Source organism: Haloprofundus salinisoli (assembly GCF_020097815.1).
Classification (GTDB): domain Archaea; phylum Halobacteriota; class Halobacteria; order Halobacteriales; family Haloferacaceae; genus Haloprofundus; species Haloprofundus salinisoli.
Genome location: NZ_CP083663.1, coordinates 2,418,100 through 2,471,332, shown reverse-complemented (window position 1 = coordinate 2,471,332; position 53,233 = coordinate 2,418,100). Strand labels below are relative to the sequence as shown.

Below are 53,233 nucleotides of genomic sequence, written 5' to 3'. Positions count from 1 at the left end.
CCTGCCGACCGACGAGGAACTCGACGACCCCGGTCTGTGGCTGGCGCGGGTCGACCCGTAACGACCGCCCGACCGCCCATCTCTCCCCGAGTCGCTTCCGGGTCACCGACGCCTAAACGCTCTTCACGCTCTTCTCGTTACTGTCACCCATGAGCGACGACGACGGGACGCCGCCGTATCGCCGACCGGACCTCGACACCGACGAACGCGTCTCGGACCTGCTGGACCGGATGACGCTCGAAGAGAAGGCCGGACAGCTCGTCGGGACGTGGGGCGGCCACCTCCGCGCCGAACAGACGTTCGAGGACGTCGCCGACGCGGTCCGCGACCATCACCTCGGCGTCGCCGCGCCGTTCGGCTGGGCCGCCCCGCTGGCGACGGACCCGACCGAAGCCGCCGAGATAGCCAACGACCTCCAGCGCATCGCCCGCGAGGAGACGCGACTCGGCATCCCGCTCCTGTTCAACGTCGACGCCGTCCACGGCCACGCCTACGTCGCCGACACCACCGTCTTTCCGAACGGTCTCGGCGCGGCGGCGACGTGGGACCCAGAACTGGTCGAGGAGAGCGCCCAACTCACTGCGAGGGAGATGCGCCGAACCGGCGCGCACCAGAACTACTCGCCGACCTGCGACGTGGGGCGCGACCCCCGATGGGGGCGAACCTTCGAGACGTTCGGCGAGAGCCCGCTGCTCTGCGCGAAGATGGCCGCGGCGAAGATTCGCGGCTACCGAGGGAGCGACGAACCGGTTCTCGCCACGGCGAAGCACTTCCCGGCGTACAGCGAACCCGAGCGCGGCGAGGACGCCTCGCCCGTCGATGTCTCCGAGTACAAGCTTCGGAACACGTTCGTCCGGCCGTTCGAGGACGCACTCGCGGCGGGCGTCGACTCCGTGATGCCGAGTTACAACTCCGTCGACGGCGAGCCCTCCCACAGCTCTCGAACCGTCCTCACCGACCTGCTCCGCGAGGAGCTGGGGTTCGACGGCCACGTCGTCTCCGACTGGAACGGCGTCCGACAGCTCGCGGACGACCACCGGACGGCGAGAGACCAGCGCGACGCCGTCCGGCAGGCGCACGCCGCCGGCCTCGACGTCGCCTCCGTCGGCAGCGTCGAACACGCCGAGAACCTCGTCGACTTAGCCGAACGCGGCGAACTCGACGAGGAGACGCTGGACGCGAGCGTCCGCCGAGTGCTCGAACGCAAGTTCGAACTCGGACTGTTCGAAGACCCGTACGTCGACGCCGACGAGGCGAGCGAGAGGGTCGGTACCGACGACCACCGCGAGGTGGCGCGCGAGGCCGCCCGCGCCAGCATGACCCTGCTCGAAAACGACGGCATCCTCCCGCTGTCGGGCGACGAGGACGTGTTCGTCGGTGGGCCGAACGCCGACGACATCGTCCACCAACTCGGTGGGTGGAGCGTCCTCGACGCCGACGTCGCCGCGGGCGAGACGATTCTGGAGGCGCTTCGGAGTCACGCGGAGCGGAGTGAGAGCGACGCGAGCATCACCTACGAACAGGGCGCGACACTCAACGAGACGCTCGATTTGGACACCGCCGCCGAGAAGGCCGCAGAGGCGGACGTGGCCGTACTGGCGCTCGGCGAGGGCTGGTACCTCCACGAGTTCGGCCCCGCCGAACAGGCGGGCGTCCCGACGGGCGAGTGGCCCACCCGCTCGGAGCTCGGACTGTCGGAGGCCCAGCGCGAACTCGCCCGCCGGGTTCACGAGACCGGTACGCCGGTCGTCGGCGTGCTCGTCGCCGGCCGCCCGCTTGCCGTCGATTGGCTACACCGAAACGCGTCGGGCCTCCTGATGGCCTACTACCCCGGTACCGAGGGCGGCCGCGCCGTCGCCGAGACGCTGTTCGGCGAGAGCGACCCGCGGGGACGGCTCCCCATCTCGGTGCCGCGGTCGGCGGGCGACCTGCCGCAGCACCACGACCACCTCGCGCACCCGCGGCCCATCGGCGACGACGAGCACCCGCCGTCGTACGCGCCGCTGTACGAGTTCGGTCACGGCCTGAGCTACACGACGTTCGAGTACGACGGCGTCGCCGTCGAACGCGACGAACTCGGGGAGGGAGACGAACTCGACGTCACGGTGACCGTCTCGAACACCGGCGACCGGCCGGGCACCGAGACTGTCCACGTCTACGGCAACCAGGCTGTGAGCTCGCGCGTCCGCCCGGAACGTTGGTTGGTCGGTTTCGGGCAGGTGTCGGTCGACCCCGGCGAGTCGGAGACGCTCGCGGTGTCGATTCCGGCGACCGAGTTCGGCTTCTACAAACCCGGCGAGGGCCACGTCGTCGAATCGGGCGACTATCGAATCTCCGTCGGCGACGACGAGGCGTCGTTCGAGATCGTCGACTGAGACGGGGTGGCGACGGAGTGCGACGGAACACCGGCGCATCGCCGACGGGACGTTCGGGCAACAGCCTCGTTACGGCCTCGGGTCCTGTCGGAACGACCGGACGAGAAACACCAGCAACAGCAGGCCGACGAGGAGGCCGCCGAGAACCGAGAGCGCGAGTTCCAGCGGCGTCGGGTCGACCTGAAGGGCGATGAGACCGCCGGACGCGCCGACGAGGAGGACGAAGAACAGTTTCAGCCGCAGCGAAGCGGCGTCGCGCTCCTCGTCGGAGAGACTCGGACCGACCATCAGTCGCGTCCGCCCCCGCAGTCGTCGGTCGAAGGTGTCACGTCGAAGACGCTCATACGGGAGCCACGACGCGGAGCCATGTTAACGCTGTTTACCGCTACGCGGCGCGGCGGCGCGACTCTCCCCGGTCGCAACCGCGGCTCGTCGCTCACTGGAATCCGCGGCCGACCTCGTCCTCTTCGACCAGGTCGTCGAGTTCGGCGTCGAGCAGGCGTTCGGCCTCCTCGAACTCGTCGGCAAAGCCGTCCAGCGCATCGGGACGCTCCCCGGGGTCGAACTCCATCGGACCGAACGCGGGGCTGTCGAGCGCCTCCATCAGGTCGGTGAAGAGGTCGTCCGGTGTCGTCGGTGCGTCGCCGTGGACCCGCACAGTCTCCTGGACGCGCTTGGCCATCGTCTTCGCGTGCTCGTCGTCCGCCGGCGGGTTCTGGACGGCGAACCGCCCCGTGCTCTCGCGGGTCGGCAACAGCGGCTCGATGCCGTCGTCGACCTTCCGGGCGACACGCGTGCCGACGCCGCGGATCTCGTAGGGGTTCTTCGCGTACGTCTTCAGGAAGAAGACACCCCGGCTCGGGTGCCCGAGCACGAGGTCCTCGCCGACGCCCTCGCGGCGACGGCCGGCGACCGCTCGCCAGCTCTCGGCGTCGCTGTCGTCCCCGGTCACCTCGTCGAGGATGTCCTGCCACGCTCTGACGCGCATGGGTCGCGTTGGCGTGCCGGTCGAATGAGTTTGTCGGTCGGACAGTCCCCGAGAGCTATCCGTTCGGAAACGTCAGTTCCCGCGTCAGGAGGAACGCGCCGAACACGAGCAGCGCGTAGGTGACGAGAGTCGTGTCTCCGCCGACGAACCTGACGGCACCCCACGCCACCGCTCCGAGGTAGAGCGCGATGCGGAACCGACTGGTCCGCATCGCGTCCGCGACGACGCCGTAGCCGACGACGGCGACGACGTAGAGACTCACGGCGATTTCGGGAAGGGCGCTCGCGCCTTCGACCTGAAACTGCAGTAGCGTCGTCACGACGACGAAGCCGAGCATGGCGAGGAGGAGCAGTCGCCACTTCCGGCCGAACTGCGGGGCGGTCTCGGCGTCGTTGACCGTCCGAGCGTCCGCGTCCGTCTCCGCTTCGTCCGTCTCCGCGCTCCTGTCGGTGGTCTCCCGTTCACTCATCGGTGTCGTCGGTCCCGTACCCGCCCTTCCCTTCGCTCGCGTCACTCATACGGGCCTCTCGGTCCGGCGACGCCTTCGGTACTCCGATTCGTTCCGACGACCGACAGTGTTTTTCAGACACGGGGCGCAGGCCCTCGTAGTGAACGTACGCGGTCAAATCCTCGCCGTCGACGGTCCCCGAACGGTCGAGACGAAGTACGGCGAGCGCAACGTCGCCGATCTCTCGGTCCGGCCGACGGGTGAGGACGCCGAAGCGCTGCTCGACGGCGACGAGTCGGTGACGGTGACGCTCTGGGGCAAGTGGACCCACACCGCCGAGCACGCCGAGGCGGGGATGGAGCTGCTCCTGACCGAGGCGGAGCCGAACGAATTTCAGGGCGAGGTGAGCTACACGACCGGTTCGGACTCCTACGTCGTGCTCGAACCCGGCTTCCTCGTCAACGTGACCGACATCCGTTCGTGGGTGCAGTGCCCGCGGATGTACTACCTGAACAAGCTCTCGGGTGTTCCCCTCAACTACCCCGTCGTCAAGGGGACCATCGTCCACGAGGTGTTCGGCGACCTCCTTCGGGGGTGTGACCTCGACGACGCCATCGCCGACCGCGTCGCGGAGGCGGGCCTCCAACTCGGCTTGCTCGGCCGCGAGCGCACCGAAGTGGAAGACGAGGTGCGGCGCAACGCCGCCGCCATCGAGGGGTGGCTGGCGCAGGGAACGCTCACCGACGAAGACGAGTGGCGCTCGGAGTACACGCTCATCAGTCCCACCTTCGGCGTGAAGGGTCGCGCCGACGCGCTCCGCCGCGGGTCGCCCGTCGAACTCAAGACGGGGAAGAACCTCAAGCGCGACCCCCGATTCCAAGACAAGATTCAGGCGGCCTGCTACGCGCTGCTGCTCGAAGAGCGCGGCGTCCCCGTCGACACGGGAACGTTGCTCTACACGAAGAACACGGCGCTGGACCGCTCTGAGGAGACCGGCGACCTCTCGCCCGCCAAGGACTTCTCCATCGGGAAAGGCCTGCTCGACTTCGTCGTCCGCACCCGCAACGAGATCGCCGCGATGGAGTACCACGGCGACGTCCCGACGGGGTTCGAGGCGGACGCGAAGTGCCAGTACTGCTTCGAACAGGACACCTGCATGGTCGTCTCCGGCCGCCTCGACCAGCGCTCGAAAGCCGGCCAGATAGGCAAGCCGCTCCCGGACGACGAACTCAATTACTTCCGCCGATTGTACGACGCCATCGAGGAGGAGCGCCGCGAGACGCACGAGGAGTACCGCAAGCTCTGGGAGCAAACCGCGGAAGAACGCGCGGACGACGACAGAGCGGTCATCGGCCTCGAACCGCTGAGTCGCCGTGAGTTACCGAGCGGGCGCTGGGAACTCCGCGCGAGAAAGACCGACGACGCCGTCTCGAAGCTCCGCGAGGGCGACGTGGCGCTCGCCTCCGACGGTGATCCGGTGGCGGGCCACGCCGAACTCTGCCGAATCCAGACGCTCGGCGAGGAGGTCGTCGTCACCACCGACGAACCCGTCGACCTGTGCCGTCTCGACGTCTACCCCTCGGACCTCTCGGTCGACCGAATGCTGACGGCACTGCACGACGCGCTGCTGAAGGGCGACGAAAAGCGAAAAGACGTGCTGTTCGGCCGACGAGTACCCCAGTTCCGCGACGGCAAGACCGAGTACATCGGCAACAACGAGGCGCAGAACGCAGCGGTCAATTTAGCGGTCAACGCCGAGGACTGCGCGCTCGTCCACGGCCCGCCCGGCACGGGGAAGACGTACACCATCGCCCGGACGATTCGTGCGCTAGTCGAACGGGGCGACCGAGTGCTGCTCACCGCCTTTACGAACCGCGCCGTCGACAACGCGCTCGAAGCGTTGCGCGACCAGGGGTTCGAGGATATCATCAGAGTCGGCACCGAAAACGGCGTCCGCGGCGATATGCAGGACCTTCGTCTCGTCCGCGGCGGCGACCCGAACGAGCGCGCGGCGGAGCTCACGCAGGCCTCCGTCGTCGCCGCCACCACGGCCTCCTGCGGCTCTCGCATCCTCCGCGAGCAGGCGTTCGACGTGGCGCTCGTCGACGAGGCGTCGCAGCTCACCGAACCCGGGACGCTCGCGGCGCTCAACCTCGCCGAGCGGTTCGTCCTCGTCGGCGACCACGAGCAACTGCCGCCGGTCGTCCGCGCGGAGAACGACCTCCAGCAGTCGCTGTTCGAGCGTCTCATCGACACCTACCCGGAGGCGTCGGTGATGCTCGACCGGCAGTATCGGATGGCGCAGCGGATTCAGGCGTTCTCCTCGGCCGAGTTCTATGCTGGTCGGTTGCGCCCGGCGACGGGCGAAGTCGCCGCGCAACGACTCTCGGACCTCCCGGGCGTCGACGAGTCCGCGCTCCCGGAGCAACTCCGCGGCGGCGTCTCCTTCGTCGACCCAAGCGGTCGGCGCGAGGGCAACGCCAACCCCGTCGAAGCCGACCGGGTCGCAGAAGTCGTCGAGTCGTTCGTCGCGGCGGGCGTCGACCCCGACGACATCGGCGTCATCGCCCCGTTCCGCGCGCAGGTCGCCGAGCTCACGAAGCGCCTCGACGTGACCGTCGACACCGTCGACCGCTTTCAGGGGTCCAGCGAGGAGGTCATCGTCGTCTCCTTCGTCGCCACCGGCGAGTTGGACGGCCCGTTGTTCGAGGACTACCGCCGGGTGAACGTCGCGCTCACGCGGGCGAAGAAGTCGCTCGTCCTCGTCGGCGACGCCGAGGCGTTGGAGTCCGACGCGTTCTACGCGCGGATGCTCGACTGGGCGCGGTGAGGCGCCGAGCGACACGCACATACTCGCTCGTGAGAATCTCTACCCGTTCGGATACTCTATCGGTCGTGATATCTCACGAACACTTTTTCCGCCGTGCATCCTACTATCAGAGTATGTCGAACGGTTCTGACAACCCGGCGATGACAGACACCGGTGTAACCCAAGAGACCTCAGACCAGGAGACGGGACTGAGCCTCGACATGGTCACCGTCGCCGCCGGGGCCGGGTTCGGCGGGATGGTGGCGATGACGCCGATACTCGTCGTCGGCATCCTCTTGGGGGTGCTCGAACCGTCGGCGTTCGCGGGGCTGGCCGAGATCGTGATGCTCGGCGATAGCTTCCCCATCGGGTCGTTCATCTTCGTCGCCGGTGGGATGACGACGTTGCCGCTGCTGTTCGTCTCGCTGGCGGTGTTCCTCCCCGGAAAGACGCTCGCGCGCCGCGGCGTCTCCTACGCGACCATCGTCTGGACCGGGTTCGCCATCGCGTTCTACTCCCAGCAGACGGGCGCGACGCTGGCGGGTTATCTCGTGCTCACGCTCGTCGCCCACTGGGTGTACGGCTACGTCCTCGGCCTGCTGTACGACCGCTACGCGGCGGTTCCGCAGTACGAAGTCTGAACGGGTCCCCCCGCGATGCGCCGGGAGCGCTCTTTTCTGCGCCTCAGTCGTCGGTTCCGGTGACGTCCGAGCGGAGCCGTTCGATTTCGTCGTCCTCGCCGAGTTCGTCGAGGACGCGCGCGTGGAACTCCCTGAGTACCGCCGACTCGTCCTCGGCGAGCACTACGTCGCTGGCCATCAGCGTGGCGAGGCCGAACGCCCGCGGCGACGGCGAGTACAGTTCGCGGTGGGTCACGCTCACGTCGCCCGTCTGTACCCCCCGAAGCACCTCGGCTATCCCGGCGACGTTGAGTTTGTCCTCGACTATCTCTCGATAGGTCTCCTCTATCACGGCGAACGAGTCGAGATCCCGCGCGAACGACAGCAGCATCTCCGAGGACACCTGCTGCTGGGCGGCGGTCTTCTCGTACCCCTTGTAGCGCTTCAGAATCATCAACGAGCGCGTCGCGTTGATTCGGAAGTAGCGCTTCAGGAGGTCCGTTCCGGTGAGCGCCCGCCGAAGCTCCTCGCGGACGGTTTCGGGGTCCAACGACCGAATCGCGTCCGCCACGTCTACTTTCCGGTTCAGCGGCATCGAGATGCTGAAACCGTTGTCGGCGACGGCGACTTTGACGTTCGCGTTCGAGCGTCGGGCGCAGCGGGCGGCGACGAGCCGCGAGAGGCCGTCGTTGAACTTCCGGCCGTAGTTCGAGTGGACGTAGAAGTTGCGACGGTACTCCTCGCGGTCGAGCACCTCCTCGACGGCGAGCCGGGAGTCGGTGCTCACCGCCTCGGGGCCGCCGTAGCGCACCTGCTCGTCGAACGTCCGCGCGACGGCGCGGACGCTGTTTTCGTCCATCGGGAACTCGCGGAGCCACGTGCGCACGCCGGGTCGACCGCCGCTGGCAAGACGTGAGAGCAGTTCGTCCTGGAACGTCAGAATCTCGCGACCGAGGTCGTACGACAGCGGGAGGCGCTCGGAGAACCACGAGGGGACCGTCGGCCGCGCCGACGTGGGGTCGACGTACACTTTCGACCCGCGGCGGTAGCTGAACTCGAAGTTCGACCCGCCGAGAACGAACACGTCGCCCTTCTCCAGCGTGTCGAGGTAGCTCTCGTCGAGGTTGCCGACCCACTCCTTCGACCCGCGGACGTACACGTCGCAGGTGAACGAGTCCGGAATGGTGCCGATGTTCGTCATGTAGATGACGCGCGCCAACCGCCCGCGCTTGCCGATGAGCGGTTCGCCCACGTCGAACTCCTCGTAGTGGTGCTCACCGTCGGGCGCGTCGTTGGTGTCGCGCCAGATTTTCGCGTAGACGTTCTTCTCTTCCAGTCCCGCGTAGTCGGCGGTGAGGTACGCCATCAGTCGCTCCCACTCGACGTCCGAAAAGTTGCGGTACGGGTACGCCCGTCGGAGCGTCGCCTTCACGTCCGCCTCGCGCTTCACGCCGTTTATCGCCATGCCGTACACGTGCTGGCTCGCCACGTCGTAGGCGTTCTCGGGGACGAACACCCGGTCGACGAACCCCTCCTCGGCTTTCTTGAGCATCACCGCGCACTCGACGAGTTCGTCGCGGTCCAGCGCGATAACGCGGCCCTGCACCGTCTGGCCGAGGCGGTGGCCCGCCCGGCCGATTCGCTGCAGCAGCGAGGCGACGGATTTCGGCGACCCCACCTGCACGACGAGGTCGATGTGCGGCATGTCGATGCCGAGTTCGAGGCTCGTCGACGTGGTGACGACGTCCAACTCGCCCGCTTTCAACTGCCGTTCGATCTCGTGTCGGCGGTCCTTCGAGAGCGACCCGTGGTGGCATCCGGAGTTCGACTCGTCGAACGAGTCGGGGAATCGCTCCCGAAGATTCTGCAACACCCGCTCTGCGCCCGACCGGGTGTTCGTGAACACGAGCGTGTTCGTGTGCGAGTCGACGAGCTCGTGCAGGCGGTCGTAGAACCGAGCCTGCACGACCTCTCTGGGCGTGTCGATGAGGTCGTCGGTCGGACACTCGAGTCGGATGTCGAAGTCGCGGACGAACCGCGTGTCGACGATCTCGTACTCGCGGGTCTCGCCGTTCTCCTCGCCGACGAGGAACTCCGCCATCGTCGACAGCGGTTCGACGGTGGCCGAACAGCCGATGCGCGTCGGCGACGACTCGGCGAGGGTTTCGAGGCGTTCGAGCGACACCGACAGATGCGTTCCGCGCTTGTTCTCGGCGAGGCTGTGAATCTCGTCGACGACGACGTACTCGACGGTCTCCAACTTCTTTTTGAACTTCGGCGAGTTCAGCAGGATGGCGAGCGTCTCCGGCGTCGTGTTGAGGATGTGCGGCGTCTCCTTCAGCATCTTCTGCCGCTCGGCGGAGTCGGTATCGCCGTGGCGGATGGCGTGGCGAATCTCGGTGTCGACGCCCCGGTCGGCCATCCGCTCGGAGATTCCTTCCAGTGGCACCTCCAGATTCCGGTGGATGTCGTTGGCCAGCGACTTCAGCGGCGAGACGTAGAGGCAGTACACCGAGTTCTCCAATCCTCCTGCCCGCTCCCTGTCCCGCCGGAACAGTTCGTTGATGATGGCGGTGAAGGAGGCCAGGGTCTTTCCCGACCCCGTCGGCGCGCAGATGAGCGCGTTCTTTCGCTCGTGGATGAGCGGTACTGCCTCGCGCTGCGGCGGGGTGAAGAAGCCGCCGTTGCCGGGGACGTACTCGCCGAACTCGTCGACCCACCACTCGCGGACCGACGGCTCCAACAGGTCGAGCACCGACTCGTCTTCGATGGTCGCCGTCTCGGGGTCGAAATCGATATCCGACGCCGCCAACAGCTCCCGGCCACTCATTGGTTCTCCTGAGAACCGAGCGGGTAAGTCGGTTGTGCCGTGCGGTCAGCTTATCGACGACGGCGGACTACAGTCTCGCTCCCTGTACTATCATGGTCGATAGTTATAGTCGTAGTTGCAGCTAGATTTCGCGCACCATGAACCGAGAAAACAGAGGGGGAGAGACCGACGACGAACTCGACGAGGGCCGCCGCCGAACGCTGAAAGCGCTCGGCGCGGCCGGAGCGGCCGCCGGCGTCGGCGGGACCGCGGGGTGGAGCGACGTGGCGAGCTCACTCGGCCGCGGCGGCGGGTCCGCAGTTCCCCGACAGCAGACCGACGGCGCGGTACTGGAGGACCGCTACCTCCGAATCGCCCTGCTTGCCGCCCGCGAGGCGGCGGCGATTCACGACGAGCAGTTCGGGCAGATAAAGACGGCCGAGACGAAGGCCCCCAGGCAACTCGTGACGGAGGTCGACACGGAGGCTGAGCAGGCCATCCGGGACACGATCCGGGACGAACTCGGAGACGAGTTCGAGGACGACAACCACGCACTGTTCGGCGAGGAGCAGGGCGGGACGCGCTCGGGCGACTTCGTCTGGATAATCGACCCGCTCGACGGCACCACCAACTACGTGCGCGGCATCCCGCACTTCTGCGTCTCCATCGCCGTCGTCAGGGAGGGCGAACTCCACGCGGGGGTCGTCTACTACTCGCCGCGCGACGAGGTGTACGCCGCCGTCGCCGACGAGGGCGCTATCAAGTTCGAGGACACCGGCGGCGACCCGAGCGAAGTCGAGTCGGTGGTCCCGCTGTCGGTGACGAACGTCTCCACCATCGAGGAGTCGCTCAACTCCGTCGGCTTCTACAGTCCGGCGAGCGCGATTAATCCGCGGTACCTGCTCCTGTTCAGGGAGTTCGTCGCGGAGTCGCTCGGCATCCGGCAGCTGGGCGCGGCGGCCGTCGACATGGTCCTCCTGGCGGAGGGGGCGTTCGACACGTTCTCCGTCTGGGGTCTCAAACCGGTCGACGTCGCCGCCGGGACGCTCATCGTCCGGGAGGCGGGTGGCCGCGTCACCGACTTCCGCGGCGACGACGACGTAGAGCGCATCCTACGGGGTACCGTACTCGCCACGAACGGAGACCTCCACGGGACCGTTCTCGGCCGGTATCGTAACCCGCGGGCGACTCTCGACGATCTGATGCCCGAGAACTGAACGGTCACCGGGAGGCGGCCGACGCCTCTCTCGTTAGACTCGTCGTTCGGGCCGTCGCGCGTCGGCGCCCGAGAGGCCGCGCGAGCGCCCGAACCACTTTCCGGGTGTAGCGCAACCCTCCCGGTATGCACGTCACCTTCCTCGGCACCGGCAGCGCGATGCCGCTGCCCGAGCGCGTCCAGACCGGACTACTCCTCGAACCGAGCGCCGACGGAGACGACGGCGACGGTGAGAGCGCCCAAAGCGGCGACAGACGCCCCCTGCTCGTCGACTGCGGTTCGGGCGTCCTCCACCGCCTCAGTCGGACCGACGTGAGCTACGAGGGCGTCGCCACCGTCCTCCTCACCCACCACCACCTCGACCACGTCTCGGACCTCTTGGCGCTCCTGAAAGCCCGCTGGCTCGCGGGCGAGGAGCACCTCGAAGTCGTCGGGCCGTCGGGGACCAAATCGCTCGTCGACGACCTGCTGACTGCCTTCGACTACCTGGAGGGTCGAGTCGACCTCGCCGTCCGCGAGGTCGCCCCCGGCGAACCGTTCGAGGTCGCCGGCTACTCCGTCGAGGCGCACGAGACGCGCCACTCGATTCCGTGTCTCGCCTATCGCTTCGACGACGCGTTCACCTTCTCGGGCGACTCGGAGGCGTTCGAGGGACTCGCCAGCTTCGCCGACGGCTCCGCCGTCCTCGCCCACGACTGTTCGTTCCCCGACGAGATCGACGTGTCGAACCACCCGACGCCGACGCAGTTGGGCGAGGCGCTGGCCGGGTGCGACATCGACCGGCTCTACCTCACCCACCTCTATCCGCACACCGAGGGCAAGCACCGCGAGATGCTCGACAGCGTCGAGGCGCAGTTCGACGGCGACGTCCGAATCGCCCGCGACGGCCTGCGATTCGAAATCCCTGAATAGCAACCGACGAAACCGCGGGTAGTGAGTCGAAACGACGCCGCGCTGTTCGTCGGCATCGCCGCCGTCTGGGGGACCGCGTTCGTCGCAACCAAGGCGGCGCTCGACTCGTTTCCCCCGGTGACGCTCGCGTCGCTTCGGTTCTCGCTGGCGGCGCTTGCCCTCTTCGTCGTCGTCTTCGCCGCCCGAAAGCGGTGGCTGCCGAACGGTCGCGGCGACTGGCTCCCGATTCTCACCGGCGGCGCGTTCAACATCGGCCTCCACCACGCGCTGCTTTTCGCCGGACAGCAGTACGTCTCCGCCGCCCTCGCCGCGACGCTTCTCGGACTGGTTCCGGTCGCGACGCCGGTGTTCGCGCGTCTCGCGCGGCACGACGACAGCCTCTCGGCGACGGGTGCTATCGGCGTTCTCGTCGGCTTTCTGAGCGTCGTGCTCATGGCGCAGCTGGACCCCGACGACCTGTCGGCGAGCGTCGGCGCGGGACTGGTGCTCGCCTCCGCCATCGCGTGGGTGCTCGGGGCCGTCCTCACCCGCGAGGACGACGCGACGCTCTCGCCCGTCTCGCTGCAGGCGTGGACGCTCCTCGTCGGTGCCGCGCTCCTCTCGCTCGCGACGCTCGTGCTCCCGGGCGAGTCGCTCGCTCCGCTCGCCGTCACGTCGGCGACGCCGGAGGCGCTCGGGTGGCTAGTGTACCTCGCGCTAATTCCCGGCGCGGCGGGCTTCTTCGCCTACTTCCGTCTGCTCGACCGTATCGGCCCGATTCAGGCCGGGTTACTGGAGTACGCCATCCCGCCGTTCGCGGCGCTGTTCGGCTTCGTCGTCCTCCGAGAGACGCTCGACGCGACCACGATTGCGGGTTTCTTCGGCGTCTTCGTCGCCTTCCTCCTCGTGAAATCCGACAGCATCGCGGCGTTGCTCGATCGCCGTCGTGACCGAGCGGAGTCGGTCGACTCGCAGTCGGACTGACGGCTCGGGACGACGGTCTCTCGCCCTGAAACGCCGTAACCGACTTACGCGCCGGCGGCCAATGCTCGATTGCTATGTGCCACCACTTGACGCCCATGGACGAACTGAGCGAACGCGAGCGCCGCGAGTTGCTCGAAGAACACGACGAAGCGGAACTGCGCGAAGAACACACCGCCGACGAGTTGGCTGAACTCGGCCTCGAAGCCTGAGCCCGAGTGTCTGCGCTCGCTCGCCCACCCTGCTTTTTCGGTCACCGCACTCGGAGGATACGCAGCGCCACCGCGTCGTTCTCCGAAGCCGTCACTCCGCCGATACGCGCTCTCCGAAACCGTCACCGACCGTCGATACGCGTCCCCGGCGATTCGCCCGCTAAGAACGGGCCGACGCCATCGGGACCGAACACGTACGCCGGAGCGTCCATCGCCAACAGCGCCCGGACCTTCGCGGCCATCCCGCCCGTGACGTCCGTCGACTCGCTCCCGCCGAGCGCCGCCGCCACGTCCTCGAACGACCGAATCTCGTCGACGACGACCTCGTTCTCGTCGTAGACGCCCGGCACCGTCGAACAGAGGCCGACCCGGTCGGCCCCGAGGCCGTCGGCGAGTCGAACGACGAGCTCGTCGCCGGAGACGACGGTGACGCCGCGGCCCGCGTGGGCGACCACGTCGCCGTGGAGCACCGGGACGAACCCCTCGCCGAGCAGCGTCTCCGTCGAGTCGAGCGGCAGCGAGAGTTCGGCGTCCTCTCCAGCTGCGTCGTCGCTCCCGTGACGCGCCGCCACCGACAGCGGATGGACGGGGAGCGCCGGGACGCCCCGGGACTGCAACCGCGAGACGACGGCCTCGTTCAGCCGCTTCATCGCCGCGTGGATGGCGAGCGCGCCCGCCGCGTCCGAGGTTCCGTCGGTGGTGCTGACACCGTGATTCGCGGCGTGGTGGTGGCCGAAACTTCCGCCACCGTGGACGACGACGAGCGCTTCGAGACCCGAGTCGGCGACGGCGTCGACGGCGGCGTCGAGCGCCTCGTCGTCGACGGTCTCGGGCCTGTCCTTGTCGGTGACGACGCTCCCGCCGAGTTTGAGGACGACCGCCATTCAGGCGTCCTCTCGCTCTCCGCGGAAGTCGACCGCTCGCTCGGCTTCGACGCGGACGCCTTCGGTCGCCAACTCAGCGCGGAACACGTCCTCACACCCCGGAGTGAATCGGAGGCCCGTCTCCGTCTCGGGCGTCGGGTCGAGCGCGACGATACAGCCGCCGCCGCCCGCCCCGGTCAGTTTCGCGCCGTCCGCGCCCGCCATCCGCGCGCCCCACACCATGTTGTCGAGCGAGCGCGAGGAGACGCCGAGCGCCTCCAGCAGGCCGTGGTTGAAGTCCATCAGGTTACCGAGTTCCGCCAGCAACTCGTCGTCCGGGGCGTCCGCGGGGTCGGCGTCGGCCAGCAGTCGCTCGCCTTCGCGGACGATGTCGCCGATGGTCTCGACGGTGTCGGCGGCGAACTCGTAACGTTCCTTCAGTTCGCGGACGCCGGCGACGAGCGCGCCGGTGTCGCCCGCACCGCCGTCGAAGCCGACGACGAACGGGAGGTTCGGCGCGTCGAGCGTCCGGCAGTCGTCGCCCTCGACGCGGACGGCCCCGCCCATCGCCGAGCAGAAGGTGTCCGCCCGCGACGCCTGGCCGTCCTGGACCTCGTACTCGGCCCGATAGGCCCGGTCGGCTATCTCTTCGGCGTCGAGGTCGACGCCGAGCGCGCGCGTCGCCGCGTCGATGCCCGCGACGACGACGGCCGCCGAAGAGCCGAGGCCCGCGCCGAGGGGGATGTCGCTCTCGACGGTGATGTCGAAGCCGACTTCTCGGCTATCGGCGGCGTCGAGCGCCTGTTCGACCGCCGCGTCGATGTAGCCCATCGCCGCCTCGACCAGCGGCGTCGGGACGTTCACGTCCGGGTGGCCGTCGGTCGCACCGGAGTACTCCACGGTGAACCCGTCGAGGCTCAAATCCCGCGCCTCGACGCGGATGCGGTCGTCTTCGCGCGGTTCGACGCTGACTGTCGCCCGGCGTTCGATGGCGCAGGGGACGGCGGGTTCGCCGTAGACGACGGCGTGCTCCCCGAAGAGGTACACCTTGCCCGGGGCGCTCGAAACGGTCATGCGCGAACAGAGAGACAGCGACCGCTTAAGGGTATGCGAATCGGGTCAGGCGTCTGCTGAAGCTCACTCGTAGAGCGGCGTCGGCGCGTGGACGTGCGCGCGAAGCCTTTGTCCGACGAAGCGCCCGACGGGGTGGCCGACACCGAGGTCCCGGAGCGTTGTCCCCAGTGCGCCGTCGCCGACGCGAACTCGTGCACCTCCGACACCGACACGAACCTCGCCGAGGAGGTCGATCGGCGCTTCCGAGAGGACGCCGTTTCGGACGCTGTAACTCGTCGCCCGGACGTCGAGCGGGAGCGCCCGCCCGCCCCGCACCGTCAGCCTGGTCGCCGCGGCACCCTCCGAATCCGCCGTTACTCGCCACCCGTCGTCGGTCTCGGCGACCGAGATATCGGCCACCGTCTTCGGGTAGCCCCAAATCTCTCTCCCGAGCGCTTTCGACGCCTCGGTCGTCACCGGCAACGCGAGAACGAATCCGCCGACTTCGGCTCCGGCCCCGAGATACGGCACTCCTCGCCCGCCGACCGTCCGCCGCGCGACCGGCACGACGACGGCGAACTCCTCGTAGGGGTCGAACCCCTCCACCGAGCGGTAACGAACGCCCGCGAGGGTGACGAGACCCGACCGCGGCGCGACGCGAATCGGGGTCAGTCCCTCGGGAACCGCGGCGCGAAGTCGCTCCCACCGCGCGGTGAACGTCGCGCCCGCGACGTCCGCTTCGCACCGAAGCGGCAGCGAGACGGTCTGTCCGGTCGAGAGCGTCGCCATCTCCTCGTCTCCACGCATACGTTCACGGAGGGACGCCGCGCGCTTGAGCGTTCGCCGTCTCGCGGGCCGCACGAACGTCTTCCCCGGCACGGAACTCACGTGGCCCATGCGACTCACGCCCGACCACGTCCCGTTCGCAGGCGACGACGAGCGCCGAGAACTACTGCCGTTCGCTATCGCCGACCGGACGCCGAAGTCTCGACGGGTCGGTCGGCGTCGTCGACTAACGCTCCGAGTCGGCGAGTCGACGCGAGAGTTCCTCGGCGAGACGCGGGAAGAGCGCCACAGAAAGCACACCGACGACGAAGGCGAAGAGGACAGATTCGAGCGGGAGTGCGAGCTCGCCGGATATCGCCGCGCCGCCGTACCCCGCCAGCCCGAGCGTGGCGTTGAAGTAGAGGAGTCGGAAAACGAGCAGCGACGGCGCGAGCGTCACCCAGCCGGGAACGTCGGAGCCGAGCGGCGTCACCCACCCGCCGCGGATGACCGCCGCCACGACGACCATCGTCAACCACGCGACGAGCGTGGCGGTTCTCGCGCCGAACACGCGAATGTCGCCCAACATGTACACGGCGAGTATCACGGGCAGCGCCGACACCGAGACGTCCGCGAACGCGTAGGCGAGGTCGTCGAGAAACAAGCCGACGCCGTCCTTCTCGACTTTCGAACCGACGCCGTGGCCGGACCAGCCCCAGCGCTTCCGGCTCTCGGCGGTGTCGGTCGTTCGCCCAGGCGGCGGGTCGCTCATATGTTCGGTAGCTGTCGCTATCGGCTTCAACCCGTCGGAAAATGAAGTGAAGTCGCGTCGGCGAAATCGGGGGTCTAGATGCCTTCCTCGAAGTCTTCGAGGGCGTAGACGGTGTCGGTGCCGCGGCGGTCGAGCGTCTCGTTGGCGAGCAGCCAGTAGACGACCGACAGCGCGCGGCGACCTTTGTTGTTCGTCGGGATGACGAGGTCGACGTTCGACAGCTGGTTGTTCGAGTCGCACATCGCGATGACCGGGATGCCGACCGTGATGGCCTCCTTGACGGCCTGCGCGTCACCGATGGGGTCGGTGACGACGACGACGTCCGGCTCGATGTAGCCGCGGTAGTCGGGGTTCGTCAGCGTGCCGGGGATGAAGCGGCCCGTGCGGGCGCGCGCGCCGATGGCGTCGGCGAACTTCTCGGCCGGGAACCGACCGTACTGGCGCGAGGAGGTGACGAGCACCTGCTCGGGGTCGTAGTTCGCCAGGAAGTCCGCGGCCGTGCGGATGCGCTTGTCGGTCTGGCTGACGTCGAGGACGTAGAGACCGTCGTCACGGACGCGGTGGATGAACCGCTCCATGTCTTTGGTCTTCTGCTGGGTCCCGATGTGGACGCCCGCCTGGAGGTAATCCTCCACGGGGATGAGGAGGTCCGCCTCGTCGTCGGGCATGACGTCCTCGTCGAACATCGGGCTGTCGTCGGCTTCTTCGGCCTCGGGGGCCTCGTCGGCTCCCTCGGCGGGCAGGTCGTCGTCCGCCTCGATGTCGGGGTCGACCTCGGGATTGGCACCGGCTTCGCCGGTGGCCTCCTCCTCGATCTCCTCCTCGGCGGTCTCGAGTGCTTCGTTGTCGTTTTCGGTCATACTGCGTCGTCCGCGATGCGGATGAGTTCGTTGAGTTTGGCAGTTCGCTCGCCGCCGACCGCGCCCGTCTTGATGAACGGCGCGGCGGTCGCCACGGCGAGGTGTGCGATGGTCGTGTCCTCCGTCTCACCGGAGCGGTGCGAGATGACGGAGTCGTAGCCGTGCTGGGTCGCCAGTTCGATGGCGTCGAAGGCGTCCGACAGCGTGCCGATCTGGTTCGGCTTGATGAGGATGCTGTTGGCCGCGCCCTCGTCGATACCCGTCTGCAGACGCTCGACGTTGGTGACGAACAGGTCGTCGCCGCAGATGAGCGTCCGGTCGCCGACGCGGTCGGTGAGCTCGGCGAACCCCTCGTAGTCGTTCTCGTCGAGGGGGTCCTCGACGTAGACGAGGTCGTACTCGGAGACGAGGTCGGCGATGTAGTCGATCTGCTCGTCGGTCGAGCGCTCCTTGTCGCCGTAGCGGTAGAGCTCGTCGTCCTCGTCGTACAGCTCCGCGGCGGCCACGTCGAGGCCGAAGCGAATCTCGAAGCCGAGCTCGTCCTCGACGTCGGAGACGGCGTCGTCGACGATCTCGAACGCCTCGCCGTCGTCGATGGCGGGTGCCCACGCACCCTCGTCGCCTTTCGCGGCGGCGATGTCGCGCTCGTCGAGAATCTCGGCGACGCGGGCGTGGACCGCGGCGTTGGCGAAGACGGCTTCGTCGATACTCGGTGCGCCGACGGGCGCGGAGAGGAACTCCTGGATGTGGGTCGCTTTGGCGGCGTGTTCGCCGCCGCCGACGACGTTGCCGAGCGGCGTCGGGAACTCCTCGCCGCGGAACGCGCCGCCGAGGTGCTGGTACAGCGGCGCGCCGAGTACGTCTGCGCCGGCTTTCGCGGCCGCCATCGAGATGGCGACGGCGCTGTTGGCACCGATCTCCGAGAAGTTCTCGGTGCCGTCGGCGGCGCGAAGTGCGTTGTCGACTTCGCGCTGGTTACCTGCGTACACCTCGCCGATGAGTCGCGGGATAGCGCGTTCGCGCGCCGCCGCGATGGACTCGCTCGGCGGCAGTTCGATGGCCTCGTACTCCCCGGTCGACGCGCCGCTGGGGGCGGCCGCGCGGCCGAAGCCGCCGGACTCGGTGAGCACGTCGGCCTCGACGGTCGGGTTGCCCCGCGAGTCGAGCACGCGGCGGAGTCGAACGTCGGTGACGAGCGTCATCACTTACCCTCCCGCCGGACGGTGAACGGAAGCACGCCGGCGTCGTACTCCTCGGCCGCGATGAGGATCGGTTCGGTCTGTTTCGATTCGACGAGAACCGGCGCACCGTAGCTGATCTGCAGCGCTCGTGCGCCGAGGATGCGCGCCTTCTCGTACCGATTGTAGTGTTGCATCATTGGTACGGAGCCACCACGTCGACGAGGTCTTTGTGCGAAACCATCATCCGTCGGCAGCACGCCCGCTCGACGCCGAGTTCGTCGAGAACTTCGGCGGGGTCTTCGTCACCCTCGCGGGCGCGTGCTTTGAACTCTTCCCAGTGTTCGGCGACGACGTTGCCGCACGTGAAACACCGGACGGGTATCATCATGGTTGGGTCACCTCAGCGGTAGGACTTCTGGTAGCGAGCGCGAGCGCCCGGACCGCCCCATTTCTTGGACTCGGACTGCCGGACGTCGTTGACGAGCAGCGACCGGTCGAACTCCATGTACGCGTCGCGGAGTTCGGCGTCGTTGAAGTACTGCACCAGCCCGCGGGCGATGGCGGTGCGGGTGGCGTCCGCCTGCCCGCTGAAGCCGCCGCCGTTGACGCGCACGTCGATGTCGACGTCGTCGCGGAGCTCGTCGCCGGCGATGCGGAACGGTTCCAACATCTTCAGGCGCGCGACCTCGGGGTCGACCAGTTCGACGGGCCGGGAGTTGATTCGTACGCGACCCTCGCCCTCGCGCACGGTGGCGCGGGCGACGGCCGTCTTCTTCTTACCGCTCGTGTTGGTTACCATGTGACGTTAGCACCCAGTTTTTCGGAGATCTCTCCGAGGGAGATGAACTTGATGTTCGAGAGTCGGTCCAGCGACGTGCCGTCGAGCACTTCGCCGTCCTCGTCGTACGGGTTGTCGAGGTAGACGCGGACGTTCTCGAACGCTTCGCGGCCGCGTGGCGTCTTGTACGGGAGCATGCCGCGGATGGCGCGCTTGAAGATCCGGTCGGGGCGCTTCGGGTAGTACGGACCGCGGTCGGAGCCGACCTCCGAGCGCTTCCGGTAGACGCCCATCACGTCCTCGTCGCTGCCGGTGATGACCGCGCGCTCGGCGTTGATGACCGCGACGCGCTCGCCGTCGAGCGCGCGCTGGGCCACCTCGCTGGCGACGCGGCCCATGATGCAGTCGCGGGCGTCGACGATCACGTCGGCTTCGAACTCGGCGTAACTCATCGAATCACCCGGACGTTGGATCCTTCGGGGTTCTGTTCTGCGACTTGTTCAAGCGTCAGCACGTCACCGACCTGCTCGATCTTCTTGCGGGCGGTGCCCGAGAAGTCGACGGCTGCGACGGTGACGTTTTTCTGCAGCACACCACTCCCCAGCACCTTGCCGGGGACGACCACGGTTTCGTCTTCCTGCGCGTACCGCTCGATGCGGCCGAGGTTGACCTCCGCGTGGGTGCGCCGGGGCTTTTCGAGGCGGTCTGCGACGTCACGCCAGACTGCGGCGTCTGAGTCGCGCGAAACCGCCTTTAGCTCGGCGATGAGACTCGTGAGTCTCGGATTCGTCTTGCTACTCATGATGAAGTAACCTCCTGAGAAGGGGAGTGCAGGGAGCAGGATTTGAACCTGCGGACTCCTATGAGACAGCGCCCTGAACGCTGCGCCGTTGGCCAAACTTGGCTATCCCTGCACGCGATTTGGTGTTCTCTCCGCCCCTTCAAACCACTTTCGGTCCGACACGCCGCCGACCCGGAGGTCGTCGTCGCGTCTGCCGACAGCACCGCCGTTCGTCGGGCCTCCGAGACGCCACCGGAGCAGTGGCGTCGCCGAAGCGGCCGAAGCGAACGTCGGTGCGTGGCTGAGGGGGTCATCTGTACTGTGTTGCGTTAGACTGCGACTGCGTCTTCGAGTTCCGCCGCGCGCCGGTCGATGGAGTCGATGGCGCGAAGCAGTAGTTCGTCGGCGCTGAACGAGCCGTCCGTCTCCACGTGGAAGACGAACGCGCCGGGGACGTCCGTCACCTCGACTTCCTTGCCGGGGTAGCGGTTGGTGAGGTCGTTGTCGAACTCGTCGGTGGCGACGAGCTCGCCCTCCTCCGTCTCGATGACGCCCCGGAGGATGTTCGGCTCCGCCTCGTCGAACTCGCCGGCGTCGCCGACGACCGCCACCCGCTGGAGGTGTCGGTAGCCGACGGCCACGCCGCCCTGGTGTTTGGCGTGTGACTTGCCGGTGTCGAGAGCCGCGTCGGCCTCGAACTCGAGGCGCTGGCCCTCTTTCAGTTCGATGATGGGGATGTTCTCGTCGGCGGGCTTGACCAGCTCGTCGCTGGTCTCGATGTCGCCGGAGTACGCCGTCGCCGGACCTTCGACGTCGAGCGCCAGCGTCACTTCGTCGCCGACCTCGAAGTCGTCGAGGGGCGTCGTCAGCGGCACGAGGCCCAGTCGAAGCCCGATCATCTCGTCGAACATCACCGAGGAGTTCTCGACGAACCGGACGGTGTCGATGGACAACGTCGGGACGTCGGTGATCATCGCACGGCGGATGCCGTTCGCTATCGCGGGCGTCAGCCCGCGGACGACGAACCTCGCCGACCGTTCTTCGCGTTCGATGAACTCGACCTCGAACTCGTCTGCCATCGTTTTCAGAACCTACGGTTTTTGGGAGCGCGCGTGCCGTCGTGCGGAATCGGCGTCACGTCTTCGATGCGGCCGATTTCGAGTCCGGCACGGGCGAGCGCTCGGATAGTTGCCTGTGCGCCGGGGCCGGGGGACTTGTTGAGGTTCCCGCCGGGACCGCGAACGCGGACGTGGACGCCGTCGATGCCCGCCGCCTTGACCTCCTCGGCCACGACTTCGGCCATCTGCATCGCCGCGTACGGCGACGCTTCGTCGCGGTTCTGCTTCACGACGGTCCCACCGCTGGATTTGGCGATGGTCTCGGCACCGGTCTGGTCGGTGATGGTGATGAGCGTGTTGTTGAACGATGCGTACACGTGGGCGATGCCCCACGTCTCTTCACTGGTTTCGCTCATTCTTGACCCTCCGCGCGCTCAGGATGTAGTTCGTCCGCAAGCGGCGAGTTCTCCTCGAAGCTCACGGTGGACTCCTCGTCGACCTCGACCTTCTTCGAGGGGACGGTGATCCGTGCGCCCTCGACGGTGACGTGGCCGTGGGTGATGAACTGCCGCGCCTGCTTCGGCGTGTTGCCGAGGCCTTTGCGGTAGGCGACCGTCTGGAGACGGCGTTCGAGCAGGTCGGTGACGTCGAGCGAGAGAATCTCGCTGATGTCGTCGGAGTCGTTCAGGATGCCGAGTCGGCGCAGGCGGTTGAGGAACTCCGCGCCCTCGCGGCCGGCTTCGTCGATGTCTCCCTGCGCGTTGCCGAGGAGGCGTCGCGCCTCGCGGCGGAACGAGCGCAGTTCCGACTGCGCGCGCCACAGCTCTTCTTTGTTCTTCAGCCCGTAGCGGCCGAGCAGGTCGCCCTCGCGGGCGATGCGTTCGCCCTGGTACGGGTGGTTCGGCGTCTCGTAGGACTTGGTGTTTTTGCCGGTACTCATTCTTCGTCACCGCCCTCGTCTGCTTCCGCTTCCTCGCGGATAGCTTCGACGTTGACGCCGATGGTTCCCTCGGTGCGGCCGGTGGACTTCGTCCGCTGGCCGCGGACCTTCTGGCCGCGCTGGTGCCGGATGCCCTTGTAGGAGTTTATCATCTGCATCCGGTTGATGTCGTGGCGGCGTTTCTGTTGCAGGTCGTTACCGATTCGGTGCGTCGTCTCACCGGTGTAGAAATCGTTCTGCCGGTTAGTGAGCCACGGGGGGACCTCGTCGGCGAGGTTCTCGACGGCCGAAACGACGGCGTCGATGTCCTCCTCGTCGAGGCGACCGAACGTCGCGGTTCGGTCGACACCCGCGGTCTCGGCGACGATGCGCGCGGTGCGCTTGCCGATACCGTTCATCTCTGTCAGGCTCCGCTCGACCGTCTTCGTCCCGTCGAGGTCCGTCTGCCCGATGCGGACGAAGTATCGGAGGTTCTCCTCCTCCTCTTCGGTCGAGCCGTCCTGTGGTTCTTCTGCACTCATGGTGGAAAGTGGGTGAGCGTTGCGGCGGGGATTCGAACCCCGGAGGCATGACGCCACTGAGTTAGCAACCCAGCGCCTTGGGCCACTTGGCTACCGCAACCCTGTGTCTGTCGTATCGTCGCCCGTCTGGACTCGGGACGCCGTGCCCCTACAGTGACTACATTCGGAGTAATCCGTGGACGGTACTTAAACGTCACGAAAGGTCCGGGAACGTGGGTTCCGATGACATACCGCGTCGCGCGAACGCGGCGTTCGCGGTGGTCCCCGAAACCGGCCGCTCAGAGACCCAAAATCTCGCGCGCCTGCGCGGGCGTCGCCACCGGGCGACAAGTTCGTCGGCGGTGCGAACCGCCCGCTCGCCGCTGTTGCGGCGTGTCTGGGTGGACGATGCTTACTCCAACCCCTCGCTCACCTCATTACCCTGTCGCCTACTCGCCCCCGCCGTCCTGGTCGCGGCTTCGTGATAGAGAGACCCGCCTCGGTGACGAACGCCCCCGATCGGGCGTTCGGACGCCCGACCGCTGTGAACATATCGGGAGTCTATGAGGCCTATAGCGTCGGAGACAGTCACACACCCATCTTTCGACCGAACCGACGCAATCAGTTGATATCCCCGCACCTACGCGCGGTGTTTTACACGTACGTTTGCCCGCAGGGACCAAGGGATGCCGTCCCGCTCCGGCACTGATTGGGGCGTGACTACTTACGAGGGTAGTTCCTTTGGGAAAATATGCGAGATAGCGAGGGGAACGAAAACGGCGCAGATCCCCCGACTAACTGCCAGACGAACGATTCGCTAGTCGTGTACGCCGACTACGTCTGTCCGTTCAGTTATCTCGGAACCGAGGTCCTGTCTCACTATCTGGCCGGCCGCGAGAACAGAGGACTTCCGTCGCTTCCGGTCGAGTGGCGACCGTTCGACCTCCGCGAACCGTACCGTGACTCCGACGGGACCATCGGTCGAGAGATCGACGTCGAGGAGTCGCTCGGAGCGTCGTGGTCGGCCGTCGAGGAGTTGGCGGGGCGGTACGGCGTCGAGATGAACCTCCCCTCGCCGAGGTATCGGGCCGTCGACTCGAAGAAAGCCCAACAGTTGGCTCTGTACGTTCGGGACGAGCACCCCGACCGCTTCGAGACCGTCCACCGATGGTTGTTTTCCGCGTTGTGGCGGGACAGCGAGGATATCAGCGACGAGGAAACGCTCGTCGACATCGCCGGAGCGGCCGGCATCGACCCGGCGTCGGTCCGGTCGGCGCTCGCCAACTCGGCGCACCGACGACGCCTCGACGAAGCGCTCGAAGAGTCCGAACGCGAGAACGTGACCGGCATCCCTTCGTTTCTCTACCAGGGGCGGACGGCCCAGGGCGCGGTGCCCGAGGAGTCGTTGCAGACGCTCGTCGAGTCTCAGTGACTCACCATCGGCATCTCGCCGATTCGCTCGTCGGTCTCCGCGCAGTGTCGCACAAGCGCCGCGACGTCGGCGGACGTCGACTCAGGCGGGCAGATACTTCTCGTTGAGAACCCACTCGTCGGTCTCGTCGCGGACGAGATACTCGCCGTAGTACGGAACCCGACTCTCGACGGTTTCTCGGAACGTCTCTCGAATCTCGTCTCTGGTCATGTCGCCCATCGGCCGCAGGTCGTCGTTGCGGTTGAGACAGCCCTTCAGGTAGCCCTCGTGGGTGACGCGCACGCGGTGGCAGTTCGCGCAGAAGTTCTCGTTGCCGACGGGGTCGACGATTTCGACCATCCCCTCCCCGACGAAGTAGCGTTTTCTGTCGTGCATCTCGCGGTGTTCGATTCGGTCGGCGATGTCTGCGAGCCAGTCGTGGACGCGCTGGATGTCGATGCTCCACTCGGGTTTGCCCGTCAGTTCGGGCATGTACTCGATGAGCTGGAGCTGGAGGCCGTCGTTCTCGGCGACGTGGTCGACCATCCCCTCGACGTAGCCCGCGGTGTGCTCGAACACGACCATGTTCAGTTTCACCGGGTCGAGGCCGGCGTCCAGGGCCGCTCGAACGCCCTCCATCACGCGGTCGTACGCGCCGGACTTCGTGATGTCGGCGAACGCCTGCGGGTCGAGCGCGTCCTGCGAGACGTTCACCCGTTCGAGACCGGCCGCCTTCAGGTCCTCCGCGCGGCCGGGGAGGAACGTCCCGTTCGTCGTCAGCGACGTCTCCATCGAGTCGGGCGTGCGCTCGATAATCTCTTCGAGGTCCTGTCGGAGCATCGGTTCGCCGCCGGTGAACTTCACCTTCCGGACGCCGAACTCCTCGACGACTTCGAGGAAGCGAACGACGTCGTCGGCGCTCATCTCGTCGTCCTGCGGGTCCATCGGCCCGCGGGTGTCGCCTAACCCTTCGTTGTGACAGTAGACGCAGTCGAAGTTGCACCGGTCCGTGAGCGAGATGCGGACGCCGGTGACGTCCCTGCCGAAGTCGTCCGTGAGCATATGTCGTGAGAGTTCGTGTGGATGTTCTTAAATGAGCGGGGGCGTTCCGGGATGAGGTAACCGAATCCGGTTACGAGCGGCTCGCCGAGCGCGTCCGGTGGTCGCCGTCACCGAGCGACGACCCGACGCCTTTTGGACGGGTTCCGCATCACGCGCCGCGCTCGTAAACCGCGTCGGCGACGCTGTCGCGGTGACCCTCGTTCGGGCCGCCGGCGATGGTCAAGAGGCGCGCGTCGCGCAGATAGCGTTCGACCGAGCGTTCGGTCGTGTAGCCGACACCGCCGTGGAGTTGAAGCGCGTCGTTCGTCACGTCGACGGCGGCCTCTGTCGCGTACACTTTCGCCATGGCGGACTCGCGGGCCGCGTCGCGGCCGCGGTCGGCGTAGTCGGCCGCCCGGAGCGTGAGCAGTCTCGCGGTGTCGACGCGGCGAGCCATCTCGGCGACGCGCCAGCGGACGCCCTGGTAGTCGCCGATTCGCCCGCCGTACTGCTCGCGCCCGCTCGTGTAGACGACGGTGTCTTCGAGCGCGGCGCGGGCGAGACCGACGGCGCGCGCCGGGACGTTGATGCCGGTGGTCGCGCTCCCGCGTTCGACGAGCGCCGCGTCCACCTCGCCGATCCGCCAGTCGTCGGACACCCGGACGTTCGAGAGCGTCACCTTCGGCGATTTCACGCTCTTTGCACCGAGGGTCTCCCAGACGGTGTCGACCTCGAACTCGTCGGCGGGGACGAGAAAGGCGGTGACGTTCCGGGGAGCGTCCTCGGTGGGACCAGTCCGCGCGTAGGTCAGCACGACGTCGGCGTCGTCGTAGTTCGTCACCCAGCGCTTGTGGCCGTCGAGCACCCACTCGTCGCCCTCTCGCGTCGCCGTCGTCTCGATTCCTCGCTTGTCGCTGCCGGCGTTCTCCTCGCTGAGGCCGAGTGCGCCCACGCGGTCGTAGCTCGCCATCTCCGGGAGGACGTGTTCTCTCTGCGCGTCGGTGCCGAACCGCTCGACGATCTCGGCGACACCGAGGTGGAGCGCGAGCGCGCTCGCGACGGCCATCAGTCCGGCCGACAGCTCTTCGGTGACGAGCGCGAGTTCGACCATCCCCTCGCCGCGGCCGCCGTACGCTTCGGGGACGGTCAGTCCCGCGTACCCACGCTCGCCGAGGCCGGCGAGAATCGAGTCGGGAGACGCTTCGTCCCGGTCGAGGTCGGCGGCCTGCGGAACGATGTTCGCCTCCGCGAACTCTCGGGCGTCGGCTCTGAGTGCTCGCTGCTCGTCAGTGAGGGTGAATCGCATGGTTCTCCGTGACGTAGAGTGAGTATTAGTAGCCCGCGGTGTGATGGAGTCCTCGGTAGGGTGATGGCGGTTTCTCGACCGCCGCAGCGCGGCACCGCTTACATAACCCTTATTCGAGCGACGGCCCCACCGTGAGGGCATGAACGAAGCCGACGTACGAGATCTCCTTCGGGGGGTCGAAGACCCCGACCTCGGCGAGGATATCGTCTCGCTCGGGTTGGTCAACGCCGTCGAAGTCGACGAGGGCGTCGCGCGCGTATCGCTCGCGCTCGGTGCACCGTACGCCCCGAACGAGACGCACATCGCCACCCGCGTCCGGGACGTGCTCTCGGAAGCGGGGCTCGAAGCCGAGCTCTCGGCGAAGACGCCGTCGTCGCTCTCAGAGAGCGAACAGGTGCTTCCCGGCGTGAAGAACGTCATCGCCGTCGCCTCCGGCAAGGGCGGGGTCGGCAAATCGACCGTCGCAGTCAACCTCGCGGCCGGGCTGTCGCAACTCGGCGCGCGCGTCGGCCTGTTCGACGCCGACGTGTACGGTCCGAACGTCCCGCGGATGGTCGCCGCCGACGAACACCCGCAGGCGACGGCGGAGGAGACCATCGTCCCGCCCCAGAAGTACGGGATGAAACTGATGTCGATGGCGTTTCTCGTCGGCGAGGACGACCCCGTCATCTGGCGCGGCCCGATGGTCCACAAGATTCTGACGCAGTTGGTCGAGGACGTGGAGTGGGGCGAACTCGACTACCTCGTGCTCGACTTACCGCCTGGAACGGGCGACACGCAACTGACCATCTTGCAGACGCTCCCGCTGACGGGCGCGGTCATCGTCACGACGCCGCAGGAAGTCGCACTCGACGACGCCCGCAAAGGACTGCGGATGTTCGGCACCCACGACACGAACGTCCTCGGCGTCGTCGAGAACATGTCGAGTTTCGTCTGTCCCGACTGCGGCAGTAGCCACGACATCTTCGGCTCCGGCGGCGGGAAGGCGCTCGCCGAGGAGACGGACCTGCCGTACCTCGGCGGGATTCCGCTCGACCCGGAGGTCCGAACGGGCGGCGACGGCGGCGAACCCATCGTGCTGGAGGAGGACGACGAGACGGCCGACGCGTTCCGCGTGCTGACCGAGAACGTCGCCAACAACGTCGGCGTCGTCAACCGGATGAAGCTCCGGTCGCAGCGATGAGCGAGGAGCCGGTTCCCGCCGAGGACGCCGAAGACGACGAGCCGGACTGGCAGATGGCCTCCGACTCCGACGCGGAGTTTCCGGCGGACGACGAGCGCGTCCGAGCGCTCCGTAAGATAGCGGAGGACGTCTACGGTGAGAGCTCCGAGAGCAGACAGCTCTCGGCGGTCCTCTACCGCGTGAGCGACCTCTACGACCCCGACGGCGACACCTCGCCGGAGGAGATCTACCTGAACGTCCGCCACATCATGAACATCAAAGAGCAGGGCGGGCTGCGGCGGTAGTCGCCGAGCGCCGGGCCGACAGCGCCGGCGCCGCTACTCCCTCCTCGCTTCCGCACCGTTTTACCGTCCCTCCTCCAACCTCTGCCGTGGACGCCCATCAGCACACGCTGGAGAACCCCTTCAGCATGGACGAAAACTGCACGAACTGTCCGGCGCTCTGCGAGACGCGCGAGAGTCTCGTCCACGGCTACGGCGACGTGGGCGCGGAGTTTCTCTTCGTCGGCGAGATGCCGAGCGCGGGGGCCGACGAGGCGGGGGTGCCGTTCGTCGGCGACGCGGCGGGCGAGCGGCTCCAGTACATCCTCGGCGAACTCGGCTTTTCTCGGTCGTCGCCGGAGTCGACCGAACCCGACCTCCAGAACGTCTTCCTGACGAATCTGACGCGCTGTCGCCACCCCGAGCGCGAACCGACGGACGTGGAGATAGAGACGTGCGAACCGTATCTCAACGCCGAGGTTCGGATGATCAACCCGCAGATCATCGTCCCCGTCGGTCAGCGGGCGCTCGAAGCGCTCGCGTTCGACTACACCACCCGCCGCGTCGAGAGCTTCGACGTCGAGGCGGAACACGCGACGACGATTCGCGGCCGCGGCTTCGAACTCGTCCCGATGGTCGAACTCGACAGACAGACCGACGAGCAGACCGAGGCGTTCGTCGAGCACGTCACGGAGAACGTCTTCGGCCGCGACTACCGGCAGACGAAGGGTCGGCGCGGCCGATAATCGAGCGCCCGATCTGCTCACTCGCTTCGGGAGCCTCGTGCGAGACTACCAGTAGGGCGTCTCCGTTCTCACCGCGCGCCGGACCGCGAACCGAACCGCCGCGGCGACGAAAGCTGCGACGAGAATCCCGGCGACGACTGTCTCGGCGGTGAGCCCGGTTGCGAGGAACGTCAGCATCGCACCGAGACCGACGGCGGCGACACCGACGATGACGAGTCGCGTGAACTGTCCGAGGAGTTCCATACGGTACGCATCGGGAGTGAGAACAAAGAGCATTTCCTGTCACTCATACATTTTGATATAGTCGTATCAGTATCAACGAACGATTGGTCTCTGTTCATCGAACAACGTTCACTAGTAAAATTGCTACCATTGCTATTCGGAAATAATCCATAAAGCATTTAAATCGGTGAACCGGCACAACTGACGGATATGGATAGACCGGGCAACTCGAAGAGAGATTCAACGAAGGAGCCGAATCGGGCGTCGAGCACCGAGCGTTCGACCGATTCCGATTTCTCAGAGTCGACCGCGTCGGTGGACGAGTTCGTCACCGCACGTCGTACAGAAGTCGCGAGCGCAACGTACGACCCGGACGATCCGGATACGTTGACCTTCGCCGTCGCAAAGGCGCTCGCACGAGCAAAGAACACCGAACCGCTCCAGCTGCAGCCGCCGATCGGTAACGTCATCGACCTCGGATTCGCGGAGGCGGTGTTGTCCAGCAACGCGGCACCCGAGGCGACGCCGATGCGCTACGTCGGATTCACCTACGACGAGTACGAAGTCGTCGTCTTCAGCACCGGCGAGGTCAACGTCTACGAGCTCCCTCAACAGCGATAACGAGCCGCGCTGCGATGGGCGCGCGCAGCGACGGACTCTTCTCTCGATTCGACGCCGACTACTGACGCCACTCGACGCCGACGGACGCGACGCCTTCGGCGACGGACACCAGCGGGTTCAAGACGCCGCCGCGACGAGCACTGAGTATGACTGTCGTCGCCGTGTTCGCCGACCCGCCGCGACCCGGTCTCGTGCTTTCGGACCTCGCCGAGACGAGTCCGCTCACCGAAGCCGAGGCCGCAGAGTTCTACGCCGCGATGCTGAAAGACGCGTTTCTCGCCGCCGTCCGCTCGGGCGGCGAACTGCTCGTCAACTATCGACCCGACGACCTGCTCCCCGACGAGTTCGTCACCGACGAACCGGCGGCCGCAGCGGTGCGCGCACTCGCCGCCGACACGCTCGGCGACCTCTCGGACGTTCGCGTCGAAAAGCAGGTCGGCTCGACGTTCGACGCCCGCGCGGGCAACACCGTCTCGCATCTCCTCGGCACCGAAGGCGAGCAGTCCGTCGCCGTCGTGCGCGGGAACGCGCCGTTTCTGACGCGCACGCTCGTCGATTCGGCGGCGATGAAACTCCGCTCTGCACCCGTCGTTCTCGGCCCCTCGATGAGCGGACGGTGTTACTACGCGGCGTTCTCGGAGCCCATCGACTTCACGGAGTCGTTCACCCACCCCGAGATAGAGACGCTCGCCGCCCACGGCCACGACGCGGGGCTCGACGTGGACTTCGTCCCGATGCAACCGACCGTCGAGACGGGCGAGGACCTCCTGACGGTGTTGCCGATGCTGCACGCCCGACGCGAGGCGGGGCGCATCGTGCCGAAACACACCGCCAAGTTCGTCGCGGAACTCGGACTTCGGGTCGTCGAAGACGGTGAACCGACGGTCGTCCGTAACTGAGGACAGACAGGATTGAGGGTGCCCAACGGTAGTCGGAACGCTGGCGGGATGGCAGAGCGGACGATTGCGCCTTAGCGCAAAGCGTCCAGTGTTCGGTATCCCAGGTTCACCCCGAAAACAGTCGATTTGGGGCTTCTACCTTACGCGTCGTTTATCCGATAGTAAAAACACCGGTTCGATAATCAGGTTCCATCGGTTGCAGAGTGCACTTTCAGCGTCGATTGTCGGAACAATTCTTAGCCCAGATTACTCCTTGAAATTGTTTGACTCGGTTAGACAGCCCAAGCGCTGATAGGTTTCAGGGAGCCGTGCTGGATACAACGCACATACTCAGCACAAGACAGTTCACTCAGTAGAGAGTCCACAGATAGCGTCAGCTCGGACGTGTAACCGTCTGAAAAATCGAGGTCGTTGTTCGCCGCTGTGAGCGACGAGTGTATCTCGGTATTACGTCCTGACGACGTTCGCCGCGCGAGGCCCTTTCGGAGAGGACTCGATGTCGAACTCGACCTCAGTACCTTCCGTGAGGTCTTCGCCGCCGACATCCTCCATGTGGAAGAAGACGTCTTCGTCGTCGTCGAGGTCGCCGTCGTCAGTCGAAATGAAACCGTAGCCGCCTGTGTCGTTGAAGAAATCAACCTTACCGTTTGCCATTACAAACAAACGTAGAATAGGGTGAGGGATAACCCTTCCGAGGGTCAAGGTACCACGACCACGTCGTGATCGAGACGCAGACGTAGGGGTCGGCCGATTTACGAGGGGTATCGCCCGAGATTCGGGGCCTCGCCGAAAGAAATCGGAACTGCTGGGAGAACGGGCGATATCTACAGGAGATAGCCGGACCATAGCGAGTCGGATCATTCTTGGAGACATGTATTTACGTGGTGGTCACATGGGGCTATAGGCATCGTCATGAAACCGTGCCACAACTGTCAGGCTGTTATCGACGAGTATATTCTGGATAAACAACTAGAACCCCTGCGCGACCTCACAGTTGACGATTTTAACGTCTGCGCGGACTGCGCGACCATCGCCACGGATGCGTGCGTGAAGTGCGGCGGCGCGGTGTACGTCCCCCGAGGCGAATCAGTCACCCCTGACTATTGCCCAGCGTGTCGGTCGGACCTCATCGACCTCACGGATCACGACCCCGGCTGGTATCGTGACTCCATGTCCCTCTGAACGGCACCTACCCCTAGCGAGTATTTCAATGGGGTAGCATCAGCGGGAATGCCCGTGATCGAACGCCAACGAGTTCATCGGTGCGTGTTATCCTCTTTCCTTCGGCGGCAGTTGAACGATCGAGAACCAGAACTGTTCGAACGTTCGAACCATCTCTACGAACACTTCGGGATTGACCGGTTTCGTGAGGTATGCGTTCGCGTGCAGATCATACGACCTGACGATGTCCGCTTCTGATTTCGAACTCGTCAGCACGAGCACGGGGATACGCGAGAGCTCTCGATTCTCGGCGATCTCCTCGAGCACCTCGTCACCGTTCTTTCGTGGGAGGTTGAGATCGAGGAGGATGAGATCCGGGCGTGGCGCATCGGCGTGATCGCCGCGTTGATAAAGGAAGTCCAGTGCCTCGATGCCATCTCCGACCACGTGGAGCGTGTTGGTAATGCGGCACTCGTTGAATGCTTCCTCTGTGAGGCGGACGTCACCGGGATTGTCCTCGACAAGGAGAATGTCCGCTGGTTCCTTGGTGCAGTCCTGCTCACTCATTGCACTCACCCCCCACAGGCAGTGTGAACGAGAACGTCGCGCCCTCCTCGGGTTCAGACTCAACCCAAATCTCACCACCATGACGTTCGACGATCCGCTTGCAAAGTGCGAGGCCGATGCCGGTGCCGGAGTGGTCCGCACGACCGTGAAGGCTCTGAAACACCTCGAAGATACGATGGGCATCGTCGGGATCGATGCCGATCCCTTCATCGCGGACCGAGACCACCCACCCGTGACCGGTTCGCTCGGCCGAAATGTGGACCTGCGGCGGTTCGTCGCCGGCGTACTCGATCGCATTCGAGATCAAGTTCTGGAATACTTGTCGCAGTTGTGTGGCATCGCCCTGGACGTTTGGCAGTGGTTCCGTCCTGATGGTGGTTTCAGTCTCCCCAATCCGCATCTGGAGGTTTTCACGCACGTCTTCGAGTACTGTGTCGAGATCGACCGGCTCGAAGGGGTCGCCCTGGGTCTCTATCCGGGAGTACGTGAGGAGCGCATCGATCATATCGCGCATCCGCTTGGCACCGTCGACGGCGAATTCGAGGAACTCCTCACCGTCCTCGTCGAGGACGTCGGCGTACCGTTGCTCGACCAGTTGGAGATAGCTCGAAATCATCCGAAGCGGTTCTTGCAGGTCGTGAGAGGCGGCGTAGGCGAACTGTTCGAGGCGCTCGTTCGACGCTTCGAGCCGTCGTTGGGTTTCCTTGAACTCAGTGATGTCCTGAACGACGAGCATGCCCGCGTAAACCTCGTCGTCGGCGTTTTGGATGGGAAGGGTGTAGGCGAGCAGATGTCGGCCGAGATACTCGGCCTCGAACGAGTGTTCGTCGCCCTCCAGCGCGGCGTGGAAGTACGGTTCGATCTCCTCGAGGAGTTCGTCCGGATAGAGGTCGTGGATGCTGGTTCCGATTCGGTCCTCCAGAGCGGTACCCATTACATTCATGAGTTCGCCGCCGGCGGTAGTGTAACACAGGTCCTCGTCGAACAACGCGACTGCACCGTTCGGGAAATGCTCGACAAGCGTTCTGTACCGGCGTTCGCTCTCCTCGAGCTTGCGCCGGCTCTCCTTGCGTTCGGTGATGTCTCGCAGTACCCCGATTCGTTTGTGCTCTCCATCGCTGTAGAGGAGTGGCGTAAAGGACCCCTCCACGGGGATACGGTTATCGTTCACCGTTTCGATGGCGATCTCCAGCGTCGGACTGACCTCCTTCCCGTCGGCCAGTTCTCCACGTAACCCCGTTCCCCGTTCGATCGTCTCTTCATCGACGACGAGAGAGGCGTGTTCGCCGAGCAGTTCATCGCGAGCGTACCCGGTCAGTTCCGTGAACGCCTCGTTGACCATCGTGAACTGCAGGTCGTCATCAAGCACGTAGATAGCCTCGTGGATCGTCTCGATAATCGTCTCGTACATGGCCAGCTCTTGCTCGTTGGCCTTCCGGTCGGTGATGTCGCGGAAGTAGATCGACAGACCCGTTTCAGAGGGGTAGACGTTAAACTCCAGCCAACTGTCGATTTCCTCGACGTATAACTCGAAGCTGACCGTCTCCTGCGTATCCATTGCGGTGTGGAAGTTCTCCCAGATTGTCCCCTCAGTTTCCTCGGGAAACACCTCCCAGATAGACCGCCCGAGTAACTCGTCCTCGGGCTGTTGGAAAATCTCGACAGCCCGGTCGTTGATATGTGTGAACTGCCACTCCTCGTCGAGCGCGTAGAACGCGTCGGAAATTCGGCCGAGGATACCGCTCAACTCGGTTTCGAGTTCGCTCTTCCGTTGTTCGAGTTGCCGTTCGCGCCGTTTGAGTTCGGTGATATCTTCGCCGGCAGTGATGACGCGCTCCACCGTCCCATCGGGACCGAAAAGAGGAGCAGCGTTGATACGGAACTGCATCTGCTCGCCGCTTGGAGGGTCGATGACGAGCTCTTCGTCAAGCACCGCCTCGCCGGTCGTTAGGACGCGAGAAGACGGCGTTTCGTGAGGAGCAGTTTGATCGCCAAATGCGTCGTACACTTCCCAGTCGTCGACGTCGTCGGGTTCCTCGATGATCTCCTGTTCGGAGAGTCCAAGCGCCTCTTGGGCCCGCTGGTTCGCCAGGACCATCTCGCCCTCGGCGTTCTGGACTGCGATCGCAATCGGGGCCGTCCGCAACAGCTTCTCGGTTTGTTTGGACTCGCGGCGGAGCTGCCGTTCGCGTTCTTTCTGCTCGGTGATGTCGTCTGCGGTGAACACGACCCGGTCGTCCTCGGACTGGTCGCCTTCGATTGGGGCGGCGTTGATCGAGAGCCACCGGCGGCCGATATCCGGGAGGTCAACCTGACACTGGTAATCGTACACGGGGTCGCCGGTGTCAGTGACCTGCGTCCACGGCCACTCGTCGGTTGGAATCGGGTTTCCCTCGCCGTCGTAGAGTTCCCACGAGTCGACGGTGTACTCCGTCAGATCGGATTCCTCGCCATCGATATGCTCGAGCGCCTGCCGGTTCGCGCGCGCGAACTCGCCGTCGGGAGTAACCGTGCAGATGCTCACCGGTACGGTTTCGAGGATCTGTTGGGTGAAATCTCGTTCCTGGCGAAGCTGTTGTTCGTACTCTCGCCGTTCGGTCATGTCACGGGTTACTTTCGTGAACCCCTGAAGGGTGCCATCCTCGTCGCGTATCGCTGTAATGACGACGTTCGCCCAGAACCGCGAGCCATCCTTACGGACCCGCCAGCCCTCGTCCTCAACGGGGCCCTCCGTCGCCGCGGTTTCGAGGTTCGTGTGAGGCACCCCGTCGTCGATATCGGCGTCAGTGTAGAAGTTCGAAATGTGCTCCCCGATGATTTCGTCTTCTGTGTACCCTTTGATCCGTTCGGCTCCTTCGTTCCAACTGGCAATCTCACCATCGGAATCGAGCATGAAGATGGCGTAGTCCTCGACAGCACATACGAACGCGCCGAACTCCTCGATGTCGGACTGCTGGCCGGCCGGTTCGCTCCTGCCCCTCGACTGCCACCAGATCTGGTTCTGATTGTCTAGTTGCCTTGTCTGTAACTCCCCGAGCTCGGTAAGCGCTTCCAGATTATGCTGTGCGGTTCGGTCAGTGCACTCCAGTTTCTCCGCGACTTCAGCGGTAGTGAGGGGCGTACCTGGTTTATCCAGCCGTGAAAAAAAGTTCCGGACATCTTCCCGAGTAGCGTCCGGAGCCGAGTCAGAGGGGCCCATTAATCGGGTCTATGTATGAAGCACTAAACACTTGTCGAAAGGGTCCTGAAATTTTGTCAAGGCAAAATAACGGTGGGCTCACACATCTCCGAACACTCATCAATGTACGGTGAGATCCGACGATAACTCGCGACCGTATCGGGCAACAGAAACGGTCAGTGTCATCTTGTTCGGTCTCGTCCGCCTTCGGGACTCTGTATCTCGCAATCCGTTACTGACAGCTGTTGTGAGTTCCGCTCACTGACTACTGAATACAACGCGCATATTTCTCGGCCTCAAAAGGTCTAATCGGGTTGGAGAACTGGTCAGTATATACGAACCAAACTGTTCACTAATCTCTACCGCTACTTTACGCGATTTCAATAGCTCTTCATCGTCTCGAGGTGGGCCTCTCCCTCCTTCGTACGGTCTGTAATCGTCACTGACTGGCGAGCATCGTCGTATCTGATAAGACCAGCCTGGGCTATCTTCGGGAGATGGTTGTGCACGAGGGCAATTTTAATGGCCTTTTTCTCGTCATCCATCGGGTCAGTTTCGGGTCGCTGGATTTCCCACGCCACGAGCTCCGACATCAACTTCTTCACCGGAAGTGGCGTCTCAGCGGACTGCAAGTAGTGGAGTATAAACCGACGGTGTGGATGAGACAACACGTCGAATAGCTGATTTTGACGATTGTCCCCCACGTCAAATCCCGACAGATCCGTTCCAGTTTGCTGATTGTCCATAGCAGAGGGAGGAGATTGAGAGGGATAGTTGTTGTTTGCCAAATATATGATTGATTCGAGATAACGAAGTTTACGACCCTGTTATTGCGGTTGCCACACCGGACTATGTGGATTCACGCGCTGCTATCTGCTCACTATTGCGGATTCCACAACAGAGGAGGGGCCGAGATGGACGCTCACTCGTTGTCATCGTCTTCTATTCCATCATTTCCATCATTCCGGCTGTTGTCGTAGGGGTCGGTGTAGAAGAAGTGGTTAAACGGCTGTACTCGGCGTTGACGCAGGATTTCTGAACTCTCGATCGAGAGGCCGATCTCGTGGAGGGCGTCGGTGATTCGGACAGTATCGGATGTACCGGTTCCAACGGCTTCAACGTATAGATTCCGATGACCGGTTAACGTTTCCCGGACGTCCACGACCCCGCGAACATCGAGTATGAGTTCAACCATCTCCGACCGTTCGGTCGGCGGTGCCGAACAGACGAACATGATCTGAAGCGGGAGATTCGCGGACTCGTAGTCGATTTTTGGGTGGTACCCTTCGATGATTCCTTCGTCTTCGAGAGTTTCGATTCGATTCCGAACAGTGCTGGCGGACACATCGACCTTGTCGGCAATCGCTTGGGCAGTCTGATTCCGCGCATCGAGCTGGAGTTCGTGTAAAATACCTCGGTCTATGTTGTCCAGTTCGACCATACCCTATTCTTCGGGAGCCACCCTAATATGTTGACGTGAACCGGGTCGCTTCAGCGCGGAATCACCGTCACGATTTCATGGTTTTAACAGGGCTACCTATGCAACTCTCTGTACAGTAGTCTCAATGCCCTCTGCTTCCCTAATTCTCTACTGCCCACATTTCGAGCGGTCATCGCGTCTCCAAACTGCTCTCAAAACCAGAAAAATTCGCAGAACGGCTTACTAGAGACTCAGCCGCATAGCGAACTTACTGTTTCAACTCCTCTCTCCCTTCGACAATTGTGGGACATCATGCGCTCGTATCCCCGAAACTCACAGTCTGCTCAGCGTGGCTCAGATGGCGCTTGATGTGACGGATGATGTACACTCGCGCCTTGATGCTCCAAGCCCACCGGTGGAACTTGTCGAGAATACTCGCGTAGTTCTTCGCCGTGTCGTGCGCGTATCCTTCAAGCGTGTCGGGCTACTTCCCCATCCGGGAGAGCCACTTGATGAGGTCTTTTCAGTCGCTTGTACGCAATCAGCTGTCGCTCGTTGAGGTCGTCCCCCGTCGGGCCGGGAATAATAACGATACCTTCAACTTTTTCGGGCTTATACATGCGTACAGACCCCGCTGGTGGCGATCTCACGACGTTTGGGGCTGTTCAATCGAGCCTCGATGGTCTGAATGGTCGTCATTGGGTTTCGTGGTTTGAAGCCACGAAATCGCGCGACAGCGCCGGGTCGTACTCACACTATGTGGGTGGGATGGCAGAGTGGACTATTGCGCCTGCCTTGAAAGCAGGTGGCCTTCGGCCTCCTGGGTTCGAATCCCAGTCCCACCGCGTTCTGACGTGCACACACGGCGAGCCGTGCGTCCGCCCGCTCGAACACTCAGGAAAGACACAACGAAATTACAAATCTCCAGGCGCCGACGAAACCGTATGTCACACGTACCCGAACGTCCGCGCGAGTTCGTCTGCAAGAACTGTCACCTCATGTACGCCGGAACGGTCGTCAGGAGCGACGGCGGCGAGCACCACTACGACCCGCCGACCGAGTGCGCCGCCTGCGGGTCGGCGTCGTTCGTCGAACTGGACGCGTATCCGCACACGCAGTGACGGTGGGCTGAGAAGGGTAACGGTTTTGCGACCACCGCCCAACTGCCGGGTATGGACTGGCCACACGACCCCGACGGCGAACAGGGCAGCGAAGGACGTCGCAAGTACGGCCACGCCGTCATCGCCAAGAAGATCGACGAAGACGAGGATTTCCCGCTGAACCGCGACGAGTTCGTCGCCGAGTACGGCGACGACCCGATCCGTCTCGACTACGAACGCGTCGTCGCGCTTCGCGACGTCTTCGCGCACGTCGACCAGGAGGAGTTCTCGGACTTCGTCGACTTCCACAGGGCGGTCGGTCGCGCCATGCGCGACAACGGACTCTGGTTCTACGAGGGCGCAGAGAACTTCACCCGTAGTCGGTCGTGAGCTAGGGTTCGGACTCGCTCAGCGTCACCGCATCCGACACCTCGCGGTCGAACGTCTCCCGCTCCCAGTCGCGCGCGACGTCGCCGGTAACCTCCGCGCGCACTTTCTCCTCTAACAGGTTGACAGCGACGCTGTTGGCTCCCTCGGGGATGATGAGGTCGGCGTGCTTCTTCGTGGGCTCGATGAACTGCTCGTGCATCGGCTTGACCGTCGAGAGATACTGGTCGATGACGCCCTCCAGGTCCCGCCCGCGTTCGACCACATCGCGGTCGATACGGCGGAGAATACGGACGTCGGCGTCCGTCTCGACGTACAGACGCAGGTCCATCATCTCGTTTACCTCTTCGTCGTACAGCGAGAGAATCCCTTCGAGGATGATGACGTCCGTCGGGGCGACGGTCACGCGTTCGTCCTTCCGGTTGTGAGCCTCGAAGTCGTACTGCGGCATCTCGACGGGCTGGCCCTCGGTGAGCAAGCGCAACTGCTCGCGTAGCAGCTCCCACTCGAACGCCGAGGGGTGGTCGTAGTTAACCTCGGTCCGTTCTTCGAACTCGAGGTGGCTGAGGTCCTCGTAGTAGTTGTCGAGCGGGATTCGCGTCACCGACTCGCCGACGCTCTCGGTGATGAGTCGTGAGACGGTGGTTTTCCCCGCCCCCGTGCCGCCCGCGATGCCGATGACGAACGAGGGGATAGTCATTACTCGGTACGCGTGCGCCGAGCGGTTTGAACTTACTGTTTCCGCCGGTCGGCGCGAGGGCGCCCCTCGGAGGCTCGAATCTGCGAACAGAGAGATAGCACGTCCGCCGGATTAACTCTACTGGAGGTAGACTTTAGCCCGATTCGGGCAAACACTGTGGTATGAACACTGATGTCACGGTAAGTGATGCCATGGAGCGGGAGTTCGTCGGGGTGAGCGAGTCGGACTCGGTACGGGCGGCCGCGGAGTTGATGTTCGAAGAAGACGCCGACTGCATCGTCGTCCTCCGGGGCAACCAACCCGTCGGCGTCGTCTCCTCGCGAACGGCGCTCGGCGTCGTGTTAAACGAGGGCGCCGACACGCCCGTCTCGGCGGTGATGACCGACCCCGAGCCGACAGTCGAGTCGGAGATGGCGCTCGTCGTCGCCGAAGACCGGATGCGCTCGGAGGCGACGCCGTGGGCGCTCGTCGTCGACAACGGCGAACTCGTCGGTCTGCTCACTGAACGCGACGTGCTGATGGCGGCGACGCTGACCCAAGAGGAGATGCGAGCGGAGGGGCAGGACCGCCCGCCCGCGGACGGCCCCGAGTTCGGTGACACCGGCGGCCCGCCGAACGCCGAGACCAACGGGGGCATCGACGCGGAGGCGTACTCCTCGCAGAGTATCTGCGAAGTGTGTGGCTCGTTGGCGCGGACGCTCTCGAACGTCAACGGGCAACTCGTCTGCTCGGACTGCCGAGAAGTGTAAACGAGCGGTATAGCTCTTCGTCGTTGGCGTCGCAACCGCGCGACTGCGCCGTGACCCGCGGCGACACGTGTCAACGCAGAAGGCGTAGCTTTATAAACTACCCCTTCCCATGCGGTAACATGACACGTGGTATCCAACGACGAAACTTCATGAAAGCGGTCGGTGTAACCGGCGCGGTCGGTCTCGCCGGCTGTGTACAAGGTCCCGGTGACGACGGCGGAGACGGCGGCAACGGCGGCGGCAACGGAAGCAACGGCGGAGGCGGCGGCAACGGCGGCAGCGGCGGCAACGGCGGCGGTGGGGACGGTCCCGACTCGCTCATCGTCATCGGCTACCCCGAGAGCGGTATCCAACTGTTCCGCGACTATTACAGCGCCAGCGACGGGAGCGAATCGATTCTCGTGCCCGACGGGCTGCAGGACGGGTCGATGCCGGCGCAGGTCGGCAACGACATGGCGAACGTCACCGGCACCGCGCCGGCGGCGGGCGGTCCGAACCAGGACGCGTTCAACCAACTGTTTCAGGACGAGTACAACGCCGCTCCCAGCGTCTTCACCTCCCAGTCGTACGACTCGGTGGCGCTTCTCATCTTGGCGAACGCCGCCGCCGGCGAGAACAGCGGACCGGCGATTCGCGACCAACTCCGTCGCATCGCCAACCCCGGCGGCGAGGAGTTCGGCCCGCAGAACTTCGTCGAAGCGGTCGAGGCGGCCGCCAACGGCGACGACATCAACTTCCAGGGCGCGTCGAGCGCGACGAACTTCGACGAGAAGGGTGACCCGGCGTCGGCGGCGTACGCCATCTGGGAGTTCGCGGGGCAGAGCTCTCAGGAGACGTCCACGCTGGAGACGCAGTCGTTCGAGGGCGACAGCCCCGAGGGGGCCGGCGACTCGGCCGACAGCGCCCCCGGCGGACTCGGGCGCGAGGTGTCGGTCGGCATCCTGCTGCCGGAAACCGGCGACCTGGCGTCGGTCGGTCAGCCGATGATTCGAGCGGCGCAGATACCCGTGAAGCAGGTAAACGACGCGGGCATCGACCTCTCGGTCAACGCCCAGATCGAAGACACCCAGACCTCGCCGGACTCCGGCGTCGCGGCGGCGAACTCGCTCGTCAGCGCGGGCGTACCCGCGGTGTGTGGGTCGGCGTCCTCCGGCGTCAACGTCCCCGTCTCCCAGCAGGCGTTCATCCCGAACGAGGTCGTCGGCTGTTCGCCGTCGAGCACGGCGCTGTCGGTGTCGAACCTCGACGACAACGACTTCATCTTCCGGACCGCGCCCTCCGACTTCCTGCAGGGCCGCGTGATGGCGCAGGTCGCCTCTCAGCGTCTCGGCGCCAGTTCCGCGGCGACGCTGTACGTCAACAACGACTACGGCCAGCAGCTCTCCGAGCGCTTCGCTGAAGTGTTCGAGAGCGAGTTCGACGGGACGGTCACGAATCAGGTGTCGTTCAACATCGGCGAGTCGTCGTACTCCTCGGTCATCGATACGGCGCTCGGCAACTGAACTCGCCCGACTCCGATTTTATTCGTCCGACGACGCGCTCCCAGTGTCGACGATACGTCGCTGATACTTCTCGAGGGACTCGCGGAGCGCGTCGCCCGCGTCGATGTCGAGCGACTCGGCGACGGCCAGAAGCGAGAACAGCGCGTCGCCGAGTTCGTCCGTCTTCACGTCGAGGTTCTCCGGCGACGCGCCCCACTGCGAGGATTTCGTCGCGTCGGCGGCGAGTTCGCCGACTTCGGACGTGAGGTCGAGAAGCTGATACGCCGGGTCGGCGCGCATCTCGTACTGGTCGAGAAACGCTGCGACTTGCTGTTGCTCGGGCATCGAACGGTGGTTCTCTCGCATGGCGTCTACACGCTCGCGCGTCGGAAAAAGCCGTTTCGGAGTACCGCGAAGCAGAGGCAGAGACCGCGACGACCGACTACCCGCCGAGGAAATCCCGTCTGACCTCTTCGTCGTCCAACAGCGCCCGTCCGGTGTCCATGTAGCGGTTCTGCCCGTTAACGAGGACGTAGCCGCGGTCACAGCGTCTGAGCGCCTCCTTGGCGTTCTGTTCGACCATCAGGACGGCCGTCCCCGCCTCGTTGATCTCGTCTATCTTGTCGAACATCTCGTCGACGAGGTCCGGTGCGAGGCCGGCGCTCGGTTCGTCGAGGAGCAGCAGGTCAGGGTCGAGCATCAGCGCGCGGCCCATCGCCAGCATCTGCTGTTGCCCGCCGCTCATCGTTCCGGCCTTCTGCTCGCGCCGCTCTTCGAGGATAGGGAACCGGTCGTACACCGCGTCGAGCGAACGTTGGGGGACGTCGTCGAGGATGTACGCACCCATTTCGAGGTTCTCCTGGACAGTGAGCGCCCCGAACACGTTGTCGTTCTGCGGGACGTAGCCGAGACCGAGGCGGATGATGTCCTCGGGGTTCGCGTCGGTGATGTCGGTGTCGACGAAGGTGACGGTGCCGCCCATGTGGGTCGTCAGCCCGAAGACGGACTTCATCACCGTCGACTTGCCAGCGCCGTTGGGGCCGACGATGGTGACGTACTCGCCGTCTTCGACGTTCAGCTCGACGTCGGTGAGGATCTGTAAGTCGCCGTAGCCGGCATCGAGGTCGCGCACTCTCAGAAGCGTCATACGGTGCCTCCGAGGTAGGCCTCGACGACCTGTTCGTTCTGCTTTATCTCCAGCGGCGACCCTTCGGTGAGCACCTTCCCTTGGTGCATGACGATGACGTGTTCGCAGTTCTCCATGATGAGGTCCATATCGTGTTCGACCAACAGGAACGTGTAGCCCTGTTCGCGCAGTTCGTGGATGTGATCGAGCAGGCGGCGCTCCAGCGAGGGGTTGACGCCGGCGAACGGTTCGTCCAGGAGCAGCATCTCCGGGTCCGTCAGGAGCGCGCGCGCCATCTCCAGCAGTTTCCGCTGACCGCCCGAGAGGTTGCCCGCGTACTCCTCGGCGAGGTGGTCTATCTCGAAGAAGTCGAGCATCTCCCACGCCCTGTCGAGCAGCTCCTCCTCCTGTTCGACCACGCCGCTTCGCACCCCCGGCGTCACGGAACGCCACAGCGCTTCGCCGCGCTGCTGTTTCGGCGCGAGCATCATGTTCTCCAAGACGGTCATCTCGGAGAGTTCGCGCGCGATTTGGAACGTCCGCACCAGACCTCTGTCGGCGACGCGGTACGGGCGAAGTCCGGTAATCTCCTCGCCGTTGAAGACGACGCGTCCCCGGTCGGGCGCGTACATCCCGGTGATGAGGTTGAACGTCGTCGACTTGCCCGCGCCGTTGGGGCCGATGAGGCCGGTGAGCGTGCCGCGCTCGACCTCGAAGCTCGCGTCGTCGACGGCGACGATGCCGCCGAACGTCTTGCGGAGGTTCTCAACGCGGAGCGGATACTCGGCGGAGCCCGCCGACGCCGGGTCGTCAGCCGCCTCCCTCGGTTGCTGGTCGGTCGTCGACTCCGTCGTCTCCGTTGGCTCGCTCATATCGTCGGCCTCCGTCTCCGTCGGTACCGCCTCGTTCGGTCCGCTCGTTTCACTCATCGCGCTCACCTCCGTCGGCGGCGGTCGCCGGCGTCGACGGCCGCGTACTCGGCCGCGAGAGGTCGATACTCGCCGCGATCTCCTTGCGGTGACCGAGCAGCCCCTCGGGCCGGTTGTGCATCAGCCAGATGAGCACGAGGCCCATGATGACCAACTGGAGCTGTCGGATGCTGTCGAGGGTGTACCAGACGAACGGGAGCACGTCGAACGACTGGAAGATGGGTGCCACCGCCGGCCCGAAGCCGTTTGGCGCGTTCGTCTGCGGGAGCACGGCTTCCAGGACGTTCTTGAGGTAGAGCGGTCCCTGGTACAGGACGCCCGCGAAGATAGCACCGCCGAGGATGCTGCCCGTGTTCGACCCCGCACCGCCGATGATGAGCGCGATCCAGACGAAGAAGGTGACGCGGGGGCGGAAGAAGTTCGGCGTCACCGCGCCCTGGCCGGCCAGCCAGAGGATGCCGGCGAGACCCATGAGCGCACAGCCGAGCATGAACGACTTCACCTTGAACTGGTTGGTGTTCTTGCCGAGCGCGTTCGCCACGTCCTCGTCCTCGCGAATCGCCTTCAGGACGCGTCCGAACGGCGACTCGCCGGTCCGCTTCAGGAGCCAGTAGTAGCCCGCGACGAACAGTAGCAGCACCCCGCCGTAGACGAGGTTGTCGACGATGGGTTTCGGGTTGTTCAGACTTAACGGGCCGAACGAGCCGAACGCCGTCACGAAGCTGATGTACGCGTCCCAGAGGCCGAACGTCCGGAAGAAGGCCTCCAGCGGCGCGGTGTAGTCGAGGATGAGCCCCGACCCGCCGCCGAAGCCGACGCGGTTGCCGAACAGCTCGAACCGCTGAAACTCGCTGGAGAGAAACGAGAAGCGGACGATTTCGGACATCGCGATGGTGACGATGGCGAGGTAGTCCGCCCGCAGTCGTAACGCCGGCAACGCGACGATGAAGCCGAACACCGCCGCCGCGAGCATCCCGGCGAGAACGCCGACCCACAGCGGCAGTCCGAGACCGCCGACCTGTGCGGCCCCGCCGGAGGTGTAGACGGGTTTCGAGACGAGCGCCATCACGTAGACGCCGACGGCCATGAAGCCGACGACGCCGATGTTGAACAGACCGGTGTACCCCCAGTGGAGGTTCAGCGCCAGCGCCAACAGCGCGAAGACACCGATGTAGAACGTCAGCGCGGCGATCGAGTTCAACTGTCCGCGAAGTTGGTAGCCGAGGACGACGCCGCTGAGAATGTACGCGAGGTAGATGCCCCCGAGGACGAGTAGAATCAGTCCCGCGTCGCCGTCGCGGAGTCTCCCTAGCACGTCGCCGACGCGACTCCTCGTCGCGCTCTCGTTTTCGCCGTCAGCGCTCATGCCGTCGTCCTCCCGGCGAAGATGCCCTGCGGACGCACCAGCAGGAGTAAAATCATCACGGCGAACGCCGCCGCGCGGGCGAACGCCGACGGAATCCAGATGACGGCCATCGACGCGGTGAGACCGATGACGATGCCGCCGGCGATAGCGCCGTACACCGACCCGATACCGCCGAGGATGACCGCCGCGAAGATCAACAGGAGGAGCAGCCACCCGTCGTCGAAGGCGAGCGTCCCTTTCCAGAGGACGAAGATGTACCCCGCGACACCGGTGAGCGCGCCGCCGATGATCCACGTCCATCGGACGACGTGCTCGGTCGGGATACCCGTGATGCGGGCGAGGTCACCGTTGTCCGACATCGCGCGCATCGCCTTGCCGAGTTTACTGCGCTGCAGCAGCAGGTGGACGCCGACCATCAGGCCGACGGCGACGACGAGAAGCGTCATGTCGTGGTAGTTGATGCGAAGCCACCCGTCGACGACGTAAAACGAGTACGCCGGCGGTTGCGAGGTCGTTCCTCTGACGTCGGAGCCGAAGACGAACTGCATGAGGTAGCGAAGCGCGAAGGCGACGCCGATACTGGCGATGAGCAGCGTGATGCCGTCCTCGCCGCGAAGCGGTTTGAACACGGTTCGGTCGACGAACAACGAGAGCAGTACCGCGCCGACGCCGGCGACGACGACGCCGAGGACGACCGCCAGCGGCGTCGTCGAGATGCCGACGCCGAGCGCGCCGCCGAACACCGACCCGCCCGCGCCGACGAGCAACAGCGACCCGATGTCGGCCCGGCCGAGACCGGCGATTAGATACGTCGTCGCCCACCCCGAGAACGCGCCGGCGGAGATGTAGTCGCCGTGCGAGAAGTTCGCGAAGTTCAGGATGCTGTACGTCATCGACAGGCCGACGCCCGCGAGACCGATGACGAGTCCGCGCATCAGTCCGTCCCACATCAGCCCGCTGAGTTGGTAGATTCGCAACTCTCCGCTCGCCAACTGCGCGACGAGCACCCACAGGAGATACAGCACGAGAACGACTCCCGCCGCAGCGCCGACTGTGTGCGTCAGCGGTCGTCTATCGACGAACTGACGGCTCCGAGAGTAGGTTTCAGCGATACCCATTGTTAACTATCACCATGATGTGTGCGGACGTGAAATACTTATAAGTGTTTCTTCATTCCGACGCAGAAAGGCACTCACGGATGCCGATTGCGGAAAACTCTATGATGGTCGCCGTTGAAAATATGTTATCGAGACGAACGGAGACGATTCCGCGCGCCGAGACGGAGACGAACCCACGTGAGCGTCCAGATAGAGCACCCGGAGATGGCCGAGGCAGCCCGTATCGCGGAGCTGTGGGTGGCGCTTGCGGCCGGACAACGCGAGTTCGGGTCGCACCTCTGCGCCGACGCGAACCGCGAGAAGATTTACGACGCGATTACGCGCCACATCGTCATCGGCGGCTTACTCGTCGCCCGCGACCCCGAGATCGTCGGCTTCGTGATGTTCGAACCGGAAGCCGACGGTTACGAGCAGGACGTCTCTCGCGGCACGATTCAGAACGTCTACGTCGAGCCGGCGTACCGAAACGAGGGCGTCGGGAGTGCGCTGTTGGACGCCGCCGAGAGCGCTCTCGCCGACGCCGGTGCGTGCGTGGTCCGCCTCGACGCGATGGCTGACAACGAGGCCGCTCGCCGACTGTACGAGCGCCGCGGCTACCGTCTCCATCGCGTCGAGTTGGAGAAGCGTGTCGAAAACGATAATAACGACCCGACGGACCGGTAACTGACGGCGCGCCAGGAGAGCATGGGCGGTTCATGCACTCGACTTGTAATCGAGACTTCGTGGGTTCAAATCCCACTCCTGGCTTGGCAGTTCAGGTCCGAAACCTGATTTAACTCTACTGTATCAAAGGTCGCGTACACCCTCACGGACACCTGGAGGCGTGCTTCGAGGCACTCAACCGCACGCGCTTCGCAGAGACATCGTGACGCTCGACGACTTCTAGGGCACCGACAACAGCAGTTCAGAACCATCCGTGTTTCGGGCTCTTTGCACAAGAACTGGATAACTTACAACCGCTAAGGTATCAAATTTTACATTATATAGATTCGAAAAGATAAGCTTCCTCGAATATTTAGTGGAAGACGGTGCCTCTCTATACGATCAATCAATGAGCATAGCTCCCAACATGAACACAAAACTGGAGACTGTCACACCAAGCCAGGCAGTTGTTGAGAGGATTGCCGCTCTCGAAGAAGCCGATCAGGCGGAACTTGACCCGCTCTATGAGACCATTGATCCAGAGGCTCTGGACACGCTTGTCGAAACAACTGAACGTAGCAACCCTTCCCTCCAGATCGACTTTCCCAACAACGGCTACGAGGTGACCGTCAGTAGCGGTGGCATAGTCTCCGTCGACGGGAACGCAGATTCGAAGAGATAACGTTCTGATGTCGTGTTCCAACCGGGAATGTACAGACTGTTCATTTCAGAGAACGATGATTGGTGAGTTTGAGAAGGTGTTCGACGCGACCGAGGCCCACAGGGAGGAGCAGTTCGCCGTGCCCACCGAGTGTTTTGTCAACGTCCATCAGGTGATTAGATGACAAGTGAGCAGAGAAGTACCAAGCCGGTCGACATTCTCCTCGTCGAGGATAATCCTGGCGACGTCCGTCTCACGAAAGAGGCGTTCAAAGACGGGATGATCAAAAATACACTCCACGTCGTCAACGACGGCGTCGACGCCCTCGATTTCCTCTTTCAACGAAACGACTACGCCGACGCACCTCGGCCCGACCTCGTGCTGTTAGATCTCAACCTCCCTCGAAAGAACGGAGACGAGGTGCTCGAAGAGCTCCACGGGGACTCTGACCGGCGGCACATCCCGATTATCGTCCTCACGAGTTCGGAAGCCGAAATCGACATCGTCCAGTCCTACGAGCTATGTGCGAACGGGTACCTTACGAAGCCGGTCGATCCCACCGAGTTTATCGACATGATACTGGAATTAGAGCGGTTTTGGCTCTCGATCATGCGGTTGCCGACTGAGACAGATCTTGATTGAGAAGTACGTTGTATTCAGTACGACTGCTCGTACCGACCACTCCTTGAAGGTATCAACGTAGCCAACTCAACCCTCTCCGACGTCTCATCCTTCGATTCAGCCCCCTGCCCCTCAACGCATACACAGCGACCCAAAAACCTATGTCGACGTGACGTTATGGTCACTGGTAACCAACAGTCATCTCAAGAAGAGTGGTGACCGCGGCTCAAATCTCGTTGCTCGAACGCGGGAATCCGGCTGACCGACAACGCTATATCGAAATCCGAAGAACTGACAGCGATGGCCCCGACGAGTGAAGAAAACGGCTCGAAGCGAGACACCGGCGCAGGGATGGCACTCGGACTGACGCTCGGTGTCGCCCTCGGCGTTTCGATGGACCAACTGGCTATCGGCATCGCGCTCGGTGTCGTGTTCGGCGTCGCGTTCGATGCGAACCAGTCGCGGAGAGAGTCGGAGTAGACGACTTCGCTCGTGAAATAAGTCCTCTACCACCGAGACGCGACGTCAGTAGAGTCTGTCGTCAGTACCCTTTCGCGTAGTTCAGATATCTTCTGTAACCCAAGTGGAGGACGCAGAGGATGATTGCGGAGAACAGTGTCATCGAGAGATACACCGCAGATGTGCTCCACTCGGTGTAGACGACGTAAAGATACGAAAGCCCGGCAGCCCCACTGATGAGCAGATACACCCGTTCACTCGGAAGTCGCGACCGCCAGAACACCGCGAGTCCGATATTCCCGATTGAAACGAGGAAAACCACGACAATCCCCACTGTACTCGATTCGGACAACGAACTCTGTAACACTTTCTCCCCCGAATTTACTGCTCGCCGTAAGTCATCGGCTCGGCCCAACTCGGAATCGCGTCAAAAAGACGCCGACACCGATGAGCGTGAACACGCTTCCGGCGACGATACCAGCCACCGTGCGTGCGCCGCCGTCTCCGAGAGCTCCGAGCACCGACAACCCGGCGATTCCCAGCAAGACGAACAGCACTCCCGACTGTTTTCGATTCAGGACCCCCGGAGAATCGTTCGTCGATTACGCCACGGGTGAAAGTAGCCGTCACTGAAACATAGAACTGGCGGCCAACTCACAGGATTCAACGGCAGCTGACCGGGCTACGAACATGTACTCACGACACCCGCCCGAGGGCCTCGAACCAGTCGAAACACTGACTCGTGCCCCCGATTCGCTCAAAAGGGTTATGAGTGGGTAGCGAGTTAGACTAGATGCAATGGCGAAAGGTACGGTCGACTTTTTCAACGACACCGGCGGTTACGGATTCATCGAGAGCGAGGATGCGGACGAAGACGTGTTCTTCCACATGGAAGACGTCGGCGGTCCGGACCTCGAAGAGGGACAGGAAGTGGAGTTCGACATCGAGCAGGCCCCGAAGGGCCCGCGCGCGACGAACGTCACCCGACTGTAATCTCGACGCAGCAGCAGTACCGATTCTCGACTACCGATTTCATTTTTAGCGGTGACTCCAGCGTGCCTCGCTTCGAGCGCCATCGGTCACTGTCGAGGGAAACCCGACACTTAACCGCGCGCGGCCGTTCTCCCTTAGCTATGACTCCCGACGAACTCCGTCAGCGGTGGGCCAAGCGCTCCGGCGAGTTCTCCCCGGACTACTACGCGCACTACGGTCCCGACGAGAACAGCGAGGCGATTCGTCGGTACGTCGACCGCACCTCCGACTCGGAGGTGGACCTATCGGTTCTAGAACTGGGCTGTAGTTCGGGTCGGCATCTCGCTCACCTGCACAACCACGGATACCGAAACCTCCACGGCATCGACGTCAACGAGGAGGCGACGACGGTGATGCGCCAGGCGTATCCCGACCTCGCCGCCGCGGGGACGTTCTACATCGACGCCATCGAGAACGTCGTCTCGGAGTTCGACGACGACGCGTTCGACGTCGTCTACTCCGTAGAGACGCTCCAGCACATCCACCCCGACAACGAGTGGGTGTTCGACGAACTGGCGCGCATCACCGCCGACCACCTCCTCACCGTCGAGATCGAGGGCGATGTCGACGTCAACTCCGACGAGAGCCAAGAGACGAACTCGGAGAGACGAGAGGCGGACGCGGAGACGCCCGAGGTGAACTACGTCGACGACGCGGTTCCGCTGTACTACCGTCGCTGGAGTCGAATCTTCTCCGCTCGCGGATTCACCGAAACGGCGTCAAAGCGACTCGGCAACGACACGCTTCGGCTGTTCCGGCGGTCGGACGACGCCCGATAGCAGAGAGGGCGTAGAACACGTCGAGGGCAGAAGCTCTGAACCGAGGCGTTTCCGAGAAGGTGTGTCAGATGTCGCGGTGCCCCGCGACGTTGTGGTGTGCAGTAGAGTACTGCGCAATGATAGATGAACGAGGAGGGGTTATATATCTACGTCAGACGGACGCACGACGATTGCGAACGAACGTCACGCTCCGCTCTCGACGAGGGGACGACCCCGTCACTCGTCCGTGTCGGCGTTAGATACAAATACTGTGAGCGAAGAGCCACCAGCGTGTCCGTCGAGGATCCGATTGCTGACGCGCTCGTGGGCGAGTCCGCCTACGAGCGACTGCAAGCGGAGCGACACAGCCTCTTTCGGCAGTCACTCGCTCGGAAACTCACGTGGCAGAGCTATCTGCTGTTCTCGCTTGCGGCGCTGTATCCGGCGCTCGCGGTTCTGCCGGAGCCGGTTCGACGAGCGTATCTGCCCGAGAGCATCGGTTTCGCGACGCCAAAAGTCGCGTTCGTGGGCCTGGTCGGCGTCTCGCTCGTCGCGCTGACGGGCCTCGGTCACGCCGCGGTCGGCGTCTGGCGACTTCGACTCGGGCGGACGATGAACGAGACGCAGGCGCGCGAGGTGCTCAACGCCGAGGCCGTCTGCTCGTTGCTCGGCTTTTTCACCGGCGGCTTTGCGACGGCGATGGTCCACGCTTTCGTGTTGCTCGGGTTCGGCGGCGTCAACGCCGTCAAGGGATACGTCGCTGTCGGCGGAGGGAATCCCTTCGCCCAAGCTGGTCTGGGCGTCTCCGTCGTCGACGTCTCGGTCCTCGCACTGGTGTTCGCCGTCTGCCTGTTGGTGCTGGCGGCCGTGCTTTCTGTGGAAGCGTCGGTTCGCGGGTTCGACCGAGAGCCGTGAACGTTCATCGGCCGGCGAACGTTTATGTCGAAACGGTGTCCACTCTCGGTACGATGGACAGTGCAGACCGGTTCTTCCTCGGCGTCGTATCGCTTCTGTTAGCCCTGATTCTTCTCGGCGTTCTGCTGGCGTTGCTCTGAGTCCGGTAAATTTTATATATGGCTACTCTCGAAACGTATCGATATGCCTGAATGTGCGAACTGCGGGGCGTTCGTCACCCGAGCGTACGTCCGCGTCTTTACGCCCGACGAAGTGGAGAACCCGCGGGTCTGTCCGCGCTGTGACGACCTGGTGAGAGACGGCGCGACCGTCAGAAAAGCGCGCGCTCCGAGAAACCGATAGTACGGTTAGACCAGCGAGTAGCGGTCCGAGCCGGCGTCGCGGCCGACCAACCCCTCCCCCTGAAGCGTCCGAAGAATACTGTAGAGAGTGAGTTTCGTCATTGCGAGACTCTCCTGTAGTTCCGAAACGGAGGCGTCTCCGTGCGTCGAGAGGTACAGATACACGAGTTTTGCGCGCGGCGAACGGAGTGTATCGGGAACGGTCGTCTGTTGACTCGTCTGCGAAATCATCTTGTCCGACTCCATGAGTTCGACAATAATAAAATCTCTCTACGACAGTCGTCGAAACAGCCGCGAACTCAGAAAACCGGCGTTTCGGCGCGTCTCGAAGGATTACTGTAAGGTTGAACACCCTTTCGACCCACCCGTAGGCGATGCCTTCAGCCGGTATGCTTTCGACTGTCGTCGTGAATTGTCGGGATTTTCACAATTGTTCGTCGTCGATCCGGCGTCGGAAAAACGGACTACTTCGGTTCAGTAGCTGCGGATCTTCGGCTCGTACGTCTTGTCCTCGCCTTCGAGGATGACCGGCTTGTACCACAGTTCCGGCGACCCGTCGTTCCACGACAGCATCGTGTGCTTCAGCCACGTTTCGTCGTCGCGCTCCTGGTGTTCCTTGCGCCAGTGTGCGCCGCGGAACTCCTCGCGCGCGAGCGCGCCGAGCGTGATCGCCTCCGCGAGGTCGAGGATGTTGCGCGTCTCGATGGTCTGGATGAGGTCGGTGTTGTACGTCCGCGAGGGGTCGTTGACGTACACGTCGGTGTAGCGCTCGCGAGCCTCTCTGAGGTCACGCAGCGCCTGTTTCAGCCCTTCCTTCTCGCGGAAGACGTTGACGTGTCGCGTCATCGACTTCTGGACCTCCGAACGGATCTCGGCGTGCTGAACGCCCTCGTTCTTGGTCATGAGACGCTCGATGCGTCGGTTCTCGGCTTCGACGGCGCGGGTGACGATCTCGTCGCCCGTGGTCGCTACCGCTCCGCCATCGCTTCGCTCCGCTCGTGACGAGGCTCGCTTCGCGTCGCTCGGCTCACCGGCGTCGGGCGCTTTCCCGCCGTCGGCGACGGCGTCCTCGTTCGAGGAGCGCACTTCGCCGGGCGCGACGGGAGTGTCGACTTCGCCCGCTTCCCACTCGCCGCGCTTGCCGGTCGTAATCTTCGCCGTGCCGAGGTCCTTGCCCGCGGCGTGCGCGCCCGCGCGTCGGCCGAAGACGATGAGCTCCGGCAGCGCGTTGCCGCCGAGGCGGTTCGACCCGTGAACGGAGGCGCAGGCGCACTCGCCGGCCGCGTAGAGGCCGGTGATGCACGTCTCACCGTTCTCGTCGGTCTCGACGCCGCCCATCGCGTAGTGCTGGCCGGGTTTGACCGGCATCGGCTCTTCGAGCGGGTCGACGCCTTCGAAGTCCTCCGAGAGGTGGACGATGTTCTCGAGACGGTCGATGATGCGCCCCTCGCCGAGGTGACGCATGTCGAGGTGGACGTACTCGTCCTCGATACCGCGGCCGGCGTTGATTTCGGTCAACTCGGCGCGCGACACCACGTCGCGGGAGGCGAGCTCGCCGGCGTTGTTCGCGTAGCCGTACTCGAACATCAGGCGCTCGCCGTTCTCGTTGTAGAGGATGCCGCCCTCGCCGCGGACCCCCTCGGTGATGAGGACGCCCGTCGACGGCAGCGTCGTCGGGTGGAACTGGATGAACTCCATGTCCTCCATCGGGACGCCCGCGCGGTACGCCATCGCCACCCCGTCGCCGGTGTTGGCGACGGCGTTGGTCGTGTGGTCGTACACCTGACCGGGGCCGCCCGTCGCGAGGATGACACCGTTGCGGGCGCGGAAGCCCGACACCTCGCCCGACTGGATGTCGTAGGCGACGATACCGTGGCAGCTGCGGTCTTCGGGCACCTCCTCGTCGGAGACGGCGAGATTGAGCACGTACCAC

General features: G+C 64.4%; 62 protein-coding genes and 4 tRNA genes (2 of these 66 running past the window's edge). 28 read left to right on the top strand and 38 right to left on the bottom strand.

All coding sequences use genetic code 11. The features are described 5' to 3' along the window. Window positions 1-61 carry the 3' end of a zinc-dependent metalloprotease gene (locus LAQ73_RS13070; RefSeq protein WP_224268714.1) on the top strand. 896 nt of this gene lie to the left of the window's left edge, so 61 of the gene's 957 nt are visible here — the last part of the coding sequence; the start codon falls outside the window, past its left edge; its stop codon occupies window positions 59-61. Between the two features lie 88 nt (window positions 62-149). After that, complete coding sequence (locus LAQ73_RS13065; RefSeq protein WP_224268713.1) at window positions 150-2,375, top strand: glycoside hydrolase family 3 N-terminal domain-containing protein; 2,226 nt, start codon at window positions 150-152, stop codon at window positions 2,373-2,375. A gap of 69 nt (window positions 2,376-2,444) precedes the next feature. On the opposite strand, the gene LAQ73_RS13060 is transcribed toward LAQ73_RS13065, so the two are convergent. The 3 genes from LAQ73_RS13060 to LAQ73_RS13050 form a co-directional block, all read right to left on the bottom strand. Next, a complete protein-coding gene (locus tag LAQ73_RS13060) occupies window positions 2,445-2,663 on the bottom strand; it encodes a hypothetical protein (protein ID WP_224268712.1) in 219 nt (72 codons plus the stop codon). Window positions 2,664-2,811: 148 nt separating this feature from the next. Next, window positions 2,812-3,363 (bottom strand): hypothetical protein, encoded by a 552-nt coding sequence (locus LAQ73_RS13055; protein ID WP_224268711.1) that lies wholly within the window; start codon window positions 3,361-3,363, stop codon window positions 2,812-2,814. A 55-nt stretch (window positions 3,364-3,418) separates the two neighbouring features. Then, window positions 3,419-3,832 (bottom strand): hypothetical protein, encoded by a 414-nt coding sequence (locus tag LAQ73_RS13050; RefSeq protein ID WP_224268710.1) that lies wholly within the window; start codon window positions 3,830-3,832, stop codon window positions 3,419-3,421. A gap of 139 nt (window positions 3,833-3,971) precedes the next feature. Between LAQ73_RS13050 and LAQ73_RS13045 the strand changes: the two genes are divergently transcribed. Both LAQ73_RS13045 and LAQ73_RS13040 read left to right on the top strand, forming a co-directional pair. Then, window positions 3,972-6,641, top strand: coding sequence for an AAA domain-containing protein (locus LAQ73_RS13045; protein WP_224268709.1), 2,670 nt, complete (start codon window positions 3,972-3,974; stop codon window positions 6,639-6,641). A 113-nt stretch (window positions 6,642-6,754) separates the two neighbouring features. After that, window positions 6,755-7,261 (top strand): DUF6789 family protein, encoded by a 507-nt coding sequence (locus LAQ73_RS13040; RefSeq protein WP_224268708.1) that lies wholly within the window; start codon window positions 6,755-6,757, stop codon window positions 7,259-7,261. Window positions 7,262-7,304: 43 nt separating this feature from the next. Here LAQ73_RS13040 and LAQ73_RS13035 read toward each other — a convergent pair whose 3' ends face one another. Then, the gene (locus LAQ73_RS13035) at window positions 7,305-10,070 is read right to left on the bottom strand and encodes an ATP-dependent helicase (RefSeq protein WP_224268707.1); all 2,766 of its coding nucleotides are present in this window, start codon (window positions 10,068-10,070) and stop codon (window positions 7,305-7,307) included. A gap of 137 nt (window positions 10,071-10,207) precedes the next feature. Here LAQ73_RS13035 and LAQ73_RS13030 point away from each other — a divergent pair, with 137 nt between their 5' ends. The 3 genes from LAQ73_RS13030 to LAQ73_RS13020 all read left to right on the top strand — a co-directional run bounded on the left by LAQ73_RS13030 (window position 10,208) and on the right by LAQ73_RS13020 (window position 13,140). Continuing rightward, window positions 10,208-11,266: an inositol monophosphatase family protein gene (locus tag LAQ73_RS13030; protein ID WP_224268706.1), complete on the top strand. Its 1,059-nt coding sequence runs from the start codon at window positions 10,208-10,210 to the stop codon at window positions 11,264-11,266. 125 nt (window positions 11,267-11,391) lie between these two features. After that, a complete protein-coding gene (locus tag LAQ73_RS13025; protein WP_224268705.1) occupies window positions 11,392-12,177 on the top strand; it encodes an MBL fold metallo-hydrolase in 786 nt (261 codons plus the stop codon). A gap of 21 nt (window positions 12,178-12,198) precedes the next feature. Next, window positions 12,199-13,140 (top strand): DMT family transporter, encoded by a 942-nt coding sequence (locus LAQ73_RS13020; RefSeq protein ID WP_224268704.1) that lies wholly within the window; start codon window positions 12,199-12,201, stop codon window positions 13,138-13,140. 331 nt (window positions 13,141-13,471) lie between these two features. On the opposite strand, the gene LAQ73_RS13015 is transcribed toward LAQ73_RS13020, so the two are convergent. The 17 genes from LAQ73_RS13015 to LAQ73_RS12935 form a co-directional block, all read right to left on the bottom strand. Beyond that, window positions 13,472-14,233: an isopentenyl phosphate kinase gene (locus LAQ73_RS13015; RefSeq protein WP_224268703.1), complete on the bottom strand. Its 762-nt coding sequence runs from the start codon at window positions 14,231-14,233 to the stop codon at window positions 13,472-13,474. Next, window positions 14,234-15,286: a mevalonate kinase gene (gene mvk, locus LAQ73_RS13010; RefSeq protein ID WP_224268702.1), complete on the bottom strand. Its 1,053-nt coding sequence runs from the start codon at window positions 15,284-15,286 to the stop codon at window positions 14,234-14,236. Window positions 15,287-15,349: 63 nt separating this feature from the next. Beyond that, window positions 15,350-16,072 (bottom strand): acetoacetate decarboxylase family protein, encoded by a 723-nt coding sequence (locus tag LAQ73_RS13005; protein WP_224268701.1) that lies wholly within the window; start codon window positions 16,070-16,072, stop codon window positions 15,350-15,352. Window positions 16,073-16,277: 205 nt separating this feature from the next. Continuing rightward, the gene (locus tag LAQ73_RS13000) at window positions 16,278-16,802 is read right to left on the bottom strand and encodes a DUF8215 family protein (RefSeq protein WP_224268700.1); all 525 of its coding nucleotides are present in this window, start codon (window positions 16,800-16,802) and stop codon (window positions 16,278-16,280) included. A 74-nt stretch (window positions 16,803-16,876) separates the two neighbouring features. Then, window positions 16,877-17,662 carry a 30S ribosomal protein S2 gene (gene rpsB / locus LAQ73_RS12995; RefSeq protein WP_224268699.1) on the bottom strand — a complete coding sequence of 262 codons (786 nt, stop codon included), beginning with the start codon at window positions 17,660-17,662 and terminating at the stop codon, window positions 16,877-16,879. Next, a complete protein-coding gene (eno, locus tag LAQ73_RS12990; protein ID WP_224268698.1) occupies window positions 17,659-18,864 on the bottom strand; it encodes a phosphopyruvate hydratase in 1,206 nt (401 codons plus the stop codon). The genes rpsB and eno overlap by 4 nt, the downstream gene beginning before the upstream one ends. Next, on the bottom strand, window positions 18,864-19,040 hold the full coding sequence (locus tag LAQ73_RS12985) for a DNA-directed RNA polymerase subunit K (protein WP_224268697.1): 177 nt from the start codon (window positions 19,038-19,040) through the stop codon (window positions 18,864-18,866). The genes eno and LAQ73_RS12985 overlap by 1 nt, the downstream gene beginning before the upstream one ends. Next, window positions 19,037-19,231, bottom strand: coding sequence for a DNA-directed RNA polymerase subunit N (locus tag LAQ73_RS12980; RefSeq protein WP_058582900.1), 195 nt, complete (start codon window positions 19,229-19,231; stop codon window positions 19,037-19,039). Before LAQ73_RS12980 ends, LAQ73_RS12985 begins: the two co-directional genes overlap by 4 nt. A gap of 12 nt (window positions 19,232-19,243) precedes the next feature. Continuing rightward, on the bottom strand, window positions 19,244-19,642 hold the full coding sequence (locus LAQ73_RS12975; protein ID WP_224268696.1) for a 30S ribosomal protein S9: 399 nt from the start codon (window positions 19,640-19,642) through the stop codon (window positions 19,244-19,246). Next, complete coding sequence (locus LAQ73_RS12970) at window positions 19,636-20,073, bottom strand: 50S ribosomal protein L13 (RefSeq protein ID WP_224268695.1); 438 nt, start codon at window positions 20,071-20,073, stop codon at window positions 19,636-19,638. The genes LAQ73_RS12975 and LAQ73_RS12970 overlap by 7 nt, the downstream gene beginning before the upstream one ends. After that, window positions 20,070-20,423, bottom strand: coding sequence for a 50S ribosomal protein L18e (locus tag LAQ73_RS12965; protein WP_224268694.1), 354 nt, complete (start codon window positions 20,421-20,423; stop codon window positions 20,070-20,072). Before LAQ73_RS12965 ends, LAQ73_RS12970 begins: the two co-directional genes overlap by 4 nt. Before the next feature lie 27 nt (window positions 20,424-20,450). Further along, a tRNA-Leu gene (locus LAQ73_RS12960) sits at window positions 20,451-20,535 on the bottom strand. Window positions 20,536-20,731: 196 nt separating this feature from the next. Further along, window positions 20,732-21,481 (bottom strand): DNA-directed RNA polymerase subunit D, encoded by a 750-nt coding sequence (locus tag LAQ73_RS12955; protein WP_224268693.1) that lies wholly within the window; start codon window positions 21,479-21,481, stop codon window positions 20,732-20,734. A 5-nt stretch (window positions 21,482-21,486) separates the two neighbouring features. Further along, window positions 21,487-21,876, bottom strand: a complete 390-nt coding sequence (locus LAQ73_RS12950) for a 30S ribosomal protein S11 (protein ID WP_058582895.1) — start codon at window positions 21,874-21,876, stop codon at window positions 21,487-21,489. Beyond that, the gene (locus tag LAQ73_RS12945; protein ID WP_224268692.1) at window positions 21,873-22,400 is read right to left on the bottom strand and encodes a 30S ribosomal protein S4; all 528 of its coding nucleotides are present in this window, start codon (window positions 22,398-22,400) and stop codon (window positions 21,873-21,875) included. The genes LAQ73_RS12950 and LAQ73_RS12945 overlap by 4 nt, the downstream gene beginning before the upstream one ends. Continuing rightward, the gene (locus LAQ73_RS12940) at window positions 22,397-22,921 is read right to left on the bottom strand and encodes a 30S ribosomal protein S13 (RefSeq protein WP_224268691.1); all 525 of its coding nucleotides are present in this window, start codon (window positions 22,919-22,921) and stop codon (window positions 22,397-22,399) included. Before LAQ73_RS12940 ends, LAQ73_RS12945 begins: the two co-directional genes overlap by 4 nt. Before the next feature lie 17 nt (window positions 22,922-22,938). Beyond that, a tRNA-Ser gene (locus LAQ73_RS12935) sits at window positions 22,939-23,021 on the bottom strand. A gap of 630 nt (window positions 23,022-23,651) precedes the next feature. Between LAQ73_RS12935 and LAQ73_RS12930 the strand changes: the two genes are divergently transcribed. Beyond that, window positions 23,652-24,332, top strand: a complete 681-nt coding sequence (locus tag LAQ73_RS12930; protein WP_224268690.1) for a DsbA family oxidoreductase — start codon at window positions 23,652-23,654, stop codon at window positions 24,330-24,332. 81 nt (window positions 24,333-24,413) lie between these two features. Here LAQ73_RS12930 and moaA read toward each other — a convergent pair whose 3' ends face one another. Together moaA and LAQ73_RS12920 are read right to left on the bottom strand one after the other, a co-directional pair. Beyond that, window positions 24,414-25,373, bottom strand: coding sequence for a GTP 3',8-cyclase MoaA (gene moaA / locus LAQ73_RS12925; RefSeq protein ID WP_224268689.1), 960 nt, complete (start codon window positions 25,371-25,373; stop codon window positions 24,414-24,416). Window positions 25,374-25,521: 148 nt separating this feature from the next. Continuing rightward, window positions 25,522-26,658, bottom strand: a complete 1,137-nt coding sequence (locus LAQ73_RS12920; RefSeq protein ID WP_224268688.1) for an acyl-CoA dehydrogenase family protein — start codon at window positions 26,656-26,658, stop codon at window positions 25,522-25,524. A 139-nt stretch (window positions 26,659-26,797) separates the two neighbouring features. On the opposite strand from LAQ73_RS12920, the gene LAQ73_RS12915 reads away from it, so the two are divergent. The 3 genes from LAQ73_RS12915 (at window position 26,798) to LAQ73_RS12905 (ending at window position 28,847) form a co-directional block, all read left to right on the top strand. Beyond that, the gene (locus tag LAQ73_RS12915) at window positions 26,798-27,841 is read left to right on the top strand and encodes an Mrp/NBP35 family ATP-binding protein (RefSeq protein ID WP_224268687.1); all 1,044 of its coding nucleotides are present in this window, start codon (window positions 26,798-26,800) and stop codon (window positions 27,839-27,841) included. Continuing rightward, the gene (locus LAQ73_RS12910) at window positions 27,838-28,125 is read left to right on the top strand and encodes a DUF7976 family protein (protein ID WP_224268686.1); all 288 of its coding nucleotides are present in this window, start codon (window positions 27,838-27,840) and stop codon (window positions 28,123-28,125) included. Before LAQ73_RS12915 ends, LAQ73_RS12910 begins: the two co-directional genes overlap by 4 nt. Window positions 28,126-28,211: 86 nt before the next feature. After that, window positions 28,212-28,847 carry a uracil-DNA glycosylase gene (locus LAQ73_RS12905; protein ID WP_224268685.1) on the top strand — a complete coding sequence of 212 codons (636 nt, stop codon included), beginning with the start codon at window positions 28,212-28,214 and terminating at the stop codon, window positions 28,845-28,847. A 45-nt stretch (window positions 28,848-28,892) separates the two neighbouring features. Here LAQ73_RS12905 and LAQ73_RS12900 read toward each other — a convergent pair whose 3' ends face one another. Beyond that, window positions 28,893-29,090, bottom strand: coding sequence for a hypothetical protein (locus tag LAQ73_RS12900; RefSeq protein WP_224268684.1), 198 nt, complete (start codon window positions 29,088-29,090; stop codon window positions 28,893-28,895). Between the two features lie 189 nt (window positions 29,091-29,279). Between LAQ73_RS12900 and LAQ73_RS12895 the strand changes: the two genes are divergently transcribed. Beyond that, complete coding sequence (locus tag LAQ73_RS12895; RefSeq protein WP_224268683.1) at window positions 29,280-29,690, top strand: HalOD1 output domain-containing protein; 411 nt, start codon at window positions 29,280-29,282, stop codon at window positions 29,688-29,690. Between the two features lie 146 nt (window positions 29,691-29,836). Continuing rightward, the gene (locus tag LAQ73_RS12890; RefSeq protein WP_224268682.1) at window positions 29,837-30,589 is read left to right on the top strand and encodes a DUF2064 domain-containing protein; all 753 of its coding nucleotides are present in this window, start codon (window positions 29,837-29,839) and stop codon (window positions 30,587-30,589) included. A gap of 447 nt (window positions 30,590-31,036) precedes the next feature. Here the strand turns inward: LAQ73_RS12890 and LAQ73_RS12885 are convergent, their stop codons facing one another. Continuing rightward, on the bottom strand, window positions 31,037-31,243 hold the full coding sequence (locus tag LAQ73_RS12885) for a cold-shock protein (RefSeq protein WP_224268681.1): 207 nt from the start codon (window positions 31,241-31,243) through the stop codon (window positions 31,037-31,039). Window positions 31,244-31,501: 258 nt separating this feature from the next. Here LAQ73_RS12885 and LAQ73_RS17695 point away from each other — a divergent pair, with 258 nt between their 5' ends. Next, window positions 31,502-31,771 (top strand): DUF7571 family protein, encoded by a 270-nt coding sequence (locus LAQ73_RS17695; RefSeq protein ID WP_317988508.1) that lies wholly within the window; start codon window positions 31,502-31,504, stop codon window positions 31,769-31,771. A gap of 87 nt (window positions 31,772-31,858) precedes the next feature. Here the strand turns inward: LAQ73_RS17695 and LAQ73_RS12880 are convergent, their stop codons facing one another. From LAQ73_RS12880 to LAQ73_RS12865, 4 genes are all read right to left on the bottom strand, one after another. After that, the gene (locus LAQ73_RS12880) at window positions 31,859-32,317 is read right to left on the bottom strand and encodes a response regulator (protein ID WP_224268680.1); all 459 of its coding nucleotides are present in this window, start codon (window positions 32,315-32,317) and stop codon (window positions 31,859-31,861) included. After that, window positions 32,310-35,516 carry a PAS domain-containing sensor histidine kinase gene (locus tag LAQ73_RS12875; protein WP_425601110.1) on the bottom strand — a complete coding sequence of 1,069 codons (3,207 nt, stop codon included), beginning with the start codon at window positions 35,514-35,516 and terminating at the stop codon, window positions 32,310-32,312. Before LAQ73_RS12875 ends, LAQ73_RS12880 begins: the two co-directional genes overlap by 8 nt. Before the next feature lie 359 nt (window positions 35,517-35,875). Beyond that, window positions 35,876-36,241, bottom strand: a complete 366-nt coding sequence (locus LAQ73_RS12870) for a helix-turn-helix domain-containing protein (protein WP_224268678.1) — start codon at window positions 36,239-36,241, stop codon at window positions 35,876-35,878. A 176-nt stretch (window positions 36,242-36,417) separates the two neighbouring features. Beyond that, a complete protein-coding gene (locus LAQ73_RS12865) occupies window positions 36,418-36,936 on the bottom strand; it encodes an Lrp/AsnC family transcriptional regulator (RefSeq protein WP_224268677.1) in 519 nt (172 codons plus the stop codon). Window positions 36,937-37,677: 741 nt separating this feature from the next. Between LAQ73_RS12865 and LAQ73_RS12860 the strand changes: the two genes are divergently transcribed. The 3 genes from LAQ73_RS12860 (at window position 37,678) to LAQ73_RS12850 (ending at window position 38,405) form a co-directional block, all read left to right on the top strand. Continuing rightward, window positions 37,678-37,760: transfer RNA gene (locus LAQ73_RS12860), tRNA-Ser, on the top strand. 99 nt (window positions 37,761-37,859) lie between these two features. After that, a complete protein-coding gene (locus LAQ73_RS12855; RefSeq protein ID WP_224268676.1) occupies window positions 37,860-38,036 on the top strand; it encodes a hypothetical protein in 177 nt (58 codons plus the stop codon). A 51-nt stretch (window positions 38,037-38,087) separates the two neighbouring features. After that, the gene (locus LAQ73_RS12850) at window positions 38,088-38,405 is read left to right on the top strand and encodes a DUF5785 family protein (protein ID WP_224268675.1); all 318 of its coding nucleotides are present in this window, start codon (window positions 38,088-38,090) and stop codon (window positions 38,403-38,405) included. Window position 38,406: 1 nt separating this feature from the next. On the opposite strand, the gene udk is transcribed toward LAQ73_RS12850, so the two are convergent. After that, window positions 38,407-39,102 (bottom strand): uridine kinase, encoded by a 696-nt coding sequence (gene udk, locus LAQ73_RS12845; RefSeq protein WP_224268674.1) that lies wholly within the window; start codon window positions 39,100-39,102, stop codon window positions 38,407-38,409. Window positions 39,103-39,263: 161 nt separating this feature from the next. On the opposite strand from udk, the gene LAQ73_RS12840 reads away from it, so the two are divergent. Both LAQ73_RS12840 and LAQ73_RS12835 read left to right on the top strand, forming a co-directional pair. Further along, the gene (locus LAQ73_RS12840; RefSeq protein WP_224268673.1) at window positions 39,264-39,851 is read left to right on the top strand and encodes a CBS domain-containing protein; all 588 of its coding nucleotides are present in this window, start codon (window positions 39,264-39,266) and stop codon (window positions 39,849-39,851) included. A 119-nt stretch (window positions 39,852-39,970) separates the two neighbouring features. Continuing rightward, the gene (locus LAQ73_RS12835) at window positions 39,971-41,353 is read left to right on the top strand and encodes an ABC transporter substrate-binding protein (RefSeq protein ID WP_224268672.1); all 1,383 of its coding nucleotides are present in this window, start codon (window positions 39,971-39,973) and stop codon (window positions 41,351-41,353) included. 18 nt (window positions 41,354-41,371) lie between these two features. Here the strand turns inward: LAQ73_RS12835 and LAQ73_RS12830 are convergent, their stop codons facing one another. The 5 genes from LAQ73_RS12830 to LAQ73_RS12810 form a co-directional block, all read right to left on the bottom strand. Next, on the bottom strand, window positions 41,372-41,677 hold the full coding sequence (locus tag LAQ73_RS12830; protein ID WP_224270762.1) for a MazG nucleotide pyrophosphohydrolase domain-containing protein: 306 nt from the start codon (window positions 41,675-41,677) through the stop codon (window positions 41,372-41,374). A gap of 97 nt (window positions 41,678-41,774) precedes the next feature. After that, window positions 41,775-42,479 (bottom strand): ABC transporter ATP-binding protein, encoded by a 705-nt coding sequence (locus tag LAQ73_RS12825; protein WP_224268671.1) that lies wholly within the window; start codon window positions 42,477-42,479, stop codon window positions 41,775-41,777. Further along, window positions 42,476-43,330, bottom strand: coding sequence for an ABC transporter ATP-binding protein (locus LAQ73_RS12820; protein WP_425601131.1), 855 nt, complete (start codon window positions 43,328-43,330; stop codon window positions 42,476-42,478). The genes LAQ73_RS12825 and LAQ73_RS12820 overlap by 4 nt, the downstream gene beginning before the upstream one ends. Before the next feature lie 49 nt (window positions 43,331-43,379). Beyond that, window positions 43,380-44,753: a branched-chain amino acid ABC transporter permease gene (locus LAQ73_RS12815; protein ID WP_224268669.1), complete on the bottom strand. Its 1,374-nt coding sequence runs from the start codon at window positions 44,751-44,753 to the stop codon at window positions 43,380-43,382. Then, the gene (locus LAQ73_RS12810) at window positions 44,750-45,688 is read right to left on the bottom strand and encodes a branched-chain amino acid ABC transporter permease (protein WP_224270761.1); all 939 of its coding nucleotides are present in this window, start codon (window positions 45,686-45,688) and stop codon (window positions 44,750-44,752) included. Before LAQ73_RS12810 ends, LAQ73_RS12815 begins: the two co-directional genes overlap by 4 nt. Before the next feature lie 387 nt (window positions 45,689-46,075). Between LAQ73_RS12810 and LAQ73_RS12805 the strand changes: the two genes are divergently transcribed. From LAQ73_RS12805 to LAQ73_RS12785, 5 genes are all read left to right on the top strand, one after another. Beyond that, window positions 46,076-46,534, top strand: coding sequence for a GNAT family N-acetyltransferase (locus LAQ73_RS12805; RefSeq protein WP_224270760.1), 459 nt, complete (start codon window positions 46,076-46,078; stop codon window positions 46,532-46,534). A 10-nt stretch (window positions 46,535-46,544) separates the two neighbouring features. Continuing rightward, window positions 46,545-46,618 (top strand) — tRNA-Thr (locus LAQ73_RS12800). Window positions 46,619-46,889: 271 nt separating this feature from the next. Beyond that, the gene (locus LAQ73_RS12795; protein ID WP_224268668.1) at window positions 46,890-47,195 is read left to right on the top strand and encodes a HalOD1 output domain-containing protein; all 306 of its coding nucleotides are present in this window, start codon (window positions 46,890-46,892) and stop codon (window positions 47,193-47,195) included. Between the two features lie 159 nt (window positions 47,196-47,354). Continuing rightward, the gene (locus LAQ73_RS12790) at window positions 47,355-47,816 is read left to right on the top strand and encodes a response regulator (RefSeq protein WP_224268667.1); all 462 of its coding nucleotides are present in this window, start codon (window positions 47,355-47,357) and stop codon (window positions 47,814-47,816) included. A 279-nt stretch (window positions 47,817-48,095) separates the two neighbouring features. Beyond that, window positions 48,096-48,275 carry a glycine zipper domain-containing protein gene (locus LAQ73_RS12785; RefSeq protein WP_224268666.1) on the top strand — a complete coding sequence of 60 codons (180 nt, stop codon included), beginning with the start codon at window positions 48,096-48,098 and terminating at the stop codon, window positions 48,273-48,275. 61 nt (window positions 48,276-48,336) lie between these two features. On the opposite strand, the gene LAQ73_RS12780 is transcribed toward LAQ73_RS12785, so the two are convergent. Continuing rightward, window positions 48,337-48,588, bottom strand: coding sequence for a hypothetical protein (locus LAQ73_RS12780; protein ID WP_224268665.1), 252 nt, complete (start codon window positions 48,586-48,588; stop codon window positions 48,337-48,339). A 464-nt stretch (window positions 48,589-49,052) separates the two neighbouring features. On the opposite strand from LAQ73_RS12780, the gene LAQ73_RS12775 reads away from it, so the two are divergent. From LAQ73_RS12775 to LAQ73_RS12760, 4 genes are all read left to right on the top strand, one after another. Continuing rightward, a complete protein-coding gene (locus LAQ73_RS12775; protein ID WP_224268664.1) occupies window positions 49,053-49,247 on the top strand; it encodes a cold-shock protein in 195 nt (64 codons plus the stop codon). 140 nt (window positions 49,248-49,387) lie between these two features. Beyond that, entirely contained in the window at window positions 49,388-50,065 is a 678-nt protein-coding gene (locus tag LAQ73_RS12770; RefSeq protein WP_224268663.1) for a class I SAM-dependent methyltransferase, read from the top strand. Window positions 50,066-50,335: 270 nt separating this feature from the next. Beyond that, entirely contained in the window at window positions 50,336-50,959 is a 624-nt protein-coding gene (locus LAQ73_RS12765; protein WP_224268662.1) for a hypothetical protein, read from the top strand. Window positions 50,960-51,142: 183 nt separating this feature from the next. Next, the gene (locus tag LAQ73_RS12760; protein WP_224268661.1) at window positions 51,143-51,301 is read left to right on the top strand and encodes a DUF7563 family protein; all 159 of its coding nucleotides are present in this window, start codon (window positions 51,143-51,145) and stop codon (window positions 51,299-51,301) included. Between the two features lie 5 nt (window positions 51,302-51,306). Here LAQ73_RS12760 and LAQ73_RS12755 read toward each other — a convergent pair whose 3' ends face one another. Beyond that, window positions 51,307-51,531 (bottom strand): TrmB family transcriptional regulator, encoded by a 225-nt coding sequence (locus LAQ73_RS12755; RefSeq protein ID WP_224268660.1) that lies wholly within the window; start codon window positions 51,529-51,531, stop codon window positions 51,307-51,309. Between the two features lie 243 nt (window positions 51,532-51,774). Then, window positions 51,775-53,233, bottom strand: the 3' portion of a protein-coding gene (locus LAQ73_RS12750) for an FAD-binding protein (RefSeq protein WP_224268659.1). It continues 449 nt past the right edge of the window; 1,459 of the gene's 1,908 nt are visible here — the last part of the coding sequence; the start codon falls outside the window, past its right edge — the gene reads right to left on this strand; its stop codon occupies window positions 51,775-51,777.

Excerpts from the sequence above, each read along its gene's own strand:
- LAQ73_RS12790 (WP_224268667.1), top strand. The coding sequence starts at position 47,355 with ATGACAAGTGAGCAGAGAAGTACCAAGCCGGTCGACATTCTCCTCGTC.
- LAQ73_RS12855 (WP_224268676.1), top strand. The coding sequence starts at position 37,860 with ATGTCACACGTACCCGAACGTCCGCGCGAGTTCGTCTGCAAGAACTGT.
- LAQ73_RS12840 (WP_224268673.1), top strand. The coding sequence starts at position 39,264 with ATGAACACTGATGTCACGGTAAGTGATGCCATGGAGCGGGAGTTCGTC.
- LAQ73_RS12915 (WP_224268687.1), top strand. The coding sequence starts at position 26,798 with ATGAACGAAGCCGACGTACGAGATCTCCTTCGGGGGGTCGAAGACCCC.
- LAQ73_RS12920 (WP_224268688.1), bottom strand. The coding sequence starts at position 26,658 with ATGCGATTCACCCTCACTGACGAGCAGCGAGCACTCAGAGCCGACGCC.
- LAQ73_RS12945 (WP_224268692.1), bottom strand. The coding sequence starts at position 22,400 with ATGAGTACCGGCAAAAACACCAAGTCCTACGAGACGCCGAACCACCCG.
- LAQ73_RS12955 (WP_224268693.1), bottom strand. The coding sequence starts at position 21,481 with ATGGCAGACGAGTTCGAGGTCGAGTTCATCGAACGCGAAGAACGGTCG.
- LAQ73_RS12890 (WP_224268682.1), top strand. The coding sequence starts at position 29,837 with ATGACTGTCGTCGCCGTGTTCGCCGACCCGCCGCGACCCGGTCTCGTG.
- LAQ73_RS13060 (WP_224268712.1), bottom strand. The coding sequence starts at position 2,663 with ATGGTCGGTCCGAGTCTCTCCGACGAGGAGCGCGACGCCGCTTCGCTG.
- LAQ73_RS12880 (WP_224268680.1), bottom strand. The coding sequence starts at position 32,317 with ATGAGTGAGCAGGACTGCACCAAGGAACCAGCGGACATTCTCCTTGTC.
- LAQ73_RS12835 (WP_224268672.1), top strand. The coding sequence starts at position 39,971 with ATGACACGTGGTATCCAACGACGAAACTTCATGAAAGCGGTCGGTGTA.
- LAQ73_RS12775 (WP_224268664.1), top strand. The coding sequence starts at position 49,053 with ATGGCGAAAGGTACGGTCGACTTTTTCAACGACACCGGCGGTTACGGA.
- LAQ73_RS12970 (WP_224268695.1), bottom strand. The coding sequence starts at position 20,073 with ATGAGTTACGCCGAGTTCGAAGCCGACGTGATCGTCGACGCCCGCGAC.
- eno (WP_224268698.1), bottom strand. The coding sequence starts at position 18,864 with ATGACGCTCGTCACCGACGTTCGACTCCGCCGCGTGCTCGACTCGCGG.
- LAQ73_RS13015 (WP_224268703.1), bottom strand. The coding sequence starts at position 14,233 with ATGGCGGTCGTCCTCAAACTCGGCGGGAGCGTCGTCACCGACAAGGAC.
- LAQ73_RS12900 (WP_224268684.1), bottom strand. The coding sequence starts at position 29,090 with ATGGAACTCCTCGGACAGTTCACGCGACTCGTCATCGTCGGTGTCGCC.
- LAQ73_RS13025 (WP_224268705.1), top strand. The coding sequence starts at position 11,392 with ATGCACGTCACCTTCCTCGGCACCGGCAGCGCGATGCCGCTGCCCGAG.
- LAQ73_RS17695 (WP_317988508.1), top strand. The coding sequence starts at position 31,502 with ATGAAACCGTGCCACAACTGTCAGGCTGTTATCGACGAGTATATTCTG.
- rpsB (WP_224268699.1), bottom strand. The coding sequence starts at position 17,662 with ATGACCGAAAACGACAACGAAGCACTCGAGACCGCCGAGGAGGAGATC.
- LAQ73_RS12950 (WP_058582895.1), bottom strand. The coding sequence starts at position 21,876 with ATGAGCGAAACCAGTGAAGAGACGTGGGGCATCGCCCACGTGTACGCA.
- LAQ73_RS12980 (WP_058582900.1), bottom strand. The coding sequence starts at position 19,231 with ATGATGATACCCGTCCGGTGTTTCACGTGCGGCAACGTCGTCGCCGAA.
- LAQ73_RS12805 (WP_224270760.1), top strand. The coding sequence starts at position 46,076 with ATGGCCGAGGCAGCCCGTATCGCGGAGCTGTGGGTGGCGCTTGCGGCC.
- LAQ73_RS13065 (WP_224268713.1), top strand. The coding sequence starts at position 150 with ATGAGCGACGACGACGGGACGCCGCCGTATCGCCGACCGGACCTCGAC.
- LAQ73_RS12810 (WP_224270761.1), bottom strand. The coding sequence starts at position 45,688 with ATGCGCGGACTCGTCATCGGTCTCGCGGGCGTCGGCCTGTCGATGACG.
- LAQ73_RS12820 (WP_425601131.1), bottom strand. The coding sequence starts at position 43,330 with ATGAGCGAGCCAACGGAGACGACGGAGTCGACGACCGACCAGCAACCG.
- LAQ73_RS13050 (WP_224268710.1), bottom strand. The coding sequence starts at position 3,832 with ATGAGTGAACGGGAGACCACCGACAGGAGCGCGGAGACGGACGAAGCG.
- LAQ73_RS12910 (WP_224268686.1), top strand. The coding sequence starts at position 27,838 with ATGAGCGAGGAGCCGGTTCCCGCCGAGGACGCCGAAGACGACGAGCCG.
- LAQ73_RS12875 (WP_425601110.1), bottom strand. The coding sequence starts at position 35,516 with ATGGGCCCCTCTGACTCGGCTCCGGACGCTACTCGGGAAGATGTCCGG.
- LAQ73_RS13005 (WP_224268701.1), bottom strand. The coding sequence starts at position 16,072 with ATGCGTGGAGACGAGGAGATGGCGACGCTCTCGACCGGACAGACCGTC.
- LAQ73_RS12965 (WP_224268694.1), bottom strand. The coding sequence starts at position 20,423 with ATGAGTAGCAAGACGAATCCGAGACTCACGAGTCTCATCGCCGAGCTA.
- LAQ73_RS12895 (WP_224268683.1), top strand. The coding sequence starts at position 29,280 with ATGGATAGACCGGGCAACTCGAAGAGAGATTCAACGAAGGAGCCGAAT.
- udk (WP_224268674.1), bottom strand. The coding sequence starts at position 39,102 with ATGACTATCCCCTCGTTCGTCATCGGCATCGCGGGCGGCACGGGGGCG.
- mvk (WP_224268702.1), bottom strand. The coding sequence starts at position 15,286 with ATGACCGTTTCGAGCGCCCCGGGCAAGGTGTACCTCTTCGGGGAGCAC.
- LAQ73_RS12940 (WP_224268691.1), bottom strand. The coding sequence starts at position 22,921 with ATGAGTGCAGAAGAACCACAGGACGGCTCGACCGAAGAGGAGGAGGAG.
- moaA (WP_224268689.1), bottom strand. The coding sequence starts at position 25,373 with ATGCTCACGGACGACTTCGGCAGGGACGTCACCGGCGTCCGCATCTCG.
- LAQ73_RS13035 (WP_224268707.1), bottom strand. The coding sequence starts at position 10,070 with ATGAGTGGCCGGGAGCTGTTGGCGGCGTCGGATATCGATTTCGACCCC.
- LAQ73_RS13000 (WP_224268700.1), bottom strand. The coding sequence starts at position 16,802 with ATGAGCGACCCGCCGCCTGGGCGAACGACCGACACCGCCGAGAGCCGG.
- LAQ73_RS12785 (WP_224268666.1), top strand. The coding sequence starts at position 48,096 with ATGGCCCCGACGAGTGAAGAAAACGGCTCGAAGCGAGACACCGGCGCA.
- LAQ73_RS12885 (WP_224268681.1), bottom strand. The coding sequence starts at position 31,243 with ATGGCAAACGGTAAGGTTGATTTCTTCAACGACACAGGCGGCTACGGT.
- LAQ73_RS12985 (WP_224268697.1), bottom strand. The coding sequence starts at position 19,040 with ATGATGCAACACTACAATCGGTACGAGAAGGCGCGCATCCTCGGCGCA.
- LAQ73_RS12870 (WP_224268678.1), bottom strand. The coding sequence starts at position 36,241 with ATGGACAATCAGCAAACTGGAACGGATCTGTCGGGATTTGACGTGGGG.
- LAQ73_RS12850 (WP_224268675.1), top strand. The coding sequence starts at position 38,088 with ATGGACTGGCCACACGACCCCGACGGCGAACAGGGCAGCGAAGGACGT.
- LAQ73_RS12770 (WP_224268663.1), top strand. The coding sequence starts at position 49,388 with ATGACTCCCGACGAACTCCGTCAGCGGTGGGCCAAGCGCTCCGGCGAG.
- LAQ73_RS13040 (WP_224268708.1), top strand. The coding sequence starts at position 6,755 with ATGTCGAACGGTTCTGACAACCCGGCGATGACAGACACCGGTGTAACC.
- LAQ73_RS13030 (WP_224268706.1), top strand. The coding sequence starts at position 10,208 with ATGAACCGAGAAAACAGAGGGGGAGAGACCGACGACGAACTCGACGAG.
- LAQ73_RS12930 (WP_224268690.1), top strand. The coding sequence starts at position 23,652 with ATGCGAGATAGCGAGGGGAACGAAAACGGCGCAGATCCCCCGACTAAC.
- LAQ73_RS13055 (WP_224268711.1), bottom strand. The coding sequence starts at position 3,363 with ATGCGCGTCAGAGCGTGGCAGGACATCCTCGACGAGGTGACCGGGGAC.
- LAQ73_RS12760 (WP_224268661.1), top strand. The coding sequence starts at position 51,143 with ATGCCTGAATGTGCGAACTGCGGGGCGTTCGTCACCCGAGCGTACGTC.
- LAQ73_RS12830 (WP_224270762.1), bottom strand. The coding sequence starts at position 41,677 with ATGCCCGAGCAACAGCAAGTCGCAGCGTTTCTCGACCAGTACGAGATG.
- LAQ73_RS12975 (WP_224268696.1), bottom strand. The coding sequence starts at position 19,642 with ATGGTAACCAACACGAGCGGTAAGAAGAAGACGGCCGTCGCCCGCGCC.
- LAQ73_RS12755 (WP_224268660.1), bottom strand. The coding sequence starts at position 51,531 with ATGATTTCGCAGACGAGTCAACAGACGACCGTTCCCGATACACTCCGT.
- LAQ73_RS12815 (WP_224268669.1), bottom strand. The coding sequence starts at position 44,753 with ATGAGCGCTGACGGCGAAAACGAGAGCGCGACGAGGAGTCGCGTCGGC.
- LAQ73_RS12825 (WP_224268671.1), bottom strand. The coding sequence starts at position 42,479 with ATGACGCTTCTGAGAGTGCGCGACCTCGATGCCGGCTACGGCGACTTA.
- LAQ73_RS12865 (WP_224268677.1), bottom strand. The coding sequence starts at position 36,936 with ATGGTCGAACTGGACAACATAGACCGAGGTATTTTACACGAACTCCAG.